Source organism: Occallatibacter sp. (assembly GCF_035317045.1).
In the GTDB taxonomy this organism is placed as follows: domain Bacteria; phylum Acidobacteriota; class Terriglobia; order Terriglobales; family Acidobacteriaceae; genus Telmatobacter.
Genome location: NZ_DATHHT010000004.1, coordinates 1 through 56520 on the forward strand (window position 1 = coordinate 1; position 56520 = coordinate 56520).

Here is a 56520-nt window from a genome sequence, read left to right on the forward strand (position 1 = left end):
GCGCGTCAGCGAGCTATCGGTAACGACGGCGTCGCCCCACACCGCATTCAGCAGTTCTTCCTTTGCGATCAGCTTCTGAGGATTGCGCAGCAGGTACAAGAGCACCCGAAATGTCTTCGGTTCGACCGGCAGCACCTCACCGGCCTTGACGAGACAGAACTCCCGCTCGCGAACCTCCACGTCAGCGAATTTGAAAACAATGGACTTATTCCCCGTCACAAAGCTCCCTGATCCGCCCTCTGAAATTCATCCTCATGCTCCGAAATTGATCCGGAGTCCATCAAGACCGTTCAGAACCACGCGCCCAGAGTTCCTTCAGCCAAACCGGCTGAGGAGCTCTCGCGATGGCAACCTTCAAGTGGTTCGCTCCCTTTGTTCTTGCGGCAACCATTATCGAACCGCTGTCGGCGGAAACTCATTGCCCGGGAAGTGTTGCAAGTGTACCCCTTCATCTAGTGAACCGGTATCAGATGATCGTGGCGGTTTCCTTGAACAAGTCCGGCCCCTACAATTTTCTCCTGGATACAGGCACCGAGATCACGATGATCGATGTCTCTCTGGCAGGAGAGCTTCATATGGAGACCCATGGGGCGGCCGTCGTGGCAGGCGCCGGGTTTCAAGTGGCTGCCTCCTTTTCGCAACTTGACCAGATTGCAGCGGGTTCCCAGATTGTCTCCAACCAGAAGGTGCTGGTGTACGACCTGCAGAAGCTCAAATCTGCCGATCTTCAAATTCAGGGAATCCTCGGCGAAGATTTTCTTGAGCACTTTGATGTGCTTATCGACAACGCGCACAACCGCCTCTGTCTCGAAGACACTGGCGCTATGCGCACGGCAGTCAAAGGGACCCGTGTACCGCAGCTGACGCAGGCTTCGGCCACAGACAGTGCCGCTTAGCTAAATCCGCTTATCATTGCTGTCCGTTTGTCCGACGGAACGCGGCCTGTTCGACTCAAGGATTCCCGCACCTCGGAGTTCGATGGACTGCTGTCAACGGGGCTCTTCAAGCGCGTCTTCATCAGCCACAACGATCACGTTGCTGTCCTTGACCCCTGGTAGGGAAGGACTTGATCTGCGATTCAGTCGAATGAATCTTGAGTTGTGATTTCGCCGATGCGAAGCCTTTTCCTAAAATGACATGAACGCGGAAAAGCTGCGGCCCGATGGGGCCGCAGCTTTGATTGGAGATGTTGCGAAGAATCTAAACGCGGACGAGGACGATCGGCCGTTCTCAGCGTGGAGAATCGGCTTCGCTCGATGAAATGCAGACTACGAAGATGCGCGAGCGGCTTCGCCTGGGTTGACGAGGTCGCGCAGTTCCTTTGAGGGTTTGAAGTAGGGAACGCGCTTGGCGGGGACTTCCACACGCTCTCCAGTCTTGGGGTTGCGGCCAATGCGGGGATTGCGCTGGCGAATGCGGAAGGAACCAAATCCGCGGATTTCGATCTTGTCACCGCTCTGCAATGCAGAGATCACCGAATCAAAAACCGTTTCCACGATGACCTCGCCATCGCGGCGCGTGAGGTCGCCCAAGCGGGTGACCTTTTCCACCAGATCTGCCTTCGTCATGTCCTCTGGCCTCCGTACCACAGGATAAACGCATTCGCGACATGGAGTTAAGAAAAAACCGATTCTTCTGTGGAATAGGCCTTTCTTGACCATGGACCGGGAGGGTGTAGTAGACGTTTCCCGCGGGAAGAGTCCCCAGGGGCGGACGCCACGGGTTATCATGTCCTGAGTCTTCCCCTGCTGTCGAGTCATCCAGAGGGAAGGAGCAAGACGCCCGTGGAATTTCCCAAATACAGCGTTGTCATTCCGGCATACAACGAGAGCGCCCGAATTCCGGCGACGCTTGAGTCGGTCGTGGCTGCAATCCGCGCGAACGGTTGGGACGCTGAAGTGATCGTGGTGAATGACGGTTCGACCGACTCGACCGCGCAACTGGTGCGGAATTTTGCTGTGAGCGCTCCGGAGGTCCGGCTGCTGGAAAACCCCGGAAATCACGGCAAAGGCTACAGTGTGCGGGCGGGAGTTTTGAACGCGCAGGGCGACATTATCATGTTTACCGATGCCGATCTCTCGGCGCCGATGGAGGAGGCCGGCCGGCTGTTCACAGCTATCGGCAATGGCGCCGATATTGCCATTGGTTCGCGCTGGCTGGAGAGCGGCCGCCAGACCCATCGCCAGCCGCTTTACCGGCAATTTTTCGGTCGCTGTTTCAACGCGGTTTGCCGCATGGTGATGCAGTTGCCGTTTGCCGATACGCAGTGCGGATTCAAGGCATTTACGCGATCGACAGCGCAGACAGTTTTCCAGTTACAGACCATTGAGCGGTGGGGGTTCGACCCCGAGATTTTATTTATCGCCATCAAACGGGGATTCCGTGTGGTCGAGGTTCCGGTGAGTTGGGCGCATGACGAGCGGTCGCGGATGAGCTATCTACGGGACGGGTTGCAGATGCTGAAAGAACTGGCGATCGTGCGGTGGAATGCTCTGACTGGGCGGTACAACAAGCAAACCCAGGCTATTCTTCGGACCGGAGAAACTCGCTAACAAGGCGCCGCCCCCGTTCGACTCCCTGGGTCCTTCCCCGGTCCCCAAAAGCGAGGGACCGGGGGCACCGGAGACGGGGTAACAAAGAGCTGCCTCTGTTCGATTCCCTGCGTCCTTCCCCGGTCCCCAAAAGCGAGGGACCGGGGGCACCCATCAACGTGGTTTGCTGGAGTCGTCGTACAGTTCAGCTTTCTCGCACACCGGAGTGGAATGGTAGGTTGTACTGGAACCTGCACGAGGTCCAATCTGCCCTATGGTTTGCCGATCCGCAAAGCGCACGCTCCGGCATCTCGCGTTTGCCCTTCCCCTGGCGCTGTTCGTCCTGTTCGCGCATCCGGTTCGGGCGCAGACCTTCGATGCCACCCATCTTCGCGAACCGGCGAATCTGGCGATGAAGTGGCTGGTACAGGCGGGTGATAACCCGGCCTACGCGTCTCCGGACTTCGATGATTCCCATTGGACGCTATTTGATCCATCCGGCTTAATCGAATCTTTGTTTCCGCATCATCCGGATGTGGTCTGGTATCGGCTCCACGTCAAAGTCGACCCCACGCAGACCGGCCTCGCCCTCAGCGAGATTAAGCTCTCGCGTGCGTTTGAGATTTATGTCAACGGGGAGCGGCTGATCCGATCGGGACAAGTGGTGCCCTTTGTGCCGTACACCTCCGACGCAAGACTGCTGGCGCACATTCCCGATCGCGTGCTGGCGTCGGGGGCTATTGTGATTGCCCTCCGCGTCCACATATCGGCACTTGAATGGAATGTGGGTCAGGACCCGGGTTTGTACTCCGGCAATCTCACTCTTGGGCAAGAGAAGACCCTTTATCGTTACGACTGGCTATCAATCATCGGTGAGAACACCTTCGGCTGGATTAGCGATGGTCTTGGAGTCTGTCTTGGCTTTGTTGCCCTGGTGCTTTTCGCCGCGCAACGGCGACAAACCGAGTATCTCTGGATCTTTGCTGTTGGAATGATGGGACTCGTTCTGATTCCGACGCTTGTGATCAGCCAGCTTCATAACATTCCAATCGGATGGGTGTTGTTCTCGGATGCAACTCGTCTCGTATCGCCCTACATCTGGGCATCGCTCTACTTTTCATTCGTTCACTTGCGGACTGGCTGGCGGTGGCGGACGTCTCTCATTGTGATTGGTGTTCTCTATTTCATCGGAGGGCTTCATGGCTGGTTCATAGACTTGTCATTGCCACTTCAGACCGTCACCAATCTTCCGTTCGTGATCTTTCTTTCCGTTGTCATCCCGATTGTGCTTGTGGTCCATTGGCGCCGGGGAAATCGCGAGGCGGGGATCCTGCTCATCCCCGTGATCCTGTTCAGCCTATACATCTATGCCCTGGTCGCGATGCAGATGCTGTTTCAGTTTCCCTCCTGGAGGCAGTTTTCACTTCGAGGCTTGAACCTGATTAACCGTCACCCTGTCGGTCCATTCTTCGTATCGCTGAACAGCATGTCGGGAGTCTTGTCGGTCGTCTCTCTGGCGATCATCATGCTGCAACGCTCCAGTACCATGAGCAGGCGGCAGGCGCAGCTCGAGGGTGAACTGGCCGCGGCACAGGAAGTGCAGCGAGTTCTTGTTCCCGAGCAGACGGGCGGAGTTCCCGGCTTCGCGGTTGAATCTGTCTACGAGCCGGCACAGCAGGTCGGCGGCGATTTTTTCCAGATCCTGCCCATCGGAGGAGGCGGGATCCTGATCGTTGTTGGAGACGTCGCAGGCAAGGGATTGCCTGCAGCGATGCTGGTTTCGGTGCTGGTGGGCGCGGTTCGCGCCGTGGTTGAATACACAAGCGGACCTGCAGAAATTCTCGCTAATCTGAACGAGCGCCTGGTTGGCCGGTCAGGCGGGGCATTCTCGACTGCGCTTGCGGCTTTCATCGCTCCCGATGGACGCGTGACGATTGCAAACGCCGGCCATCTTTCGCCGTATCTCGATGGGAAAGAAATGGAACTTCCCGGGGCGTTGCCTCTGGGGGTTGCGAGTGCGGCGCGGTACGAGACCGTCGAGTTCCAGATGGATGGCGGCAGCCGTCTTACGTTTTACTCGGACGGAGTGATTGAAGCGCAGAGGCCGGACGGCGAGTTGTTCGGATTCGAACGCGCACAAGAGATTTCGATGAAGTCCGCGGCAGAGATTGTCGAGACTGCGAAGCGCTTCGGGCAGGAGGACGACATCACTGTCGTTACTGTGACCCGCACAGCAGTAGTTGCGAGTGCGGCGTGAGGCGTACTTTGGTTTGAGCTCTGGGACTAAGCGGTAGCTGTCTTTGCGATGGATTGCAGGCCGCGTGCTTCGATTTCGAATTCGCGGATCTTGTATTTCTGGATTTTGCCGGAGAGCGTTGCGGGAAAATCGTCGACGAAGCGGACGTGCTCAGGAATTTTGTAATACGCGATTTGCGCTTTGCACCATTCACGAATCTCGGATTCGGTGGCTTCCATTCCGGGCCGGAGACGGACCCATGCCATCACAATCTCGCCGAGGCGTTCATTGGGGATGCCGACGACCTGCACCTCGCCGACCTTGGGATGCGTGTAAAGAAATTCCTCGACCTCGCGGGGATAGATGTTCTCGCCGCCTCGGATGATGACGTCGCGCGAGCGGCCGGTGATATGCAGGCATCCATCTTCGCGCATGACGCCAAGGTCTCCGGTGTGCAGCCAGCCGTCGGGCTTGACCACGTCCGCGGTGCCGACGGGATCTCCGTCGTAGCCTTTCATCACAGCGTAGCCGCGCACGCAGATTTCGCCCTGTATTGTCATGGGGAGGCGGGCGCCATCGGTGGGTGAGACGACCTGTATTTCAGTTTGCGGCATCGCGCGGCCCACGGTGTTGACGCGGATTTCCAACGTATCGCCGGCGTCGCTCATGGTGACTACCGGCGAGGTTTCGGTCTGACCGTAGGCGATGACCAACTCACCAATGTGCATTTCGTTGAGCACGCGCTTCATCAATTCGACGGGGCACGGAGCGCCGCTCATCATGCCGGTGCGCAGGCTGGTGAAGTCGAAAGTGGAGAATTCGGGTATGCCGAATTCGGCGACATACATTGCCGGTACGCCGTAGACCGACGTCGCACGCTCATCGTGAATTGCTTGCAGGGTGGCGCGTGCGTCGAAGGTCCAGTTGGGAAAGATGAGGGCTGCGCCGGAGTTTAATGCAGTCATTGTCCCGATGACGCAGCCGTAGCAGTGGAAGAGCGGCACGGGCACGACGATCTTGTCCTGCTCAGTGTAGTGAAAGCCGTGGGCGAGAAACTGGCCGTTGTTCACCACGTTGTGGTGGGTGAGCATTACGCCTTTCGGGAGGCCTGTGGTTCCGCTGGTGTACTGGATATTGGCGATGTCATCTACTGATACTTGATCGGGCAGTTGCCCGGCAGACTCGAGGAGCGCGGGCCAGAGAGGGGAGTCGAAGTAGATGGTGTGTTCGAGGTCCAGCTTCAGGTCGTGGCAGGCGCGGTTGAGAATCTCTTCGTAGTCAGCATGCTTGTCTTTGTGCCAGAGAAACAGAGCCTTCATCCGCGAGCGGGTCAGCGTGTATTGGAGCTCATGGGAGCGATACGCGGGGTTTACATTGACCAGGGCCGCACCTGCACGTGCACAGCCCATGTGCAGCATTACCCACTCGACGCAGTTGGTGGACCAGATGCCGACGCGGTCGCCGCGGCGTATGCCGAGCGACCAAAGGCCGCGTGCCACGCGATCGGCGGCATCGCTTAGTTCGGCCCAGGTCATGCGCGCGGACTGGTGGCGCGAGGCGACGGCGAGGCGGTCGGGAAAGCGGCTTGCGGTGCGGTGGAGGAGCGCGCCGATGGAGAGGTCGAGGAGCGGAAGGTCGGGTCCGCGAGTGTAACTCGGAGTTGTCGGGTCTTCGTCGACGGGCATGGGGGGCTCAGAACTCCAAAGGGGCAGTGTAACCCGCTCGTATAGGGCCAAAGTGTGATCTAGCACACATCCAGGAAAACTGAATGCGGAGGGAGCCTTGGCGGAAATGGATGGAAAGCAGATTCTTCGCTCACCACCTCCGAACTGAAGTACGTTCGGGGCCCCGTTCGCTCCGAATGACACCGCAAGGGCTTACTGCAGGGGTGTTTCCCACTGGCCGGTTTGGGCGGATTGGAAGATGGCTTCGATTACGGCCATATTGGCGATGGCTTCTTCTAATGGGATGGGCACTTCGCCGCCTTCAAGGACGGCGCGGGAGAAAGCATCGCCCTGCATGGTGTACTGGTCGGCGGTGGGGAATTCTTCGACCTTGATGCCGCTGCCGAAGAGTTCGCCGGATTCGTCGATGAGGATGCGGGTGGGTCGGTCTTTGGGGGCGTTGAAGGGGATTTCGATTTCTATGCGTCCGGTGGTGCCGAAGAACTGGACCTTCTGATACGGGACGAGCTGGGTGCTGCAGGTGAAGATCGCCTGGCCAGCTTCGAAGTCGAGCATGGCGGAGGTGAGGCGGTCGATCTTCATCTTTGGATCGCGATCGATGAGGCCGATAACGCGTTTGGGTTCGGCTCCGAACCCGTAGCGTGCGGCCTGAATGCAGTAGCAGCCTATATCGAGCAGCGCACCGCCGCCGCTTTCAACATGGTTGCGGATGTTGGAAGGATCGTTGTTGAAGTAGCTGAAAAATCCAACGACAGATCGCAACTGGCCGATGCGGCCTGAGCGCAACAGTTCGCCAACGCGCAGCCATTGGGTGTAGCTGCGGATCATGAAGGCTTCGCCGATTTTGACGCCGGTGCGGGCGCGGACCGCAAGCAGGGTTTTGGCTTCGGCGACGGTGAGGCTGATTGGTTTTTCGCACAAGACATGCTTGCCCGCTTCGGCGGCCTTGATGGTCCAGGGAACGTGCATCTGGTTGGGCAGGGGATTGTAGATGGCATCGATTTCCGGGTCGGCCAGCAACTCCTCATAGGAACCGTATGCCTTGGGAATACCGAGCGCGGAGGCTGTCTTCTGGGCACGGGACAGGTCGCGGGAGGCGATGGCATCGACGCTGGTGGAACGGCCGAGCTGCATGGCCGGCAGAACTTTCTTGATTCCGATGTTGGCGGTGCTGAGGACGCCCCAGCGGAGTTTGGTTGGCATGGGAGTCATCATACTTCGTGCGCTTGGTTGCTATCGCGATTGGGAAAGCGGCCTCGGCTATAATCGAGACGAGTTTCCTGATGAACCCCACTCCAACTTCTGAACCAACCTCGCCGGCTCTACGTGTACATGTTTCGTCTCATGATGAAGCGACAAATGCGCAGTTGAGGCGTTCGCCTTCGGGGCATGGCGAGACGCGCAGCGCGCGGCTTTTTCATCGCATGTGCCTGCTGGTTTTGCTGATCGTGGTTTCGGCTGCGTCGTTCAGTGCGTTCTACCAGAAGTGGCATTTTCGCGAACAGGGCGCGCGCGGGACCGACTTGATCGCTGAGTTCGATCGCATGATCGATGGCACTGCCCACCGTCCGTACATCTATCGGCAGATGATTCCCGACCTTGCCAATTCGCTTACCCGGGTGCTGCCGGTTGACGCGATATCGCGCAGGGTGCCGCAAAGGGCGAAGGATCGGATTAGTGTTGCGTTCAACCTGACTTCAAAGGCATACCCCGCACAATATTTGATTTTCTATATTGCGACGTATCTGTTCGCGTTGTTTGCAGCCGTGGCCTTGTACAAGGTTTGTACCGCTGCGAATCTTGCGGAGCCGTTGGCAGTGTTTGCGGCGGTTGTGTTCATGCTCCTGTTTCCGCTGTTCGGGGTGAAGGGCGGATACTTCTGCGACTATCCGGAATTGTGCTTTATGGCGGTGGCCGTCTGGATTGCGCTGAAACTCGACTGGTGGTGGGTCATCCCTATCGCCGCGCTGGGAACCTGGAACAAGGAATCGTTCCTGCTCTTCATGTTTACGCTGTATCCGCTTTTCCGGCAGCGGCATTCGCGGATGAACTCGCTGATTGGAGTGGGTGTTCTAGTGGCAGTATGTGCAGCGGTCTACCTGCCGATCCGTCTTCATTTCGCGCACAATCCGGGTGGAACGGTTGAGTGGCATTTGAAGGATCAGATGAGTTTTTATCTGCATCCGTTCCAGTTGGACACGTGGGTGGACAGGACGTATGACCTGATGTTTCCTGCGCTGAGCGCTCCGATTCCGACGGTTCTGCTGATTTGGACAGTCTGGAGAGGGTGGCGTTTTCTGCCTCTCCGGCTCAAGGGCCACGCGCAGATCGCGGCTGTGATCAACATTCCGCTTTTTCTGCTGTTCTGCCAGCCGGGAGAGTTTCGCGACCTGAGCATGCTGTACGTTTCGTTTCTGTTTATTCTGGCGTTCAACCTGCAGGAGTGGATGGGGTCAGCCGGGCTCAAGCGGGTGGAGGCGGCGGCTTAGGCATTCTGCTGACTGTCGTCAAACGCGGCCTCGACCCAGTTTTCGGGTGCTCTGAGACTACGTTGGGATCGGGAAGCCGATGGTGGGCGCTGCAGGATTCGAACCTGCGACTTCCACCGTGTGAAGGTGGCACTCTACCGCTGAGTTAAGCGCCCGGGCTGGAGGGGTGCCGCGGATCGGCGCGAGGCGCGCCAGAGGGGCTCCCTGTACGGTAGAGTATCACCAGCGACACTCGACGGCCAACCTGGGCGCTCTGCCAACCCGGAGCCGTGTGAATTCGCTCCAAGTTACTGATGCGCTGGCGAGTACGCTCAATCCGAGAGGTTCGCAAGTCTGCTCCCGGGGACGAGCCGCCGGCTTTCCCCGTCCCCTTTGGCGGAACTTTGGGCACGCCCCGCTTCGAGCTTGCATCGGCCGATGGGACTCCAGTTTGGGGTGGTTCCAGGGCGGCTATGTCGAGCCAGTCGGACGAGGACGAGGCCGGGCAACGGTTTGGCGTGGATTCCGGCCGGAAAGGGCGAGAAGGCAGCCAGCAGGCCGACCAGCGCTCGGGGGGTCGAAAACCGTTAAACAATGCAAAATCAGAGCCGGAAACTGACGAATTTGCGCAACCTTCCGATACGGACGGGGTTCCTGAAGATATGGCAACCCTGGTACTGGACAATCCGGCACTGGGACGGGGCACGGCTCTGAATCCGCCCGAACCGCAACGGCCCGTCAATTACGCCCAGGACGAGTCGAGTGATGCAGCCGTAATGCTGCGGGTGGCGGCAGGCGACGAGGCAGGTTTCAACTACCTGGTGGGCAAGTATCACCGGGCAATGAACAATTTTCTGTTTCGGATGGTGCATAACCAGGCGGTTGCCGAGGAATTAGCGCAGGAAGTGTTTCTGCGCGTGTATCGTTCGCGTGAAAGCTACAGGGCCGAAGCGAAGTTCACCACGTGGCTTTATCGGATTGCAACGAATCTTGCGGTAAACCACGCACGCGATACACGGCACGAGCGGTCGGCGTCGACGATTTATCTGGACGCGCCGGACGAGGAGTCGGGGACGACGCCGGATGTGGCAGATGACGCTCCCTCGGTGGAGCAGAGTATTTTGCGGGATGAGCGCATGGCGGCGATCCGGGCGCATGTAATGGCTTTGCCGGAACGCCAGCGCATGGCGGTGTTAATGCACAAGTATCAAGGGATGGATTATCGGCAGATCGGCGATGTATTAAAACTGAGCGAGTCGGCGACGAAGTCGCTGCTTTTCAGGGCGTATCAGACACTGCGGGATAAGTTAAAAGACTTCGTGTAGGGATTGAAAGCCGGGGACACCGGCGGGGAGTGGGGTGGTAGCGATGGAATCGATGAACAAATGCACCGCGATGGAAGAGAAGCTGGCAGAGATGCTGCTCGATCCGGAAGCGGCGCCTGCCAAGGTGAAGACTCATGTTGCGGAGTGTGAGAGCTGCCGCCGGGAGCTGGAGGGGCTGCGGGCCACGATGGATCTGATGGATGCCTGGACGACGCCTGAGCCCAGTCCCTACTTCATGACGCGGCTGGGCGCACGGATGCGCGAGGAACGCGAAGCTCCGCGGCAGTCATGGTTCCAGCGCATCCGCGCCCGCTTTGCTTACGGTCCTCAGATGCATGCTCGTCCGCTGGCGGCGATGGCGTTGACGGTGATGCTGCTGATCGGCGGCGGCACGTATCTGGGCGTAACCAACATTGAGCAGCCACAGCCGAAACCGGATGCGGACGCAGCCGTGGTGCACGATCTGCAGACCCTGGACAGCAATTCGCAGGTGCTGGATCAGCTGGAGGCGATCTCCGACAACCCGAATGACGCGATTTCGGACGATCCGAATTCGGATGATCCGCAAGCGCAATAGTTGAAGAAAGTGCAAGAGATTTTTTTGAACGGCGGGGCCAAGAGAATGAATGGGGAACGGAGCAAAAGCGTTGCAAAGCAGACGCGCCGGACGGTTCTGACCGCCGTCGCACTGGCAGCCCTTTGCCTGCCCCCTGCGGCCTTGGTTGCAGAGCGCCAAAATACGGCGCGTCCGGCTCCGAGCTACTCTACGCCACGGCAGCAGAGTCGCCCGACATACACGCATCCACAATCACCGCGCCAGCAGAACCAGGGCCGTCCTGCGCAACAGTATCCAAACAGAACGCCGCAGAATCGCGCGCCGCAACCGTATCAGCCGTATCGTGGATCCGGAGTTCAGGGGCAGCGCCCGATACAGAACCCGTATGCACCACCGCAGGCGGGCGCTCGCGGTGCTTATCCAAATTCGAATTACAACGCTCCGGTAAATGGGCGGCAGACATATCCCGGAACGGCGCTGCAGCTTTACGCGCCGCCGGGACATCTTGGCGCGTGGCTGAACACACATCGCAATGTTCCGGAGCCGCAACAGCAGCAGATGCTGCGGAGCGACCCGAGTTTTCGCCGGCTTCCGCAGGGCGAACAGCAGCGCTTGATGAACCAGTTGAATCGGGTGAACCGGATGCCCGACGCGCGGCGGGAGCGAACGCTTGCACGTGCTGAGAACCTGGAACGGCTCTCGCCTGAAGATCGCGCCCAGGTTGCGGCATCGGCGCGGCGCTGGAACGGCTTGCCGCAGGATCGTCAGACGATGATGCGCAATGCGTTTCGCGATTTGAAAGCAGTTCCACCGGATCAGCGATCGATCGTGCTGAACTCGAGCCGCTATCAGGGGCAGTTCAGCCCGGAAGAGCGGGGCATCCTGTCGAACATGTTGCGTGTTGAGCCTTACGCGCCGCCGCAATAGAGCGTCAGTGGGTTTGATATTCCCGTCGAGGATTGGCCTCGGCGGGATTTGTTTTTTGGGGGCCGTTGGGGTCGGGGTGCTAAAGAGGGGGGCATTGACGGGGGCCGAAAAGCAGAAGCAGATTCTTCGCTCACCACCCCCAAACTGAAATTGGGGCCCCTTTCACTCAGAATGACACCTACGAAATTATGATGCGATTGCGCTGTTTCACTTTTAGGGCGGGAGAGCCAGCGTAGACGGTCCAGGGTTCGAGGTCGCGCGTGGCGACGGAGGCGAGACCAAGGACCGCGCCTTCGCCTACGTTGACGCCGGGAGCGACGCAGGCGCGCGCGCACACCCATGCATAGGCGCCGACTTCCATGGTGTAGGCGAGGAGCGGAAAGGCGGGATCGTCGAAGTCATGGGTTGCGCCGCAGAGGTAGGAGTTCTGCGAAAGGATCGCATGGGAGCCGAGACGGACAGGCGCGGGGTTGTAGATTTCAGCACCATCGCCGGCGGTGACCTGATCGGCGCAGACCAGGTTCCAGGGCGCCCATACGCGCGAGCTTGGATAGAAGTGGCAGTGCGGGCCCATCTTTGCGCCGAAGAGGCGTAACAGCATCGAGCGCCATCCGTGAAAGGGGCGAGGCGAGAGGCGATAGAACAGGGCCCAGCAGATATTCCAGGCGAGGCGCGCGATGCGGTTGCTCGCGGAAAACGCGGGTCTCAAAAACGGATCCTTTGCCGTTTCGGGGGCAATGTTATCTGCCGCGTTGTAGTGGACTTGGCGGGGCATCTGCTCCGAGTTTATCAGCGGCCTATTTCAACGGGCGCTTTAAGCCGGATGTCGCGGGATGAGGCGCCGACCTGGATTTCGAAGGAGCCGGGATCGAGGGTCCACTGTTTGGTTTGCGGGCTCCAGTATTCGAATGCAGATCGATCGAGCGCGAACTGCAATGTCTTGGATTCGCCAGGCGCTAGCTCCACACGCTGAAACGCCTTGAGTTCGTGGACCGGACGGTCGATCGTTGAGTGGCCGTCGTGGACGTATAGCTGGGCAACTTCGGCACCCTGGCGAGAACCGCTGTTCTTTACCTTCAGGCTTACAAGCGTGCCCTCTGACTTTCCGCGGACCACCTTCAGATCGCTGTACGCGAAGGTGGTGTAGCTGAGGCCGAAGCCGAAGGGGAATTGCGGCTCTACGTTTTTGGTGTCGTAGTAGCGATAGCCGACGTAGATGCCTTCTGAGTAATCGGTGTGGAGGTTCTGGCCGGGATAGGTTTTTGCCGCCGGGGAGTCTTCGAATTTCTTAGGGAGCGAAACGGGTAGTTTGCCGGAGGGGTTGGCATCGCCGAAGAGGATGGACGCGAGCGCGTTGCCACCTTCCTCTCCGCCGTACCACATGTCGAGCAGTGCGGGCGTGGTGTCGATCCACTTCGTCATCGTTACTGGATCTCCAGTGTTGAGAACGACGATGGTGTGGGGATTAGCCTTTTCGACAGCAGCAATCAACTCGTCCTGACCTGCGGGCAGGTCCATCGTCTTCACGTCAAAGCCTTCGGACTCGAGTTTGTTGTAGCGTCCGACTACGACGATGGCTACGTCGGCTTTCGCGGCCGCATCCGACGCTGCTTTCAAATCATTCTCCCGAGATTCCGGCGTATCGTGCGCGGGGTCTTCGCCCTCCATGCCGACACCGAGGGCAGAGGTGATCTGGATTCCGGCGCCAGCGCGCTTCTGGATTCCCTGGAGCGGCGAGATTGCATATTTTGGCCGGACGAGCGAACTGCCTCCGCCACCGGTGCGCGCGACGAGCGCGTTGGGGCCGATCACAGCGATTGAATGGATTTTCGAGGGATCGAGCGGAAGCAGGTTGCTTTGATTTTTGAGAAGGACGATGCCTTCGGTTTCGCCTTCGCGGACTATCTGCTGCTGTGCGGGAGTGTCGACCTCGCCCGATGCGGCGTGCGGGTTATCCATGATGCCGCTGAGCATGATTACGCGCAGGATGCGGCTGACGTTGTCGTCGATCGTTGATTCGGTGATTTTGCCGGCCTTCACATCGGCCAGCACCTTGTCGGTTTCCAGCCAAACACCGCTGTTGCCGCTCATGATCGTTCGCGGGCTCGACAACATGGCCTTGGCCGGCGGTCCACCGGGCATCTCGAGATCCATGCCGGCGTTCACGGTTGGCGCGGTTGAATAGGTGCTGCCCCAGTCGGAAACTACGAATCCCTTGAAGCCGAATTCCTTCTTGAGGACATCGGTGAGGAGGTAGGGATTCTCGGCGCAGTATTCGCCGTTGACCTTTTCATAGGCGGACATGACGGTCCACACGTCGGCTTGCTGCACGGCAGCTTTAAAGGCGGGAAGATAGATTTCGTGGAGTGTGCGTTCGTCGATTTTCTCGTCGAGGCGATGGCGCTCGAACTCCTCGTTGTTGGCGGCGAAGTGTTTTACGGATGGAATCACTCCCTCACCCTGGACGCCACGGATGTAGGCGACGCCGAGTTGGCCAGAGAGGTAGGGGTCTTCGCCGTAGCCTTCGAAGTTGCGGCCCCAGAGGGGAACGCGATTGATATTTACAGTTGGACCGAGGATCATGTCGCGGCCCAGCGCTTTTACTTCCTGCGCAATGGCCTGACCTTCGCGCTGCACGAGGGCGGTGTCCCACGTGGATGCCATGGCGACGCCGGAGGGGAAGGATGTTGTCTCGACTCTGACCGGATTCGCTGAGGAATTGGTGATCGCCGAACTGCCCGTCCAGTTGCGCACGCCCAGGGGGCCATCGGCCATTTTGATTGCGGGAATGCCGAGGCGCGGGATGGGCGCCGACTCCATCCAGCCAGAGCCGGAGAGCATGGTCGCCTTTTCTTCGAGGGTCATGCGCTTGAGCAGATCCTGTACACGCTGGTCCACCTGAGAAGTGCTTTTGGAAGCCGATGTCACCGGCGAAGTGGGTGCGGTCTGCGCGTGCGTGCAGGGAAGGAACAGGAGCGAGGACAGGAGTGAAACGAAACAAAAGCGCAAAGTGCGGCAATTCATCTGAAACTCCAGAGCGGTTGATCTTCCGCGATCGAATCGCTGCCATCGTAGCGGATCACGGCCCACCGCAACAAATTAAACAGACTCTCAAGTCACGTTGCACGAACTTCGATATGGCTCGAGGCGCCCGCTGAAGAGGCTGCAGATTTCCGATGCTTTCCAACGCTTAGATGGGATACGATACGATCGCGAAATTCTTGTCCCCGATCCAATTCGCAGAGATCCGCGATGCGACAACCATCGAAGACGGAAGTGAAAGCGAATGAACGACCCTCACCCTCCGCGGCAAATCGGTAGAAGTATCCTGGCCGTGCTGGCTGGAATCATCGCGGGCGTCGCAGTGACGTTTGGAACAGATCTCGTGCTGCATGCAATTCATCTATTCCCGGCATGGGATCAGCGTGCCCCCGACGGCCGGCTGATGCTGGCGACGGCATATCGTGCGGTATATAGCGTAGGGGCCAGCTATCTGACTGCGCGCCTTGCACCGTACAGTCCCATGAAGCATGCTCTTGCAGGTGGCGCGATTGGCTTTATCATGAGCCTGGCAGGGGCCATTGCAACATGGAATGGCGGGCCTCAATTCCAGGCGCACTGGTATCCCGTTGCGTTGATTTTGCTGGCGCTTCCCTGTGCCTGGGCCGGTGGCATGATTCGCCTGAAGCAAACGTAAACGCTTGCCGAATAGTGGGTGAGGGAGGGCAGCTTTGCTGGAAAACTTGGACCTCCTGCATCGACCGAAAAGTCTTTGACATTGTTTTTTGGCCGGGAGTAGGATCGCCTCTTCCCGCCTGGTATGGCGAACTACGGAGGTCAAAGAAAATGGCTACAGCTACTGCCACTCCCGCATTCGATCCCGCCAAACTGGATGCCTTCATGGGGAAGGCTGTGATGGACCTGGGCGCCGCGATGCATGCAGCGCTCATCGTGATCGGAGACAAACTAGGACTCTTCAAGGCCATGGCCGGCGCAGGTCCGATGACCTCGGCGGAACTTGCTGCGAAGACCAAGACCTCAGAACGCTATGTGCGCGAATGGCTCAATGCCAACGCCGCGAGCGGATACGTAACGTATGACGCGGCTTCGAAGAAATTCGAGTTGCCGGCGGAGCAGGCGATCGCCCTGACGACGATTGATCTGCCCGGTGCGTTTCACATTGTTTCCGCATGCTTCAAGGATGAACCGAAGATTACCCAGGCATTCCGCACTGGCGACGGCGTGGGATGGCACGAGCACGACGCCAATCTGTTTTTTGGCACCGAACGATTCTTCCGACCCAACTATGAACAGCACCTGCTCAGTTCGTGGATTCCGGCGCTTGAGGGCATCGCGGAAAAGCTGTCGAAGGGCGGATCTGTTGCCGATGTCGGATGCGGTCATGGAGCATCGACGATGTTGATGGCGAAGGCGTTTCCGAAGGCGAAATTCAGTGGATATGACTATCACAGCGGATCCATTGAATATGCGCGTCACGTTGCAGGACGCGATGGTTTGCAGGACCAAATCAGCTTTGAAGTTGCCAGTTCGAAAAGCTATCCAACCAACGGAGGCTACGACCTGGTCACGTTTTTCGATTGCCTTCATGACATGGGCGATCCGACGGGGGCAGCAAAGCACGTGCTGTCGTCGCTCAAGCCAGATGGCACGTGGATGATTGTCGAACCATTTGCCAACGACTCGCCGGAGCAGAACCATAACCCGGTGGGCCGTATCTACTACTCTGCTTCGACGATGCTATGCACGCCTGCTTCGCTGGCGCAGGAGGTTGGCGCAGCGCTTGGAGCGCAAGCCGGCGAGGAACGCATTCGCGATGTGGTGATGACGGCCGGGTTTACGCGCTTCCGCAGAGCGGCACAAACGGCTTTCAACCTGGTGTATGAAGCGCGGGCTTGAAGTCTTCGATCCGCGTTCGAGGCGGCCTACGTGATCCCCAGAGGCGAGCCGAATTTCTCCGGCTCGTCTTCGGGTGCAAACAGCAGCCAGCCTGATCCGAGTGCCAGGAGCAGCAAACCCAGCCAGGCGCGCACTTGAACTCCGGGCCGCAGAAACGCGAGGGCGATCAGATTCGCTGCCAGCGGCGCGATGAGAAAACGTGTCGTCATGCGGACCGCCGACATGCGCCGCATCAGCCAGAAAAGTAGACCGAGGGCGAGCAGATCCGGAATGGCCCAGGCATCGATGCGTGCGATGGACCAGGCGCGAGGTTCGATCGACAGACCCGCAATGGCGAGCAGGATTGCAGCCGAACCTGTCGCGATCGCGGCGAAACCGGGCTGGGATAGATTCGCGTGGCTCTGAGCAATCTTGACCGCGGTGCAGTTGGCGGCGGCGACCGAGGCGACCGCAATGATGACGCCGCAGAACGCGAGGATCGGCGCCGAGGCTCGAGGCAGTTCCATTGGAAAGATGAGCAACGTTCCGGCGACGGCCGCCAACGCAGCTGCCAGAACGCCACGCTGGGGCGATTGTAAAGCAGGACCGAGATACGGCTCCAGCACGACTGCAAAGACCGGAACGAGGGAGAAGAGGGCGACGCGCGTGGAATCGTCGACATGCCCTTTGGCGAGTTCGATCAGCAGCGCGGGCAAAGCGAGGAGACCGGCTCCTATCAATACCGCTCCAAGGATCGATCGGCCGCGCGGCCAGTTTGGTCTTCGAACAATGGCTGTTGCTGCGGCGATGATGGCAAAGACCGCCAGGATGCTGGCCTGTTTCAACAAGGACGACGAATTCGTTTCCGATACTGAACCCGGCAGCAGATCGGAACGGAGAGAAGCGAGGGCCCCCAGCAAACATAGCAGCAGCAACGCGCCAGCGGGCGCCGCATTGATTCCGGATGAGCGCAAGCTGTGTCCCCTCACTTCGATCAGAACACAATGCGACGCAATAGCGGCACCGGCGCGCTGAGGATGCGTGTATAGGCCCTAAGTTACAATGAAGATTGGGCCAAGGCCGAATTTTTCACGTAAAGCAAGGAGTTTCAAGTTTATGGCGATTCCCGCCACCCAAATGCGTCCGGGCATGATCATCAAGCACAACGACATTCTCCACCTCGTGTTCAAGGTGGAACATCGTACTCCGGGCAACCTGCGCGCCTTTATCCAGGCAAAACTTCGCAATCTCAAGTCGGGCGCCATGTTCGAACACCGTTTCCGTTCCGGCGACGCCATCGAGAAGGTCGTGGTGGATGAGATTTCGATGGAGTTTCTGTATGCCGACGGCGACGACTACTACTTCATGAATCCGGTGGACTTCGAGCAGACCGTGCTGAAGGGTTCAACCCTGGGCGATGCGGTGGAATACCTGACGCCGAACCTGCAGATTAAGGTCAGCTACCACGATGGACAAGCGGTGGGTATCGAACTGCCTTCGTTCGTGGAGCTTACCGTGGTGGAGACCGAACCAGGGTTGAAGTCGGCTACCGCGTCGTCCGTGACCAAGCCGGCCAAAACCGAGACCGGTCTGGTTGTGCAGGTGCCGCCTTTTATCAATGAGGGCGAGAAGATCCGCGTCGACACGAGCGAGGGCGCTTACATGAGCCGGGCGTAGAGACATACGCACGTGAAAAACGCCGAGGCTTGGCCTCGGCGTTTTCACGTGCGGCGTTTACGCGTAGATCTCCCCATGGTGGGCGTGTTGAAGTTATTGACCGCGGTTAACTCCGACGCGAGCTGAGCCAGGCCACGAGGCTTCCGGCGAGGACTCCGGCGGCGAAGACAACGCCCATGGACTGAAATGGCTTCTGTTTCACGGTGCGTCTTGCTTCGTAGATCGCATCTTCGGCGACGTCACGACCCTGCTTGAGCGCCTTGACGGCCGATTCAACTCCGTCTTCCACCGCGTCCGTGACGACGGCCTTGAGTCGCGAGATCTCGCGAACGACATCCTCAACTGTAGCGTTTTTTTCCAATATGCCTGATGTCATAAGATTTAGCCCTTCTTCCTGTTGAAATTTGTTGCCGCGATCCCCGGTCGGCCGCGATGGAAAAGTCTTCTTATGTGTGATGTGATCCGGTCTGTCGCTGTTGCACGGTCAACATATTCAGAGGGCTCGCTTTTCAATGACACAGACCGTTTCTGAAGCGCAGGGAGAAATTGTCTCCATTTTCTCGTTGAATTAAAGCTGATCTCCGACTATCCGCCCGTTCGGCGGACCAGGAGCAGAGTCTGATCGTCTGAGGTCTTTCCGAAGGCTCTGGCCGCTTTGAAGATCGCGGCGGCGATTTCAGGGAGTGGGAGAGAAGCAAGCCCAGCCAATTCCTGCTCGATATAGGGCTCTCCCAGCTCCTTGTTCCTTGCGTTGAAGACCTCAGTCAGGCCATCCGTGACGATGGCAAGAATGTCTCCTGGGAGAAAGTCGAAGCTGGCAGTTTCAAAATGTGTGTCGGGGAACATCGCGACGGGAAGGTTCTCGACTGTGTGGCGCACTGCCAAGCCACCACTATGCTGAAAATGGAAGATGGGCGGATGCGCAGCGACCGAATATGTCACTTGCGTCTGCGTCGAAATCAGCAAGTACGCAAACGTGGCGTAGGCGGACGTCTCAGTCAATGGCGCCAGTGTATTGTTTACTGCCTCAAGCAGTCCCTCACCGGTTGGCGGCTTAGCCATGAAGTGCATGCGGACCGCGGTCTTGACCATGCTCATCAAAACGCCGGCCGCGACTCCGTGGCCCGCGACATCGGCGACGTAGGCGCACACGAAGTCACCGGAATCCGCAACGTCAATAAGATCACCGCCGACAGTTCCACTGGGAATGGAGATGCCATACGTCTCGATGTTTCCGACCTTCAAATCCACGGGTGGGACCAGTTGCTGCTGGATTCGAGAAGCTAGTTCGATCTCAGTATGGGCGGCGAAGTAGCGCTTGCCTTCCATCTGGAAGAAAGTCCCGAACCAGCCGTAACTGAAGAGAATCAGTCCGATGATCAGAAGGCCGCGCAGGTCCACCTGCGTTCGCCACTCCTCCGATGTGAATGTGCGTTGCAGTGGAGGGAAGATTCGTGCCAGAGCGATCAGCCATGAAACCTGGGCAACGACGAGTACGGCGGCGAAGGCGATGAAGAGGGATCTGGACATTCGGCGATGAAGGATCACAATCCACAGGACAGCAAATACGGCAGAGGTCAGGACCTTGGCGATGAGGCGACGAGCGTCAGAATGCTCGACGTCGAATAGATCATTGACCGCTCCGATCGATGCGAATGTGAATGCAACGGAGAGACAGAAAGTCAAAAATGATCGGAGAGGCATCGAGGTGAAGATTTCGCGTCGAGCGTTCCATCGGTTCATCCAACTGTCTCCATCGCGCCAGCGAAAATGACCTCAAGGTTCGATGCGAACCCTACCGGAGGGGATAGGAACAAAGGCCGAATGGCCTGAGATCGGCCGGGCACAGCCCATGAAATCGGCGGAAAACGCAGGGGAGGGACGGAAAGCTGCCGTAATTTTTTTTCTTGCGTGCTCACTACTTTTATATGTTACAGTCTGTAACACTATGGCGAGTAACACTCACGATCCGGCTGAACTCGGGGAACTGGAACGCGAAATTCTTTCGATTGTATGGCGGCTTGGCTCGGTAACGGCCGAACAGGCGCGCGAGGGACTGGATCGCACATTGAAAGACTCAACCGTGCGAACGGTACTGCGGCGCCTGGAGGAAAAGGGCTACCTGGCGCACTCTATCGAGGACCGCACCTTTATCTACCGGCCGGCGGAATCGCGGCAAAAGGTTGCGGGGCGCGCGGTGAAACGCATTGTGGACTGGTTTTGCGAAGGATCGGTGGAGGCCCTGCTGGTAGGCATGGTGGATTCGCAGGTGCTGGATCGCGCCGAGCTTCAGAGGCTGGCGACGCGGATTGCCGAGGCGCAAAAGCAGGCGGGAAAGTCGATTGCAGCGGGTGAGAGCAAACAGGAGGCGAAGAGATGAACTCCTCAATTCTGGTGGAAGCTGCCCTTCGTTCCGTATTCCTTGCGCTGGCGGTTTGGATGGGGCTGGGCGTGTTGAAAGTGCGCAACGTGCTGGCGCAGAAGGCGGTTTGGGGACTGGTGCTGGCGGGGGCACTGGCAATGCCGCTGGTGCTGCCCATGGTGTCGCACTGGAGCGTCTTGCCGGCCAATGTGCGCGTCGTGCTTCCGGCAGATCCGGAGACGCTTCTTGAGGAATTGCAGGCGAGAATTCAAGCGAAGACATCGCCCGAGCAGAAGCCAGCAGCGGTGGTCACATCGAGCGAAGGCACGTCGCAGATTGAGCAACAACCGGAGCCGACGGTCAATGAACCAATAGGAAACCGCGCTGCTGCGGCGACCGAACCAGTATCGTCGGATGCGGTCCGGGTCGAGTATATGTCTCAGCCGACGGCGCAGACCGAATCTGCAGCGCCATCCGCAGTGGTGCAACCGCGTACAGCCTTGTCTCTTTCGAAAATACTTCTTCTGGTTTATCTTGCCGTCGCGGGCATATTCCTTATTCGCCTTGCCTGCGGATTGATTGCAGCGCTTCGACTGTGGCGCAGAGCGAAGGCGATCTCGAGTGAGTTGCTGACGGCTTCAGGTGCACCTGTCGATCTTCGCTGCAGCACCGAGGTTTCTTCGCCGGTCACGATTTGCTCGGCGATAGTGCTGCCGGCGGATTATGCCGCCTGGGATAGCGAGAAGCTGCGCGTGGTTCTGGCGCATGAGCGTTCGCATATACGGCAGAGGGACTTTTATCTGCAGCTGCTGGCGGGAGTCTACGCCGCCGTGGTTTGGTTCAGTCCGCTGGGTTGGTGGCTCAAACGCAAACTTTCCGATCTGGCTGAAGCGATCAGCGACCGTGCGGGGCTGGAAGAGGCCGCCGACCGTGCATCGTACGCGCAGATCCTGCTTGAATTCGCGGCCGCGCCGCGCCCAACCCTGATAGGAGTTGCCATGGCACGCAATGGATCCCTCTCGCGCCGCATCGAGCGGCTGTTGAACGACGTTTCTTTCCGCCAGGCGTTTGCGGGATCGAGCCGCGCGCTGGCAGCGGTACTGGTTGTTCCTGTTGTGTTGTTCGCGGTGACTGCGCTCGTGCGGGTGCAGGCCGCTGGACAGCAGGCGCCGGAGCCACCTGCCCCGGCTGCGGCGCCGCAAAGTGGAGTGGTTGCTCCTGCTCCTCCAGCGGCGATTGCTCCGGCGGCCCCGGTAAGCGGCGTGTCGCAACCCGAGCCGGTTGGTGAGTTGGCACCGGCAGCGCCGGTAGACGTTCAGCCTCAGCATGCGCAGGCCGGCGAACTGGGAGGCATTCCACCAACACCGGCGACCCCGCGAGTTCTCATCATCACACCGACTCCGCCGACGGCCGGTACCTTACAAATGTTGGCAAAGGGACCGCTGACCCTAATCGCGCCGAAGGCCCCGGGCATGCCCGGAAATGCGTCACTTATCGTCGTCCCCAGGGGTGCTCACACAATGACACTCATCGCGCCGCGCGCGGGTTACGGAGCGGGTCGCGGATATGGGGTGGGGCAGAGCACCACGAGTGAAAGCGGAACCGCTAGCTATAGCGAGAATGGCAAGCATTCCGGCTATCACTACTCCTATTCGTCCAATGGCGAATCGTATGCGGTGATACGTGGCGGCGACAAGGAACACATGACGTTTTCGGGGAACTGGATTGAAGGACGCCGGGACGAGATCGAGAAGGCGCGGAAGCAGGCGGCTGGCAAGGATTTCCTCTGGTTTACGCGGGACGGCAAGGCATACCTCGTGGATGATCCGGCGACGGTCGCGCAGATCGAGGCGATGTACAAGCCGATGGAGGAACTAGGACGCCAGCAGGAAGAACTGGGCAAGAAGCAGGAAGTGCTGGGGAAACAGCAAGAGGAACTAGGCAAACAGCAGGAGGCCACCAGCGTTCCGACTCCAGACATGAGCAAAGAGATCGCCAGGATTGACGAGGCAATGGCAAAACTGAAAGCCAGCCAAGGAAAGAACCTGAATCAGGATCAGTTTGCGGACCTTCAGGAGAAGCTGGGCGAACTGCAGTCCAGGATTGGGGAAATCCAAGGGCAGATTGGCGAAAAGCAGGGTGAATTCGGCGAGAGGATGGGCGAACTTGGCGGAAAGATGGGTGCCCTGGGATCGCAAATGGGAGAACTTGGTGCGCAGCAGGGAAAGATAGCGCAGGAAGCGGACCGGAAGATCAAGTCGATCATCGATGAGAGCATGAAGAACGGGAGGGCGCGCCCAGTGCAGTAGGCGGAATTCGATGGGCGGGGTTGCCGAAGAAGCGGTAAAATCCCGCCCATCATGATTAACGGCGTACATTTTCTTCTCTACAGTCGCGATCCGGAAGCGGATCGCGCTTTTTTTCGCGACGTGCTCGATTTTCAGTCTGTCGATGCCGGAGGCGGGTGGCTGATCTTTGCGCTTCCGCCGGCAGAACTCGCGACTCATCCTGGCGATGGCAATTTTGTTGAGCGGCATGCTGATCACGAACTCTCGGGTGGCGTGGTTTACCTGATGTGCGAGGACCTGGGCGCGACGATGGAAGGCCTTCAGAAGAAGGGCGCGGAAACCACCGAGATTGTTGAGGCCCGGTGGGGTATCACCACAACGATTCGGCTACCGGGCGGCGGAGGACTGGGCCTCTACCAGCCGAGGCATGCTACGGCATTGGGTCTCGGCGGAAGCTGATATTGCGAAAAACGCAATAACATCACAGCCAGGCGGGCGTGTAACCTGATGGGGCAATCAGGAGGACAATCATCATGCCCCTTTCACCGCGACTTGCCGTTGCCTCGCAGAGCTTCAATTTGAACGCCAGTTTTCTGAAGCAGTCCTTGGCCGGATTGAATGCAGAAGATTGGTGTAAACGCCCCAACGATCACACCAATAACTTGTGCTGGCTTGTGGGCCATGTCGCGTGGTCGCGCACCATGGTGCTGGCGCGGCTGGGGCAAAAATGGACCACGCCATGGATGCCGTTGTATGCGCGCGGGACGAAGTGTATCGACTCGCCAGAGGCTCCGACGTCGCAGGCATTGATGGAGGCATGGGACGAGACGTGCGGCAGGCTCGACACGGCTTTGGAGGTGGCTTCAGAGGAATTGCTGGATACTCCGGCGCCGCAACCGGGACCGCCAAGCGCGGATGGGAAACTATGCGGGACGATCAATTTCATGGCATTGCACGAGACGTATCACGTGGGGCAGGTGGCCTACTTGCGCTCGTTTCTGGGGCATGCCGGCGTTATGGGATGACAGGGTTAGCGAACCTGGTTGCTTTCCCACCTTGGCAGTAGGCAGGCGCTGAAATTCCAAAAGCAGGTCCTTCGCTTCGCTTACCCCACGATCGCTTCGCGTTCGTGGGACCCCAAGCTGCTCCCCTCAGGATGACACCTTTCTGATGTCTAAAAAAGCGCAATGTAAAGGTTGCGCTTTGTCATTGCAGTTGAACCAGCTTGGTTTCGAGCAAAGCTTCGATGGTCATCAGGGCGTCAAGGACGGTGCCGGAAACCGGGGCGTCGACCTGGACGACGGCCAGAGCTTTGACGGGCTTTTCGCCGGTGCGTTCGCGGCCGAGCGCGAAGTTAGCGATGTTGACGCCCTGCTCGCCGAGAATCGTCCCAATCTTTCCGATTACGCCCGGAACGTCGAGGTTGCGGCAGACGAGGAGATTTCCCTCGAGCGGCGCTTCGATGTCGATGCCGTCGAATTCGAGGAGGCGGGGCTGCTCGCCGTGAATTACGGTTGCTGTGGCATGGCTGTGGCCGCCCGCCGTGTGCAGTCCAATCGTAAGCAGAGTGGCCGCGCCACCGCGATGGCTCTCTTCCTTCTCTTCGTGAACGCGAATGCCGCGCTCCTGTGCGACGGCGGCGGCGTTGATGCGGTTCACGTTTTCCGACCCCTGCAGCAGGCCTTCAATGGCGGCGTTGCGGACGAGGTCGGTTTTGGCGTCGGCGAGGGCGCCACCGTAGGTGAGATCGATGGCCTCAATGCCGCTTTTGCCGGCTTGCGCCAGGAAAGATCCGAGGCGTCCGGCGAGATCGATGTAGGGAGCGAGCTGGACGTACTCTTCATGGCTGAGCGAAGGCAGGTTTACAGCATTCTGCACGACACCGAGCTTTAAATACTCGCGTACCTGCATGGCGATCTGGATGCCGACTGCCTCCTGCGCTTCAGCGGTCGATCCAGCAATGTGCGGGGTGAGGATTACGTTTTCGAGCGCAGCGTAAGGCGAATCCTTCGGGGGTTCGACGGTGAAGACGTCGAGTGCCGCCCCGGCAACGTGGCCGGACTCGAGGGCTGCGACGAGCGCAGGTTCGTCGACCAATTCGCCGCGTGCACAGTTGATGATGCGGACGCCCTTCTTCATCAAGGCTAGACTCTTCGCGTTGATGACCCCGGCGGTTTGTGGGGTGAGGCCCACGTGGAGGGTGATGTAGTCTGAACCCGCAATGACTTCATCAAGAGCAACCAGGCGGATGCCGTTTTCGCGTGCGATAGCGACCGAAACAAAGGGATCGCTACCGATGATTTCGAGGCCGAAACCGCGAGCACGGCGCGCAACTTCAAGTCCGACGCGACCGAGGCCGACGATGCCGAGGGTTTTGCCACGAAGCTCGGCGCCCTGGAGACTTTTCTTTTCCCACCTGCCGGCATGCATGGTGGTGTTGGCGGTGGGGAGCCTGCGGGCGAGCGCTAGCATTAGGCCGATGGTGAGCTCGGCGACAGCGACGGCGTTGGCGCCGGGAGTGTTCATGACAACGACGCCGCGGCGGGTGGCGGCCTCGGCATCGATATTGTCGACGCCTACGCCGGCGCGACCAATGACGCGGAGTTTGGGGGCGTGCTCCATGAGCGCATCGTCGACCTGGACAGCGCTGCGGACGACGAGGGCATCGGCATCGGCCAGGGCAGCGGGGAGGCCGTTGGGCAATTGGTCATGACTCAGGACTTCCCAGCCGGGTTCGGCCGCGAAAACGGCGAGGGTTGCAGGGGATACTTTTTCCGCCAGAACGATCTTCATCTTGTCTCCCTTGGCCGCTGTGGCGGACCCGGTCTCAAATTCTTCGAAACGGATGTTGTGCTTTTCGCAGAGCAGATCGAACATGCGCACCGCGGCAGCGTGGGGCTTGCCTTCGCCGCGTTCGTACTTGGTGATGGAGTTTGGATGCACGCCGAGAAGCTCGGCCATCTGGTAGGAGAAGAGGTCGAGCTGCTTGCGCGCGATGAGAAGTTTTTCGCCGAATGAGAGTTCTGGCATTGCTGAATCCTCGTGCTGAGCGGAGTTAGCCGGTTCAGCGGTGTTAGCCGCGCTTTGCGCGTGTTCGCGGTGTCAGCAGATGCGACCGTGCTTTGAGGACTAACCCCGCTAACGCCGGAACGGCGCTAACACCGCTAGCTCCCCTATCCCTTCGTTGCTTCTGCGTAAACTTTCTGTGCGGCCGCTACGGCTTGACCGTATTCAACTTTGAGTCCCAGTGTGTCTTTGGCTATGTGCTCCATGGCACCGAGGAAGGCGATCGTGTCGAGGTAGTCGAAGAAGCCGAGGTGGGCGACGCGGAAGATCTTGCCCTGCATCTCGCCTTGTCCGTTTGCCGTGACGAGCGCGAACTTCGACTTGAGCGCCTTGACTACTGCGCCGGAGTCCATGCCTTCAGGAACGGCGACGGCGGTGGCGGCTGCTGCGGGAGAGGTCGGTGCGAAGAGCGTGAAGCCGAGAGTGACGAGACCGGCGCGGGTGGCGGCGGCATTGGTGATGGCGTTGTCAATCAGCGCAATGCGGCCCTTTTCGAGATCGCCTCCGGCCTGGCCGGCGATGTAGTCAAGCGCGGCGCCGAGGGCGGCGACGAGAGCTACGGCGGGTGTGTAAGCGCTCTCGCCCTTAACGGCGTTCTTGCGCTCCTTGCGGAGGTCGAAGTAGTAGCGAGGGTTTTTGGACTTCTCCATCGCCGCCCAGGCCTTCTCGCTGACGCTGAGGTAGGCGAGGCCGGGGGGAATCATGACGGCCTTTTGTGAGCCGCCGATGAGGATGTCGATGCCCCAATCGTCCACGTCGAAGTGGGTGGTGCCGAGGCCGGTGATGCCGTCGGCGACCACAATGGCTTCGGGGGCGACTTCGTGGATGAGTTTGGCGATGGCTTCGATGTCGTGGCTGACAGCGGTGGAGGTCTCGGTGGCCTGGACGTAGACGGCGCGATGTTCCGGTTTGAGGCCGGCGCGGATGTCGGCGAGATTGAAGGTCTGGCCGTAGGGGGCGGTGACTACATCCGGCTCGCAACTGAAGGCTTTGGCGAGGCCGGTCCAGCGCTCACCGAACTTTCCGGCGGTGAGGACGAGGACGCGGTCGCCGGGCGAGGTGAGGTTGGAAACCGAGGCTTCCATGGCGCCCGTGCCGGAACTGGAGAGCAGCAGGACGTCGTTTTTGGTGCCGACGAAGACCTTGAGTTGGGCGAGCACCTTCTGAAAGAGGGCGCGGAACTCAGGAGTGCGGTGGTGCATGTCGGCAGCGGCCATGGCGAACTGGGCTGCGGGCAGCAGCGGAGTGGGGCCTGGGGTAAAAAGACGAGTCTTGTGAATCATGGACTTAGCCTCCGGGAGGGTTGTGGAGCGATTCGTGGGTACCCGAAATCTTGTATGGTCAACGAAATCACATAATACACACATATGTGATTTTTGTGAAACGGTAGGTGTGGAAAGTGGATCAGGTTTGCACGGCAGGAATCGACCGGTTTAGGTGAATCTGAAGGCTTGAAGAAGGACGAAGAGAGCAAAAGCAGATTCCTTGCTAACCACCCAAACTGAAAAACATTTGGGGCTCCATTCGTTCAGAATGACACGCCGCTTACAGGAGCATTTGAGACGGTTAGAGATGGCCGCCGTGGGCGCGTAGCAGCACGACAGCTTCTTCATTGGCACCCATTCCGCCGTAGCCGTTCTCGGCATAGAACATAGGGGTGTGGCCGGCCCCGTCTTTCGCGTTCGGATTTGCGCCGGCGTTCAAGAGCAATTCGAGGATCCTGGTTTTACTATGTACGACGGCCCAGAGCACCGAGCTGCTTCCGCCCAGATTGATTGCATCCGGGTCTGCTCCGTTGGCCAACAGGAGTTCCACATCGTACGGAAGATCGCGCTCAATGGCGCGCTGCAGAGGAGTGACCCCGATATGGACGTATGCGTTTGGATCAGCGCCATGGGTCAGCAGCAACTCGATCATTTCTTTATGGTGATAAGAGAGCAACGCCAACGTCAGCGGCGTCTCGCCGTAAGCTTTTTGATTGAAGTCGCGATCGGCTTTTTGGCTGAAGTAACTGCTAGCAATCACTTGGTGGCCTAAAGGAGTGTTGTGTGCGTTCACATCGGCGCCGTTCGCGATGAGCAGAGCCGCAATTGCCGGCTGGTCGTGAAGGGCGGCGATGTGAAGCGGAGTGTTGCCGAGTTTATCTATGCTTGAAACGAGATCGGGATTTTCTTTGAGCAATGCGATGACCTTCGCCTGGTCGCCTTTGCGCGTTGCGTCATGAATTGATCCGCAGAGCGCGATGGTGGGCCAGGCCAGGCAGACCGCAAGTAGCGCCGCACCGCGAATGATTTCTGCCTTATTCAACGTTGCCGGCGGGGTGATCACTATTTCGGCTCCTGGGGAGTCTCGGGCACATCGGTGATGATATTGTGCGTTGAGCCCAGCCGGTGATAGTCGCTGAACGTGGTGCGATTCAAAATCAGGGGTTGAACAAGGCTTCGATTGTGAACGAGCGCCTGATCCTTGAGGTCGCGGAAGCAGGTGCTGACTTCTTCAACGCTGAAGGCGAGGCTGCGGATTGGACAGATATACGTTTGCCCACCGATGTCGACGGGGCCGTACTCGATAACCGAGGCGACATGGGAGATAGGGTCTTCAGGCTTGGAATCGGCTAGCAACGTGAGCCGGAGAATTGCGCCCGAAACGGGATCGATCGCGAGCGAGCCGTGATATGCGGGCTGCGCGTGAAAGGCATTGCTGCCGTTGCAGGTGTAGTTCACCTCATACTTCGAATCCTGCTCGGGGACGGAGTACCGATAGACGGCTACCAGTCCCGCGGGTTCCTGCTCCCAGTGATGAAAGGCGACGGTTCCGGTAATTGCGCCCAGCAAAACGATGGCCGGCTCGGGGCCAAATTCTCCCCAACTCTCCAACCCCATTGTGGGGAGCGACTGCGCGGAGCGCGGCGCTTTCATGGGATCGATGACCTCCCGGCCATTGCGAAACGTGATCTCCCGGGTGGAAGCGCCTCTCGGGTAAAGGCCGATGTGCACTGGTTTTCCTGTCTTGTTCACCTCAGGGGAGATTCCAGCGAATCGCTCGGTTGTGCGGGTGGCGAAGAAATTGGGCAGATGGGTCAACGTCTGGAAGACGAAGGCGCGTGCCGCATCGAGCATGTGCTGCTGCTGGTTCGCATCGGACGCGGGCTGGGCGGGCAGTTCACGGGCCGGCGGATCCATCAGGGCGGAACGATCTGCCAATAGCTGCAATTCTCGCTGCGTCCTCGGTCCGAAAGTGTGCTGCTTCACAATTCTGTCGAGCGTGGCGGGGGTCAAGCGCTCGGAGAGCTGTATATTGTCGATTCGTGTTGCCATCGTGGCGTCCTGAAGAACAGCAACAGGTACCTCGCTATGGTCGGAAGCTGGCGGCGCGGGTGCGGCCAGTTTTTGCTCGAGCTGCATGATGGTTATGAATTGGGCGGAACATTCGTTCGGAATTGACAGGGCAGGGAAAGTAACCAGAACCAGCCAATGTAACTTCAATTCATTCCCCCACAGATTTCTCTCATTTCGGCAGGCTCCCGAGAAAGGCTTCTCCGAACTCCAAAGATGGCAACCCGGACGCTGAAAGTGAGGGTTGTCAAACTTCGCCCAAACCATAGCACATTTGGGAGAGTACTTCTGTGCCGTGGCTTTAGCGATGTCTGCTATCACAAGGGAAGGCGTCCAATCCGACATCATTATGACCGAATCGTCCGGCCTGCCAGGAGTGGGTTCCGTTAGAATCGATATTTCAGGAAGGAAGTCATGATCGATCCAGGCGCTCTTGCAGCACTTATTACAAAGCAGACCGTAACGGCTATGAAGGCGCGAGATGCCGAACGCACCGGCACCCTGCGCTTGATCAAGGCGGCTCTGATGAATAAGGCGCTCGAGAGAAATGCCGAGCTGACGCCAGCTGAAGAGCAGCAGACCCTGACCATGATGATCAAGCAGCGGCGCGACTCGATCGAGCAGTTCACAAAGGGGAACCGTCCGGAACTAGCGGCCAAGGAAGCTGCCGAGATCGTGGTGATCGAGGAGTTTCTGCCCAAGGCGCTCGACGAGGCAGGCCTGCGCGCGATGGTGGCCGAAGTCGTGGAAGAGCACGCGAACGCCACCGGCCGTGCAGCGACGGCGAAGGACATGGGACCGGTGATCAAGGCTGTTCAGGCGCGGCTGCAGCAGGCAGGCGTACGGGCCGAGGGCCGCATCGTGAGCGAGATGGTGAAGCAGGGGCTTGCAGGGTAGCAGTTGGTGGAAGTCCTATCGCACGCGGAAGTTGTCGAGCCTGAATTTTTCCCCGCTTGCAGCAGGCTCGATGATCTTTGGCCGGAACACGAGCCACACCAGAAGTCCGAACGGGAAAAACCCGATCACCATCAAGGTGACTAGCCAGGGCGATTTGCCGCGGCGTATTGCATCTTTCGCGCACATGCGGACCGTGGCAATCAATGCGGCGAGGATGCAGAGGATAAGCACGAGATCGACAATGCTCGAGATGCCATTTGCACTCATGCCGACTACCTGCAGGTGAGATTACAGGCAACCGATCCGTCCGTCCAGCAAGCGCTTTTCACATGATTCGTTTGCAGATGACGGAGAGCGATGCGCAATCCGGTGATGGTCAGATCTCGTCGGGGCCCTGGTCGCTGGTCAGCCGACGCGGATGCTTCTCGTGGAGCTCGTGGTGGAGCTCATCCACTTTCGCCCTGGCCTTTTCTAGAGCGCGCTTTCCCGCCGGAGTGATTCGATAGAGCCTCCTTCGCCGGCCCTGAACGCGATCGAACGCCGACCGGAGCAGGCCGGCTCGTTCCAGGCCGTGAAGAAGGGGATAAAGAGTACCTGGCCCGATGTGATATCCGTGATGCTCCAGCTCCTTCATCATCGCGAGACCAAAGATGGGCTCGTGCACCGCATGCAGCAGCACATGGATGCGGATCAACCCGTCGAAGAGCTCCCGTTTTTGATCGGCCACATGAACAAATATACCTCTGTGCATTTGCCGCAGTCTTGACTATTATCGAAACTCGATATAAGGTCGGCTGGAGATGACTTCCTCAACTCGAATTCTTCCCAAATCTGTCAGAAGAACGCTGAAGAAGTCCGGTCGATGCTGGTGGATGGCTGTGCTGCTGTTGCTGGCTGGCCTCGGCGGATCGAAGCTATGGGCGCAGGGGCCGCCGTTCCAGGTGGACGATCCGGTGCCAGTGGATTTCAAGCACTACGAGTTCTACATCTTTGGCGCGACTGACGGGACACCGGCAGAAACCGACTACACGGGCCCCGCGTTCGAATTCAACTGGGGCGCCGTGCCGCGCGTGCAGCTGCACGCGATACTGCCCTTTGGTGGGATTCGTCCTTCGAACAATCCGATCTATTTTCCGTCGGGTGAGGGATCAAGTGCGACCGGGCTTGTCGATATGGAATTCGGCGTGAAACTGGCAATGATCAAGGAGACGAAGACGATTCCGCAGATCGGCACATTCACGATGTTGGAGATTCCGACGGGCAACTCCGACAAAGGCCTGGGCGTGGGCAAGGTCTGGTACCGATTGCCAGTGTGGCTGCAAAAGAACGAGGGAAAGTGGCTGTTCGATGGAGGCGCGGGCGAAACCGTGGTGCCGCAGACGGGATTTCACGATTTTCCGTACGGCGGGTTTCTGCTGAAGCGCGAGATGAACAAGAAGCTTGAGATCGCGGCGGAGGTATTCGCGCATGGAGGCGAAGGGCCTGTTACGCCTCAGGCGCAAGCGTCAACCATGATTGACGCGGGCGGCTACTGGCATTTGAAGGGCGAAGATACCATGCAGCTTTTGTTTGCCTACGGCCATTCTGTTGCGGGCCGAACGGAGAACTACGCCTATCTCGGCCTCTACTGGACATGGGGCAAAGACGACAAGAAGCCGGACGACAAGGACGCCGATGAGAAGAAGACATCGCTGTTGAAGAACGCGATGTTCTCGGGGCACTCGCTCAAGAACGGATTCTGATTCAGCGTCCCGGAGCGTTGATTTGCCTCGACGAAGGGAGCAAGCGCCATGGAGTTCACGATGCGTGGCCTTTGGACGATGGTGCACGGCATGGGATTCGGCGCGCTCTATCTGCTTGCGTGCTCCTTTGCAATTGTCGAATTGTATCGACGTTACAAGCCGCGGTCATTGCAGCCGATTTCTGAGGCGGATGAGAAGTTCCTCGGCACGTGGCTCGTGGCGATGGCGGTGATTGCGTGGATCACAGTACTCACCGGCGCGTACGTCATCTATCCGTGGTATCGCGCGATACCGTCCGCGGGCGCGGCCATCGGCGCGTTTCCGCAAGCGCTCCTCAAGGCACATCCAAATACCATTCGGTGGCACACGATCGGCATGGAATGGAAAGAGCACATTGCATGGTTTGCTCCTATTTCGATGACAATGGCCGCGGCGGTTTTTCTGCATTACCGAAGGTGTCTCACGAACTATCCGCAAATTCGCAATGCAGTGCTGATATTCATCTTCGTGTCGTTTGCGAGCGCCGGGATTGCGGGATTCTTCGGCGCGGAGTTAAACAAGCACGCTCCCGTCGAGGGTGGAGGAACGATTCAACTGATGCACGGAGGTCGATGATCGTGGGCAACGATCAGGTGAGTGGTGTTTCTGCGATGTTGATGCCCAATGGTCCCGGGGCAGCGGCGGTGCTTGCAGCCTCGATCGGTTGTTTTGCGATTGGAGTTTTTTCTGTTACTGCCGACAAATTTCCAGCACTCGCAAAAGTGTTGATTTTTTACGCGCCAACCGGGCCGCTTTCGGGCGTTTCGACGGCCGCAATTGCTGCGTGGCTCATGGCGTGGGCGGTCTTGCGGTATTACTGGCAACGCCGCATGGTCGACCTTGGACGCACAAACTTGTTTGCATTTCTTCTTCTTGCATGCGGTGTGTTGCTGACGTTTCCACCGATCGGAGATTTGTTCTAAAAAATAGAAGGCCGGAACCGTTGCCGCTTTTGCGGCTCGGGCTCCGGCGATTCAATCGAGGCTACGCGGTTAATGCCGTGCAGTCTCGGTTCAGTTCAGGTCGTCGACGTAGTGGCCGACGAGGACGGTGTTGCCATTTGTTGGATTTTTGAGCAACAGGCCGACGACGCGTACGTTGGTTGCCGAAGAGACGTCGGACAGTTGCGTGAGTCCATCGCGGAACTCACAATTGTCGGCGATGTAGACGGTGACGGTTTGCGGAATGAGCAGGCCGGCGAGTCCGTTTACCTGCATCTGGAATGAGTCGGTGCTGCTGTTCACGCTGCCGGGAACGATAGTTCCATTAAAGCCCCAGTGACGGAGCACAACGCGCTTCACAGTGACTGCGCCGGCATTGCCAGCGCCGGAGGCAGGCCCGCCGACGGAGATGTGCTGACCGGGTAGCAGGCCACTTTGATTAAAGAGGAACTGCGCGAAGGGCCCATGCATCCAGTAGATCGAGTACTTCTCTGATCCGCTGAGATCGACGGTTGCAAGCTGCCCGAGCGTGAGCCCGGTGGTTGTAGGCAGCAGGCCGCGCACGTAGAGGTCGAAGCTCGATGCCGGTCCGGAAGTCGGATTGACGTAGGTGACCTGGCCGCTGGCATAGAAGCCATTCTGCGAGAGGACGGCAATTTCGTCGGCGTCGATGGTTGCGTCAGCGCGATCGAGGAAGCCCGAGACCTGCACAATGCTGCTCGAACTGAGGTCGCTGAAGGTGTCGCCTCCGTCCCATTCCGTCTGGCCCGTTACGTTGACCGTGAATTGACGGCCATGCGGACCTTGAATCGTGAATGACTGTGTTCCGGCATCGGTGTTGACGACGGCTGCGTCAAATTCGTCGATGTAGGCGCCGGGGTCTTTGTTGTTGACGCCATTAACCGTGAAGGTTGGATTCACATCCCCGGTAATCTGGCCGCCGCTGACAGCGATTGACTTGCGCAGATTGAAATCCATGTGCAGACCAACCGGCGCTCCGGTCTGGGCCACGATCATCGGTCTCAAAAGGGTGTAGGTGACGGTGGGACTGGTGATGTTTGCTGTGAGGGTTTTGATAGTGGGCTCGGCGGTGCTGGTGTCGAGGTAGCCGATGGTGCCGTTGCTCAGTGTGATGGCAACGGAGGAGTAGGTGCCGACCGGAACATCATTCATGTCGATCAGTGTTTGCAGGCCGTTGAAGCGTGCGAAGTCGACTGAAGGCGAGCCGCTGGTTAACTGCACGGTATTGCCGTTTGCGTCTTTTGCGGAGATGCTGACCTGCACGTTGAAGGAAATAACACTGGCCATCGGGGCATCGGTGCCGACGACGAATGAAGAACCCGTTACCGTCTGCGAATTGTTGTTGGGAGTGGAGGTATAGCTGCTGCCGCAGCCTGTTGCCAGAAGAGTGGCAACCGTCAATGCAAAAAGAGACGGAAGGACAGGCCTTCCCGACTTTGAAATAAGCATTCCAGATTTACCGCGCTTTCTGCGAATGCCCGTGGCCTCACGGAGCCTTTCGCGGGTTGGGGCACAGCATGGATAGAAGCAGGTTGTCGGCTGTGTCCCTATTCCGCGGAACACGCGTGTGTGGAAGGAAGTTGCGAGATTCTTAAGGTGTTTTTAAGGAAGAAAGGCGCGTGTAACCAAAGTCAATAGAAGGAGATTACCCTCATGGTGAAATTCTTGTGTGCGGGTCTCAACCTGCGGCTCGATTATCCGTCTACCAACATTCGGCGTTGTTCGAGGAAGCGGCGCACGGATGGATCTCGCTCGAGACCGATGGCAATCGAATACGCGCGATAAGATTCCTCCCGGGCGTTTATTCGTGCAAGTAAATCCGCACGCGCGGCCCAATAGGGTTGATACTCGACGAGGCGCGGGTCTGCGGCGACACTCGCTAATTCCTCAAGCGCGCGCTGCGGACCGTAGAGTTCTGCGATCGCGAGAGAGCGGTTGACGGCCGCGACAGGAGACCCGCTGAGCGCTAGTAGTGCATCGTAAAGCTGCACAATTGCCGCCCAATCGGATTGGCCTACGAGGGCGCGCGCGGCGTGCGCTGACTGAATGGCCGCTTCGAGCTGATAACGGCCGACAACATTCATTGCGCCTGCGCGGTGAAGAAGCGATTCAGCTTCGGCGATCATCTGCGAATTCCAGAGTGCAGGATCCTGCTGCGCGAGCGGGACGTAGTCGCCTTCGCGATTGCGTCGCGCAGAACGTCGCGCTTCGGCGTGCAGCATCAACGCCAGAAGGCCAAGGCCCTCGGGTTCGGCCGGTAGCAAGGCGACGATGACGCGTCCGAGATAGATGGCCTCTTCCGCAAGATCGCGGCGCGCAATGTCGGTGCCGGCAGCATCGATCCAGCCCTCGGCGAAGGCGGCGTAGATGGCATCGAGCACGGTGTCGAGGCGCGCGGAGAGTTCGTTGCGCTCCGGTATTTCAAGCGGGATTCCGGCCTGACGAATCTTGTTCTTGGCGCGGACCAGGCGTTGGCTCATGGTGGCTGGCGAGATGAGAAACGCGGAGGCGATGCGTGTTGCGTCGAGTCCGAGGATGGCTTGCAGCATCAGCGGTGCGCGGATGGCGGCGTCGATTGCAGGGTGCGCGCACGCAAACATCAGGCCGAGACGGCGATCGGGGATTTCGGCTGCATCCGCGTCGAGCGGGATTTCAATCGCGGATTCTTCGATTTCATCGGAAGCAGTTTCGCGATATGTCGAGCGGCTCGCGTCGAGGAATTTGCGACGTGCGACTGTCATCAGCCACGCTTCGGGGTTTTGCGGGCAACCGCTTTGGGGCCAGTTGGCCAGAGCCGCTGCGAATGCATCAGAGAGCGCATCTTCGGCGGCGGCCAGGTCGCGCGTGCGTGCGGCGAGGAAGGCGACGAGCTTGCCATAACTGCGGCGCGCAACCTGCTCGGCCAGGTCGCGAGGTTGCACGCCGTCTCTGCATCCGCTCATGGTCTACATCGCCCAGATGGGTCGCACTTCGATGATGCCGTGCTGCGAGCCGGGGCAGCGTGCAGCCCACGATAAAGCCGCATCGAGGTCGGGCGCGTCGATGAGGAAGTAGCCGCCGAGTTGTTCTTTGCTGTCGGCGTAGGGTCCATCGAGGACCTGCGTTTTGCCGTCTACGAATCGCACGGTGGTTGCAGTTGCAATCGGCTGCAGCCGATTTGATCCGACATATGCGCCTGCCTGTTTGAGTGCTTCAGTGTAGGCCATATACGCGGCCATACCCTGTTGCTGCTGTTCTTTGGTCATGCGCTGAAAGCCGGCTTCTTCGGCGTAGAGAGTTAACAAGTACTGCATAAGAGAGATTCCTCCGTTGTGATTTTACGGCGGTGGTTGAGAGCGCCGTCACCACGATGACGCGCGAGGTACCTGGATTTCGACAACGAGGCGAAGATTTTTCTGAAGATTCCGCAAAGGTCTCACGATGCAGGCAGGAATGGAGCCACTTTCTTGCGGAGAAGCTCTACCAGTTTCGGGTCCATGTAAAGATACTTGTCCGGAATGCCGAGCACGATGATTTTTTTACGGGTTTCTCCGAATTGCTGTTCGACCTTTCGGCGATGGATTGTTTCCATTGCGAAAATGGTGTCTGCCCAATCGATCAGTTCAGCTGAAAGCGGTGTTACCGCATCTGGGGCGGTGCCCGCTGAGAGCGTCTCGATGCCGTTGCGACCCGAAAATACGGCTTCCGCGGTGGGACTTCGAAGGCGATTTCTGCTGCACACGAAAAGAACGTTCATTCGGCGCTGAATCAGAACGTCCGCAAGTCGCCGGCCGGGACAGGGGCAAACTTTAGCAGCCCGAGTTCGCCTGCCAGACGTTCGAGCCTGGAGCGCGTGGCCGCTGTGGGCGAAACGAGCGGTAGGCGGACCGTGTCCGATGCGCGTCCCATTAAATTGAGGACGGTCTTTACGGGGCCGGGGTTGGATTCCCAGAAATTTGCGTCGAAGAGTCGCCCGTAGCGGCGTTCAAGCTCGCGTGCCTCGGCCCACTCATCGTGCAGCGCGGCGCCGATCATGCGCGCCATTTCGGCGGGAATCTCGTTGGAGGCTACGCTAATGAGTCCCTGGGCACCTATACCGATGGCGGCCAGGGCAAGGTTGTCGTCGCCCGAGAAGACCTTGAAGCTTGACGGAAGGGTGTGAACCAATTCGGTGATCTGCGGCAGCTTGCCGCTAGCTTCCTTGATGGCCACGATGTTGGAAGCGGCTTCAGCAAGGCGCACGACGGTCTCGGGATCAAGATTGACGCCGGTGCGCCCGGGGACGTTGTACAGGCAGACGGGAATCGGGTCCACCATCTTGGCCAAGGCCAGAAAGTGCTGGAACTGACCCTCCTGTGTGGGCTTGTTGTAATAAGGATTGGCAGAGAGGACAGCGTCAACGCCGGGAACCTGGCGGAGCATGGAGGCCTGGCGCAGCAGGGTGCGCGTGGAGTTGTGAGTGCAGCCGGCCCATACGGGCACGCGCCCGGCCGCGGCGTCGATCACGATGCGAACCGCGCGCAGCCATTCCGCTTCATCGAGGGTCGCAGCTTCGCCCGTGGAGCCGCAGGCCACAATGAAGTCGATTCCCGAGTCAATCTGCCAGTTCACCAGCGACCAGAGCGCCGTCTCGTCGATCGATCCGTCCGCCCGGAAAGGCGTAACGATTGCCGTACCACAACCCGTAGTTTCCATCACAGAAAAGTGTATATCGGGCGGAGGTACGGCTGGGTGTGATGAAAAACAGGCATCAGGGATAAGGAGGGATTAGAGATTGTAGCCCGCGATTATCGGTATTCGGACTCCAGGATCGACATCAGGCACAGATTGCACCAGAGGTCTTCGCGCCGTGCGGCGTGGCGCATCAGGCCTTCGTATTGGAACCCGAGACTCTCATAGAGGTGCCGCGCGCGGGAATTGTCCTCATAGACGTCGAGAAACAGCCTGTGGGCACCCACTTCACGAAAAGCGATGCGCATCAGTTCCTTGAGCATACGGCGGCCAAGTCCGCGCTCCGGTACGGCGACCACGATGCGTTTGAGTTCGATGGCGCGGGAGTTTTCGCTAATTCCACGAAGGATGGCATAGGCCTGCACTTCGCTCCACTCCGTCTCGCTGACGAAATAGCGGGCGTCGCCGCCCACGAGGGTGGCACGATGGCGATCCTCGCTCCACTGACCTACAAATTCGCGGGCCATGGGCGTGCGCTCAAGGGCGAGGATGGCAGGGATGTCGTCCATGGTGGCGAGGCGGAGAAGCATCGTGTATCCGTCCATTGTAGTGATGCGGAGGGGAACTTCCGGCTTCGGACGTTCGTCCTCGGTTGTGAATCAGGGCGTGACTGGCCTTGGTCAACTGCAAGATTCGGCTCGGGCAGCAGAGTGGTTGCCAAAGGGCTACACGTGACGAAAGGCATGTATCTGCTAGTACCTAGTAGTTCCATTGGAGGTAAGAGCCCGTATACCATGACCGTTACAGGACCGGAATCCAGCCTGTGCCGTTTGCCGGGAAAGCCCGGAACGTTACGGCACATTTAGCTGAATTCAAAGGATCTTGATCTGCGAGGCTGGATTCGATTCGCAGGCGGTTGTCACCTCTTTTCCCAGATCCGTTTGCAATACCGATCGTTCCGATGGGTTTTCATGCCCATTTTTGTCGCGTGCGGTGTTGCACCATGTCGACTCCAGGGCTGCAGCCGGACGGCAATAGCAGCGGCATTGGCCATCGACATTGACCGTTAAGAAGGATCGAGGATCATGAGCGCCAGAGCTGAGATAACGAACAATGCGCAGGGCCCCCAAGCCGAACAGAGCGCCTCAAAGGACATGGCTGTTGCCCTGATCGGCCCGAACGACGCGCATCGCAAAATCGTAGCGCGGGCTCTTGCTACATCCCAGGGACGCAAGGTCCATGAGTTCATTGACTATCCCGGCAACCTGAACGACCTGCCCCACATGGTCGAGCAGAACTTTGACGTTGTGCTCGTCGATGTAGACACCGACGAAAGCTACGCGTTGCAGATTATCGAGAAGCTGGCCGAAATCGGGCAACCGGTCATGGCGTATTCCGCGCGCACGGACCAGGAACTGTTGATGAGCTGCATGCGGGCCGGCGCTCGCGATTTTCTTCCACTGCCGACCGAGAATGCGCCGGAAGAAAGCCGTCCAGAGGAGAGCCGTCCAGAACAGAGCCGTCCTGCGCCACCGGCCGCTGCGCCCGTCGCCAAGCCGGCTGTTGCCGCTGCACCGCCGGCCGCTGCGCGGCCTGTTGAGCCGAAGCCCGCGCCGGTTCCAACCGCTCCTGCCGCGCGTATCAACGTGAAGGCGATTTCCCCGCAAAACCGGCTCGATCCGGGCGCCGACACGTGGCTTGCACGAGCGCAGGAAGAGCACAAAGTTCCCGTGATTGCCCACAAAGATCCTGTCATTGCGCAGGTCATCGAAGAAATCACGATTGGATCCCGTTCGGAAGCCTCCGGGGCTGAGGAGGCCATCACTGAAAAGGCTCCGTCAGAATTCGCCGCATGGGATGCTGCCAATTTGCGACCGGCACCGCCGGCACCAACACCCATCAAGCGCGCGGAACCTCGTCCGCGGCCCGCTCTTGTTCCGGAGCGCAGGAAAACTGAAGCTCCGGCCCGTTCGGTATCAAGCCTGGATGCGGCGCCTGCGATCGAGCGGCCGCCGGTTTCGGTGGAACTCTTTCGCTCTTCCCAACTTCATACAGAGTCTGAACCCGACGAAGCCGCGGAGAAGCAGGGCACCAAGTGGATCAAATGGATCCTGATCGCCGCGGGTCCCATGGTGCTTGCGCTTGTGCTGCTGGTCGTCTTCACGCGGCCCTCGGCTCCAAACCCAGCGGCGGCAAAGCCTGTCAAGGAGACGACGGCTGCTCCAGACCAAAACCAGGCAAACCTTATCGTGAATCAGCCTGTGAAAAATTCCGCCAAGCCGATCGCCGGAGCGCCCGTCGCCAAGTCGGGTGAGACTCCCGCGGACGCAGGCGAATCAACGGCTGCTGCGCCTGTGTCGCCGGATGCGATGGCACAGCAGCTTGTAGCGCCTACACGGATCGCAGGTTCGATCAAGAAGACAGCGCAGGCCGATGAGGCGCCGCCGGCTGCTCCCGCTGCAGTGTCGATGGACGATAACAGCGGAGTTCCGGGTGCCCTGTTTAAAAGCGCGAGCAAGGCCAAGGTCACACCCAACGTGGTGGCGATTTCGGCGGGTGTTGCCGATGGCATGATCCTGCGCAAGACTGCGCCCATTTATCCCAAGTTTGCCCAGGATGCGCACATTACAGGCAAGGTAGTTTTGAAGGCGACGATCACCAAGCAGGGCACAATTGAGGGAGTGCAAGTGCTCAGCGGTCCGAAGATCCTGGCGCCTGCCGCGGTCGATGCGGTGAAGACGTGGAAGTACAAGCCTTACACTCTCGACAATCAGCCGGTATCCGTGGAGACGGACATCACGATCGTCTTCGGTTCGAGCAAGTAGGCTTCAGTCCTGCAAATGAACTCAGTTTTCTGAAGGGCGCTCGAGGTGGTCGATGATGACCACGTCAAGGGGCGCCTTTGCAGGTTCGAGCTTGAGTCCGAGCTGTTCCTCGAGCGCGGTGAAGATGGATGGGCCGGTGTCGCCGGATCCCGGTTCGTCGTTCCATGCCCACGTCAGATCGATATCATAGTCGCCGGTGAGGCCCGTCTTGTCGATGATGTTGCGTCCGACCACGCCGGAAAGCATGGCCGTAAGGCTGCCGGCCGGGCTGCGGTGGGCGGAGAGCTTACCGGGACTCATCATGGAAGTCCCTTGCTCGTCGGGAGCGGAAACCTTGAGCTTAGATCCATGTTTTGCAATGACGAGTTCGTAAACCGGAAGCACGCGCTTCTCGATGTGGTATTTGAGTGCGAAGCGGTCTTCGAGAATCTCGCGCATCATCAGCCGCTGATGTTCGCCACCGTCGTTCTTGCCGAGGGCGTGAAGGGCATCGGTGGTTTCAGTATCCATCTTTGCCAATAGGTCAAAGCGATCGGAGCTGACCCATGCTGGCCAGCCGACAATCTGGTCCCCTGACCTTACAGGGAAAGCATTCATCAGGAGCGAGTAGATGGCCATGTTCTGCATTTCGAAGCCGTTCGGAAGCATGCGCATCATGGCAGTGTTATCAAGCGCGTGATGAGGCTTGATGGAGACGGCATCCCAGGCGAGGGGTGCGGGGGCGGTGACAGGCTGAGGTGTTGGAGTTTGTGAAGGTGCAGGAGAACCTGTGACGGCGAAGCAAAGCAGGACGAGCGGAATGATTTTTTGCACGATGGCCCCTTAAAATGCCGGACCGGAAATTCGAGAGCGCACTTTCGCTACAACTGATCGAAGATTTCGCGGAACTCCCAGATTCCGGATTTGCTGCAAAGCCATTCGGCGGCGCGGACGGCTCCGATGGCGAAGCCGCGGCGGGAGTGGGCGTCGTGGCGCAGCTCGATGATGTCGTGATCGCTTTTTGCGGTCACGATGTGTTCGCCGTTGGCGTCGCCGACACGATGCGATTCGATGGGTACGTCAATCCCGGTTTGCTGGGATTGGATGATCTGCTTGAGCGTGATGGCGGTGCCGGAGGGAGCATCAAGTTTTGAGGCATGGTGCGTCTCGCTGATGGAGAACTTGTAGCCTTCGATATGGGCGAGCTCGGCGGCGAGGCGGAAGAGTTTCTGTACGCCAATGGAGAAATTAGTTCCGTAGAGCAGGCCGCCACTGCGGCGCTCGGCGATGGCTTTCAGCTCAGGCAGGTGCGCGTACCAGCCAGTGGTGCCGACGACGATACGGCAGCCTAGCGCGAGGACGGCGCGGATGTTTTCGACGGCGGCCTCAGGCGTGGTGAAGTCGATGACGACATCGACGCCGGCAAGGTTGGGCGCTGTAAGGGCCGAGGCGTGCTGATTTTCGTAGATGTCGAGTGCGCGTACGCCGTGGCCGCGCTCGCGGGCGACTTCGGCGACGAGAGAGCCGGTTTTCCCTTTGCCTAGAACCAATACGAGCATTGGCGCTCCATAGAAGTGAATTCGACTTCCAGCTTACAGCGTTGGAACGGGCGGGTTGTTGGGAAAAGGGGGCGGTAGCGCTGAACAGCTTGCGCGAAGAATCCGTTGCAGCGCCTCAAAGAACGGCCGGGGCTGACGCCCCACGCTCCCTCGGATTGTAGGGAATCTGGGAGCTGTTTGTTGAGGCTTCCGACTGCGGCCTCTGTCAGTATCTCTCATACACGAGCAGATCTTTTTGGGCGGAGTTTTTCGGTACCCAGGATTCCTCGTAGAGAGTCTTGCCGTCGTCACTGACCTTCCACGTGGTGCGTCGAATGACTCGGCCCGCGCAAGTGTCTTCGGTCTGCAGCTGGCGAGGACCGAGGGTCTTTACGGATCGCGAGAATCCGAAGGGCTGGTTGGCGCCGCGAATGGGAGTTGGCGGTTCATCCAGGCGGGAGTCGGAGAATTGGCCCCATTCCTGATCTTCGAAATGAAAGGCGTTGTAGTTGAGGATGAGCACGACCGTTTTCGAGCGGAAGTCGAAGGGGCGGGTCGCTTTCCAGCGGCCGGAGAAACCGCTTGTGCCTGACTCGCGGGCATAGACGAGCTGTTTATCTTTCGTGGACCCGCCGATCTGGATCAATCTGTCGATGGAGGTGAGCGTCTTGCCATCGTCGGAGAGTTCCCAGCGGCTGTTTGTTGAGTCGGGGCCGTTGGTGTTCCTTTTGAGGACGAGTATCTTCGGATCGTTTTCGGTGCAAGAGATGAAGCCGCCGGTGCCGTTGGTGGTGGGATATGGATTGCCGTCACAGCGGAACAAGTAATCGATGGCCCCATCGTCGACGTGGTACACACCATCTGGAGAGAGGGCGATGGAGAGGGTGGGCGCGGTGAAGTGGCTTTTGGGCTCGTGGAGCGTCCACTGGCCGTCCCATGGGGATGGAGTGAAGTGGCAGCCTGCGACGGCAGCGACGCAAAGTAGGAGCAGCAGCGAGGATTTGACTTTCACAATCCGGATACCAGACTCACGACGGGAAGATTTTTAATGGATGTGAGTGTACGGCGGGGGCGGGCGAATTTGCAATGGAGATTGCGCTGAGTATCAAGTCCTCAACAGGGCATGAAAAGCAAAAGCAGGTTCTTCGCTCACCACCCCCAAACTGAAGAGCGTTTGGGGCTCCGTTCGCTCAGAATGACGCTGCCAAAACGAGAAGAACTGCAGGCGCTGGAACCTAGGAGGTGACGGCGGCTTTGCGGGATTCTGTGTCGAAGATGGTGGGGTCGGGCTCTTTGAAGAATGCGGCGTGGAGAGAGCGGACGGCTTCGTCGGCGTCGTCTTCTTCGATCATAAAGCTCATGTTGATTTCGCTGGCGCCCTGGGAGATCATGCGCACGTTGACGTGCTTGATGGCGCTGAAGACCTGGGCAGCCATGCCGCTCTGTCCGCGAATGTCTTCACCGACGAGGCAGACGAGAGCTTTCTTGCCTTCGTATTTCACATCGGCGAGCTGGCTGAGATCGGCAGCGATGAGGGGGAGCTTGTCGTTGGAGTCGACGGTGAGCGAGACGGAGACTTCGCTGGTAGAGACCATGTCGACGGGGCACTGGTGCTTGTCGAAGATGTCGAAGATGGCTTTGAGATATCCGTGCGTCATCAGCATGCGGCTGGCGACGACGTCGATGATGGACAGCTTCTTTTTGACTGCGATGGATTTGAAGGGGCTGCTGCAATGGGGCGCGATGGAGATGATGCGCGTGCCTTCGTTCGACGGATTCTTGCTGTTGAGGACCAGCACCGGGATGTTCTTGCGGACGGCAGGCAAGATGGTGGCCGGGTGCAGGACCTTGGCGCCGAAGTAGGCGAGTTCGGCGGCTTCTTCAAAGCTGATGACCTTGACGCGCAGGGCGTCGGGGCAGACGCGGGGATCGGAGGTCATAATGCCATCGACGTCGGTCCAGATTTCGATGGAATCGGCGGCGAGCGCTCCGCCGAGAAGGGCGGCTGTGAAATCGGATCCGCCACGGCCGAGGGTGGTGGTGATGCCCTCTTCATTGGAGGCGATGAAGCCGCCCATCACCGGGACGCTGCCCCGGTCGAGCAGCGGGCGGAGATGCTCGGCGGCGCGTTTCTCGATGAGGACATCGAGCGGCACGGCTTTGCCGAATTGCGAGTCGGTGACGATGACTTCGCGTGCGTCAACGTGGGCGGCAGTTATGCCGCGCTCAATAAACGCGGCGGCGATGATGCGGCTGGAGAGGCGTTCGCCGTAGCTTACAACGAGGTCGGAGATGCGCGGCGTGAGCTCGAGAATGGCGGCGAGGCCGCGCAAGATTTCGTCGAGCGAGTCGAATTTCTGCTCGATGAGATTGCAGAGGGCGGCGGCGTCGGCGGGGGTCTTGATCAGGGCGCAGGCAGTGTCGCGATGGCGGGCACGCAGGCGCGAGCTGATGGCGAGGGCACCTGTGCGGTCGCCTTTGGCCGCGGCGGCGGCGGCGCGCAGAAGCTGGTCAGTGACCTTGGCCATGGCGCTGACCACGACGACGGTTTGTTTACCGGCGGAGACACGGCCGGCGACAATGGCGGCGGTGCGGTTGATGGCGGTCGGGTCTTCCACCGAGGTGCCGCCGAATTTCATGACAACGAGGCTCATGCGTTCTTTGTTCCGACCTCAGGGGCTAAAGCCCCTCATTCTTCCCTGGGTTCTTCGGCATGACTGAAGTCATGCCCTGATACAAAGCAATGCCGTTCTGTACAAATATCGTTCTGTTCTGAACTTCTTAAGGGGTGCCTGATACAAGCAAATGCCGTTCTCATTCGGTGCCACTGAAGTCGTGCCCTGATACAAGCGGGTGAGGATCTCTTTGCTTCAGCTCTCTTCTATGCGCGGGTGGTGGTTTCGGCCACGGGTTCCAATTTACCGAGACTGACGAGCAACTCGGCGTTGAGGATGGCGGCGCCGGCGGCTCCGCGAATGGTGTTATGCGAGAGCACGGTGAACTTCCAGTCGAGCAGGGAGCAGGGGCGCAGGCGGCCAACGGTGACGGCCATTCCGCGCCCGCGGTTGCGGTCAAGGCGGGGCTGCGGACGGTCGGGTTGCGGGGCAAACTCGATCGGCTGCTCGGGAGCCATAGGAAGATGCTGCAGCTTGAGGGGCTTGAAGTCAGACCAGGCAGCGAGCATGTCTTCGTGGGTGACGGGGCGGCCAAGCTTGTTTCCGAGCTTGATGGAGACGCTCTCGGTGTGGCCGTCTTCGACGGCGACGCGGTTGCAGTGCGCGCTTATCTTTGCGGAAAGCGGAGTGACGTGGTTGCCGTCGAGATGGCCGAGCAGCTTTAGCGTTTCGGCTTCCATTTTTTCTTCTTCGCTGCCGATGTAGGGGATGACGTTACCGAGAATGTCCATCGACGGCACGCCGGGATAGCCCGCACCGGAAATGGCCTGCATGGTGGTGACGAAGATCTGCTCGATACCGAAGCGCTCTTCGAGCGGCTTCAGGGCCATCACCAGTCCAATGGTGGAGCAGTTGGGATTGGTAACCATGTAGCCGCCGGATTCGCGGCGCGAGGTTTGCTCCTCGATCAGGTGGAGGTGGTCGGCGTTGATCTCCGGGATGACGAGGGGAACATTGGGCGCCATGCGGTAGGCGCTGGAGTTTGAAACCACCGCGCAGCCGGTGTTGGCGAACCTTGGCTCCATTTCGCGGGCGATGGCGGCGTCGAGGGCGGCAAAGATGATTTTCGGGGCGCCTTCAGGCTCCGCGGGCGAGACGGTCATGCGGGCGATGCGGTCGGGGAGCGGCGTGTCGAGGCGCCACTTGGCGGCTTCGGCGTAGATCTTCCCGCTGGACCGGTCGCTGGCGGCGAGCCACGAGATCTCGAACCAGGGATGGCCTTCGAGGAGTTGAATGAAGCGCTGGCCAACCATTCCGGTCGCGCCCAGGATGCCGATTGGATATTTCTTTTGCATGACGAGTGAACACTCCAGTGTACCTGAGAGAGGCAGGGACTAGGGAATAGGGAGTAGGGAGTAAGGAACGAGGAGCGATTGATTGCAGTTTGATGGGGATGGGCTGGGGGTCTAGAATTCGGCAAATCCTGCTCGAGGCTGGAGCCGAGGATTCCGCATTGGGATCGACGCCGCATTCTGGTCGCGATCTACTGAGTTGGTTCGAAGGAACGTATGCGACCGTACATCGAGCTCTTCGGGCCGGAGCACCTCGTCATCCTGGTCACCGTGCCCGCGCTGGCGGCGTTGCTGGCGATCGTGCAGCGCAGGTTTTTGGGCGATTCGCGAAGGCTCCGGCTGCTGCTGGCCGTGCTTCTCTTGATCGATACGGTGGTCTTCTACTGGTACCAGGTGGCGCATGGTCTGGTATCGTTTCCTGGCCATTTTCCACTGGAACTTTGCGACCTTTCTCTGGTGCTGGTATGCATTTCGCTGCTCACGCTCAACGACACGGTTTTCGATCTTGCGTACTACCTGTCGTTGGGCGGCGCAACGATGGCTTTGCTCACCCCGAACTTGTGGGAGCCGTTTCCGTCGTTTGGGACGGTTCAATTCTTTGTTGCTCACGGATTGACTGTGGCTGGGGTGCTCTACCAGGTTTGGTCGGGGCTGGCGCGGCCGCGGCCAAGGTCGATCGGAAGGGCAATGCTGGGGCTGAACGTATTCGCCGTGGCGGTTGGCGCGTTCGATGCCATCTTCAAAACCAATTACATGTACCTGCTAGCCAAGCCGTCCAACGCTTCACTGCTTGATGCTCTTGGGCCGTGGCCGTGGTACATCTTGAGCGCCGAGTTGGTTGCCCTGGTGATCTTCGGTCTGCTGTATCTGCCGTTTCGCAGGCGGGTCGCTGAATCTACGTAAGTATATTCGGTTTCAAAGGTATGCGAGAATCTGTGCTTGCCGCAGAGTGGCTGTTCCGGAGGGGAAATATCAGTGTCACGTCAGATGTGTATGATAGACGACACAGCAGGCCACAACCTTTGTCACCTGCCCAGGGTGTGCGGACTTCGGATCGCTCCGGACTTCGCAGCTTGGCTTTCTTGTTCAAGCTGCACCTGGAAAGGTAGGGCCCTACGAAAGTCCTCCTGGTCAATCCCAGTGACAATTCCTTTGGCACGGCTGTCATCACTCCGCGATGGCTGTTTGTGCTGGCAGCAGCAACCCCTGAATCTGCAGGAACCCCCACCCTGGTCGATGAATCACTTGAGCAGATTGTGCCGGAAAGCATTGAAGCCGGGGATATTGTCGGCATTAGTGTGCATACCGGCAACGCCTTGCGCGGGTACCAGGTAGGCCGCATGGCGCGGGCGCGCGGCGCATGGGTGGTGTACGGCGGCATTCACGCCACATTGTTTCCTGAGGAAGCGCTGGAGCGCGGCGAAGGGCATGCGGTGGTGAAGGGCGATGGCGATATAGCCTGGGGCAAGGCTGTGGCAGGTTGCGTGGCCGGCGCGCCGGAGAGGATTTACGAAGGCGGCCGGATTGAGGGCACGGAGTTTCTCGCGGCGCGATGGGACCTGATGCGTCCCGACAAATATATGTGGGCGTCGGTGCAGACGATTCGGGGATGCCCGAAGCATTGCTCGTTCTGCAGCGTCTGGCGGACGGACGGACAGAAGCCGCGGCAGCGGTCGTTTCAAAAAGTGATTGACGAGATTGTGAGCCTGCGGAGACTTGGGTTTCGGTTCATTGCGCTGGCCGATGACAACTTCTATCCTGTCACGCTTACAGATCTGAGGCAGGCGCGGGAGCAGAAGAACTTCGCCAAGCTGGAAGAGCTGACCACGATTCGCAATGAACGATTCCAACTGATGGCAGAGCTGGCAAAGCTGCCCAAAGATATGGTCTTCTTCACCCAGATCACGATGGAAGCGGGCGAAGACGGCGATTACCTCGATGCCATGCGCAAGGCCAATATCAAGGGTGCCCTGGTCGGCGTGGAAGCGGTGACGCCGGAGGGGCTCAAGGCAGTTTTCAAGGATTGGAATTACTCCGGCGAAGCGCTGGCGACGCAGTTGCAGACGTTCAAGAAGCATGGGGTCCATGTGCTTGGCTCGTTCATCTTTGGATTGCCGACTGACAAGCCGGCGACCTTTGACGCAACGGTCGAGATGGCGTTAAAAGCAGGCGTGACGTTTGCGCAATTTGTGATGATGACGCCATTTCCGGGCACGGTGGATTTTGGCCGCTGGGAGAAGGAACAATCCACGCATCCGACGCTGGTGGGCGATGTCCCTCTCACTCGTTACTGGTTGATCCCCACCGAGGTTCGCCCCAAGATGTTTACGCCGCATCCGTCAATGAGTTCGGATGAGATTCGCGAACGTACGCAGCGGGTGTGGGACAGGTTCTACAACTGGAGCGCGATCTGGCAGCGGTCGGCCTGCACGCCGAACCTGCGGGCGAGGATTGCGTTCATCTTCCTGTCGAAGCTTTATCGACAGATGTATGCGGGCACGGGAATCTCGACTGACAGCGCCCGTCGCAAGAAATCAAAGAGCTGGGCGCGATGGACGGCGAGGCAGTGCAAGAAGCTATTCGAAGCCAAGCCGATGCCGGAACTGAAATCGCCGGCATGGCAAACGGCTGCGGCTGGCGCGGGTGCTCTTGCGGGACTTGATTTCCCGCGCGTCAGCACGCCGTTCGTTGTGCTGACGGAAGAAAAATAGCGGAGGCGCCAGGCGCGATCAGCTGGTTTGCACGGCATCGATGGGCAGGAAGAGGGCAAATACTGTTCCGGAACCTGCTATTGACTGTCGTGATCTGACGGTGAGATGGCCGCGGTGCCTGTCGACGATTCCGCGGCTGATCCAAAGCCCGATACCATTGCCCTTGTTCTCCTTTGTCGTGAAGAAGGGCACGAAGATCCTGGAAAGCGTGTACGGAGACATGCCGTGACCGGTATCGGCAACAGTCAGGACAATGCCTTTGCGTCCTGTCCTCCAATCGCATCCGTTCCTGGTTCGAATGAGGAGCCGGCCGCCTTTCGGGATCATGGCGTCGATAGCATTGCCAATCAGGTTGCTGAGGACCTGCAGCATTTCGCCCTCGAAGCAGGTGACGTGTTGAGTGGCGCGATCACGCCGCTCGACCTTGACCCGGGCATTCAGCAACCTTCCCTGGTAAAGCGGAATGGTGGCATCAATCAATTCGGCTCCAGTGACCGTGCGCGGATTGGTTGACTGGCGGTGAAAGCGCAACGTCTGATTGGCGATGGCGGAAACGCGGCGAAGTTCGATCTCAGCGCTGGCCAGATGGCTTTTGGCCTCGGGATTCAATGCTGCTTGTTGCGCGAGGTAGATAAGATTGGTGACCGCTGCCAGAGGATTGTTGATTTCGTGGGCGATGGAACTGGCGAGGCGACCGACGGCATTGAGCTTCTCCGATTGAAGCAGGAGCTGTTCAGCACGGCGGTTTTCGGTTACGTCGATGCCGAGCACAATGACGCCAGTAACGCTGCCCTCGGCATTACGTCGAGGCTGATAGACAAAATCCAGGTAACGCAATTCGAGAGCCTGCGACGTGCTGCTCAGCAATTGAATCGGCATATTGTGCCCGACGAATGGCTCGCCGGTCTGAAACACGCGATCAAGCAATTCGATAAATCCCTGTTCCCCGGCTTCCGGGACCGCCTCTTTGACAGCTTTACCCAACACGTCGTGCCGGCCGATGAGTTCGAGGTAAGGGGGATTCACCAATTCGTAGCGGTGCTCTGGTCCGCCGAGTGCGGCGAAGAAGGCAGGGGCCTGCTGGAAAAGGTCTGCGAGGCGCTGCGTTTCGCGTTCCAGTTGACGCTTGGCAAGAACGGTCTCGGTTGTTTCAGTGCAGACAACCAGAGTTGCTTTGATTTTTCCCGTTGAGTCGCGGACCGGGCTATACCCGTAGGTCCAGTACACGTCCTCGAGCTTGCCGTTGCGATTGATGGGCACAAGCTGATTCTCATGCCAACTGGCCTCACCGCGCGTCATGACGGCGTCGATCTGGGGGCCGATGATGTGCCAGATTTCCTGCCAGCATTCCCGGCCGGGCTGACCGAGTGCGCGAGGGTGCTTGTCTTCCCGGATGCTCGGCCGATATGCGTCGTTGTAAAACTGAACGAGGTCATCACCCCACCACAGAAACATGGGGTGCCGCGATGCCAGCATGGTGTTCACGATGATGAGCAATGTTTCGGGCCAGGATTCGATGGGTCCGACGGACGTGCTACCCCAGGGGAAGGCCCGGGTTAAATCGGCCATCTCCCCGGATCCGTAGATCTCTTTCAGACCCCTGTTGTCGTCCGACTGTGGAGGCACATTCTTGCTTGAAGCCGCACTTTGCAACATAACTGAACCCGCGTCCTGCTGTTCGATGGAGTTTACTTGAATCTGCGCAGTGCATCCAGTCGGCGTTCCTAGCCCACCGCAGTTCCGAGAGGACTCAGGCCGGTCGCTTGGGATTGGCGGCAATATCGCCGACGACTGTGGTCCATTCGCGGACGTACCAGCGCTTGACGATGCCGCTGGTGACGTAGGGGTCGGCCGAGGCGAATTTCTTGGCGACTTCAGGCGAGTCTCCCTTGAACACCAGAACTGCGCCGTCGACGGGATTTGCCAGCGCGCCGCCGAGGACGAGTTCGCCGCGTTCGACCGCCTCCCAGCCCATCTTCAGGTGGACGTTGCGGAACTCTGCGCGGCGGGTCAGGTAGTCGTCGGCTACTTCGTAGAAGAGCAAATAATGCATGGGAGCGGCCTGGTTCCTTTCCTTGGTGCGAAGATTGCTGATCGATCCACTCGTGGTTGCGGTTTCAAGCACTACCTGAGGGGAATCTCTTTCAGCACCAGCGATAGGGTGTGAGTTGCTGAGCGATGACGAATGGTTAGATGAAGAATAGTCCCGATGGGCTGTGTGAATGCACTCTGGATGGTTTCGTCTGTCGGCGGCTTGCCGTCGATCTGCGTGATGACGTCTTCCGCTTTCAAACCGGCTCTGGCTCCGGGGCTGTGGGGAAGGACAGTCCTGATTTTCAGGTTTTCAGGATCGGGGTCGAGCAGGAGCCCGGCGCGGTTGAAGATATCGGGTTTGCCGTAGCTCGCATTCTTCTCGAGGTACATCTTGCCGTGGGGGCCGTCGAAGACGATGTTGAACTGTCGCAGGATTTGGAGACCGATGTTTCCGGCGACGGTGGTGGATGACTCCGCGCCTTGCGTGTCTGTGGAGAGGACGGTGATAGGGCGGACAACTTCAACCTCGCCGAGTTGAAGAGTGTCCACGCGCGTGTAGAATCCGTGATCGGGTCCTCCGAAGCCCTGACCGGCATAGCCATGGATCTTCGCGCCATAGTGTTCGACAAGTTTGTGCTGCTTCACGAATGGTGCGAAGAGCGAGAGAGAGTACATATCTCCGGTGTCGATGCCGAAGAGTCCGTCGATGCCATCGACAGTGGCCTTTGCCAGGAGGTTTCCATTGCCATCCTTCGTGTCGAGCGTGACTGCTGTTCCGTTACCGGAGTATTCAAATCCCTGTTTGGAATAGAAGGTGATTTCCTGCTTTTCGAAATCGACGCGGATGGGCAGATTCTGGAGCAACAGATGACCGATGAAGATGCCGTCGTGGTTTTGGGTCGCAGGAGTATCAATCACGGCGAAGACTTGATCGGACATGGTGAGTCCGCCGATCGTTACGGCTGCGACCTTTGCGAACTTTCCATGTACTGTTCCCCCGGCCGCATCCATCGTGGCGGAGCCCTCGAGCTTTAGGCCGAGACGTCGGGCCAGGCTGGCGGTCATTCCGTTATCGGAGCCGGTGTCGAAGATTGCGTCAAACGGGCCTTGGCCGTTGATGGTGGCTTTGAGCTCGACGCCGTTTTTGGCCGGTACCGTTACGGCGCGCGCAGCGGCCGCTTTATGTTTCGCAGATGCCGCATTTGGGGAGGAGGCAGTCTGCGGGACTGCGGGAAGAAAATCGAGCAGGATCGCCGCGGCAGCCGCCATTGTTAAGAGCAAGTTGAATTTCCTTGTAATCAAAAACGCCTCTGAAGCAATCCTAGAGGAATTTCGACAATTCGTGGAAGCCTTTAATGCCCGACCGGATACGGGCAATGCGCCCGCGGAGAGGTGCCATTCGGCAATGCCATCGGGGAGCAAATTTTCCCCTTTGTCGATTTCGATGGCCCTGCGCCTCTAGACTGGTTACCAGTGAATCTGCGAACGGCACAATCCCCGGATATCGAAGTTCCCATGCGTGCACTGCTGGCCGGTGCGCGCCGCAAACAGCCTGACCTTCTCGATCTTGCACGCAGGCTTGTCCAGGTTGAGTCGCCGTCGGATGTGAAGGCGGCAGTGGATGCCTGCGGGGCAATCGCATGCGAAGCCGGGCGCGGACTGGGCGGACGCATCAAGCTGCACCGGCAGCGCAATTATGGCGATGTGCTGGAAATGCGGTTCGGCCCACGCGGCAAGGGTGATGAGAAGAAACCGGTCCTGCTGCTGGGGCACCTGGACACGGTGTGGACGATCGGCACATTGCGCAACATGCCCTGCAGAATTGCCGATGGGCGTTTGTGGGGGCCGGGCACTTTGGACATGAAGGTTGGTGTGGCCATGGCACTGACTGCGATTGAGATGCTGGCCGAGGCAGCGCTGCTGAATCGCGAGGTCATTCTGCTGCTGAACAGCGACGAAGAGATCGGCAGCCCTGTGTCGCGGCCGATTACTGAGAAAATTGCGGGCGATTGCGGCGCGGTGTTTGTATTGGAGCCCGCCCAGGGACTGGCTTACAAGACGGCGCGCAAAGGAACGGGGAACTGGCGCATCGATATTCGTGGCGTTGCTGCGCATGCCGGCGTCGATTTTGAAAAAGGTGCCAGCGCGCTGCGAGAGTTATCGCATGTCATCGATACCGTAAGCGGGTGGACTGAGTTGAAGCGCGGGCTGACGGTAAGCGTGGGCGTCGCCGGCGGTGGAAGCAAGACCAATGTGATTCCCGCCGAAGCCTTTGCCGAGGTGGACGTGCGTATTGCGAAGATTTCAGACGGCCCGCGGATCGAGCGCAGGTTTCGATCGCTCAAAGCGGCAGACGAGCGCTGTGAACTCACCGTTACAGGAGGAATCAACCGGCCTCCCATGGAGCGCACACGGGGTACGGCGAGGCTATATGCGCAGGCCCGCACGCTTGTAGGGGAAGTTGGCTTTGTTCTTGATGAAGCGTCGACCGGCGGCGCATCGGATGGTAATTTTACTTCGGCTCTCGGCATTCCGACGCTCGACGGGATGGGTGCAGTGGGCGAAGGCGCGCATGCCAGCCACGAGTCCGTCGAACTGGAGCACCTTGGGCCGCGCACTGCGTTGCTGGCCGGAATGCTGGCGCAATCAAGTTGATTACTTATGCCGGGTTCTGGCGCGGATTACCATGACATTGGAACCGGAGGTTCATTTTCATGCATCGATTCTCTTCCTGGATTGCGATCGGAGTCTTATTGACCGCGAGCGGTATGGCCTCAGCACAAACTCCCCTACCGTCGCCCTCGGGCGTCGATGCCGTCATGGCGTATGCAGGCACATGGAAGGTGCACGGCGAGCATTTTTCGACTGCCTACAGCCAGGTCGGCAAAGAGGACAAGACCTTGCGCAACGATTGCTGGAAAAGCGGGGCGTACGTGGCGTGCAACCAGTATGTCGACGGGGATTCGAAGGTTCTGCTGATCTTCACGTACATCGAGAAGGAGAAGATGTACACGACGTACCAGGTTCCGCAGGGGGGAGAAGCTGCGAGCTCTGGCCGCCTTCAGATCCAGGGAAATATCTGGACGTTTCCCTGGCAGGTGACGCAGGGCGACACCACCATGTATTTCCACGTGGTGAACGTCTTCACCGGCACCGATCACATTGACTACGCGCAAGAGTTCTCACCGGATAACGTCCATTGGACGGCGATGGCCAAGGGGTCGGAGACGCGGGTTTCCAACTAGTGTGATGAGTCTGAAGTCACTAACAAAGCCAGGAAAGCAAAAAGCAGATTCTTCGCTCACCAACCCCAGACTGAACCGCGTTTGGAGCCCCGTTCCCTCAGAATGGCAGAGCCAATCGTTGGAAGAATTTCAACCTGAACATGCGCTTCGGACTGTCAACGCACCGGGTGGACGGCGTAGTTCTGGACAAAGAAGTACGCGGCGGTCATAAAGCCGATGGCGGCGATCGTTCTGCGCATGATGGCCTGATTGATCAAGCGGCTGTAGTGCGCGCCGATGTAGCCGCCCAGCGCTGCCAGGAACGCCATCTCGAGGCAGAAACTCCAGTGGACCCGGCCCGCAATCATGAACGAAACGGCTGGGATTCCGATGGAAACGGATGCGGTGAGCACTTTCAGCGCATTCATCTCGTGAATGTCGTGAACGCCGCAGATGCCAAAGAGCGCCATCACGAGAAAACCGCCGCCTGCGCCGAAGTAGCCGACATAAACGCTGACGATGACCATTCCCACGAGGAGCAGCGTTTCATGACGCTTGCCGCCGGAGCGGGTTTGCAGCCAGCGCCCGAGGGGAAAGCTAAGCACAAACATGACGGCCGCAAAGAGCAGGAGCCATGGCAGCATCTGGCGAAACATGTGGTTGCCGGTCCGCAGCAACAGAAAGCCGCCGAACCACCCGCCGATGCCTGAGGCAACACCGAGGGGAAGCAACTCCCAACCGAACTCGTGCAGTTCCTTGCGAAAGGCGATCAGTCCGGTCAATTGGCCCGGCCACAACGCGACCGTGTTTGTGGCTTGTATTGTGACGGCTCCGATGCCGAGGGCGGCTGCGCTATCGAACAAGGCAGGAAGGGAAAGGAACGATCCGCCGCCGGCAATGGAATTGAGAACGCCCGCGAGGAACGAACCGGCGGGCAGCCAGGAAAGATGAAGAAGCTGAAGGAAGATTTCGACCATGTGTCACTGTAGCGATTGGGGAATAAAGTCCCCATAAGATTTCGGGATTCCAGGTCGCTCGGAAGGGGGAAGAGCGCCTGTTACACTCCCGATGAGAACAAATCGGAGCCTACTTTCGCAATGAAACAATTCATTTTGAGTCTTTTTTTAGCGGCAGCGGCCGTTGCTGCTTTTGCACAGACTGCTCAAAAACCCGTCGCGCCAAAAGCTGCGGCTAAGCCGGCGACATCGGCTAGCGGTATCAAATTGCCTCCCGGCGTACCGCCGGCGCGCGGAATTGTGAAGACAGCCTTCAGCCTTCGGTACCAGGACATCCGGATCGGCAAGGGCGCGGAAGCCGAGCCGAACAAGATTTACAAAGTGCATTACACGGGCTGGCTGGCCGCCGATGGGCACAAATTCGATTCGTCGTACGATCACAAGTCTCCCGTGATGGGCAAAGACGGCAAGCCGGAGTTGGCTGCCGACGGCAAGCCGAAGACGACGGAAGCGGAGCCGATGAGCTTTCCGCAGGGCTTCGGTCGCCTGATCCCCGGCTTCGACCAGGGCTTTGAGGGGATGAGGATCGGGGGCAAGCGCCGCTTATTTATCCCGTGGGAGCTTGCGTATGGCGCACACGGCCGCCCGGGACCGAATGCTGCGAATCCCGGCATTCCGCCGAAGGCAGACCTCATCTTTGATATTGAACTCGTGGACGTGAGCGAGCTGCCCCCGCCGCAGGCTCGGCCAGGGATGGGCAACGGGCCGAACGGCCAGCCGATGCGGATGATGCCGCACCCACCCGCGCCGGGAACCACAGGCACACCGGCGGCACCACAACCGACCGCGAAGCCGGCTGAACCTGGTGCCGTGCCTCCGGCTGGAACCACACCTCCGGCAGGAACTCCGCCGCCGGCAAGTACAACGGTAACGCCGCCCCCGGCGGACAAGCCGCAATCCAAATGAGGATCAGATCTCAAACGGGACTTTCTCGACTACCGAGCGCATCTCGGTGCGCAGACCGGTGCGCCGTGGATAGCTCATCGAGACGGCATCGTGTCAGTCGAGCTTGGGGTGAAGCTTATGAAATCCAGTAGCTTGCTGATACGCGTCGACGAAGGCGGCTAGTTTGGCGTCTTCGTACAAGCCGGCAAGAAAAGTGATGGAGACTGGCGTGCCGGGGCCTCCGATGTTTTCATTAGCGCCGTCATCTGACTTTGGTGGTCTGGGTGCATCATTGCCGCGCATGCCGTTGGGAACGATGAGAGCGGGATGACCGGTGAGGTTCGTAGCGAGCAACTGCTGTCCGCCGGAGGAGCCGACAATGATGTCAACCTTTTCGAAGAGAGCAGAAACCTGCTGCACTGCCAGGGTTCGGGCGCGATTCGCCTGGATGTATTCAACGGCCGGATAGAAACGAGCGGTGCGGAATTCATTGGGCCAATCATTTGGGCCCTGCTCCGTCAGCAGGCGATCCCGGCCGCTTCGAGTGAAGTCGTCGAATGCAGCGGCGGCCTCAGCCCCGAGAAGACCAACCATCGCGCCATACGGCAATTTGGGAAGTTCCACCGGAATGAGGTTGATGCCCATGCTGCGAAGCTTGTCGAACGTGGCAAGATCGTAGCGTCGATCGTAATCGCGGCG

General features: G+C 59.0%; 55 protein-coding genes and 1 tRNA gene (1 of these 56 only partly in view). 24 read left to right on the forward strand and 32 right to left on the reverse strand.

Annotation, left to right across the window (positions count from 1 at the left end):
- On the reverse strand, positions 1 to 219 hold a 219-nt coding region (locus tag VK574_RS01570), incomplete at its 3' end, for a winged helix-turn-helix domain-containing protein (protein ID WP_472798046.1).
- Positions 220 to 344: 125 nt separating this feature from the next.
- On the opposite strand from VK574_RS01570, the gene VK574_RS01575 reads away from it, so the two are divergent.
- Positions 345 to 896, forward strand: a complete 552-nt coding sequence (locus VK574_RS01575; protein ID WP_472798047.1) for a retropepsin-like aspartic protease — start codon at positions 345 to 347, stop codon at positions 894 to 896.
- Positions 897 to 1268: 372 nt separating this feature from the next.
- Here VK574_RS01575 and VK574_RS01580 read toward each other — a convergent pair whose 3' ends face one another.
- Entirely contained in the window at positions 1269 to 1568 is a 300-nt protein-coding gene (locus VK574_RS01580) for an integration host factor subunit beta (protein ID WP_472798048.1), read from the reverse strand.
- A gap of 216 nt (positions 1569 to 1784) precedes the next feature.
- Between VK574_RS01580 and VK574_RS01585 the strand changes: the two genes are divergently transcribed.
- Both VK574_RS01585 and VK574_RS01590 read left to right on the forward strand, forming a co-directional pair.
- Positions 1785 to 2552 (forward strand): dolichyl-phosphate beta-glucosyltransferase, encoded by a 768-nt coding sequence (locus VK574_RS01585; RefSeq protein ID WP_472798049.1) that lies wholly within the window; start codon positions 1785 to 1787, stop codon positions 2550 to 2552.
- A 253-nt stretch (positions 2553 to 2805) separates the two neighbouring features.
- Positions 2806 to 4788 (forward strand): PP2C family protein-serine/threonine phosphatase, encoded by a 1983-nt coding sequence (locus tag VK574_RS01590; RefSeq protein WP_472798050.1) that lies wholly within the window; start codon positions 2806 to 2808, stop codon positions 4786 to 4788.
- A gap of 26 nt (positions 4789 to 4814) precedes the next feature.
- On the opposite strand, the gene VK574_RS01595 is transcribed toward VK574_RS01590, so the two are convergent.
- Both VK574_RS01595 and VK574_RS01600 read right to left on the reverse strand, forming a co-directional pair.
- The gene (locus VK574_RS01595; protein ID WP_472798051.1) at positions 4815 to 6452 is read right to left on the reverse strand and encodes an AMP-binding protein; all 1638 of its coding nucleotides are present in this window, start codon (positions 6450 to 6452) and stop codon (positions 4815 to 4817) included.
- A gap of 192 nt (positions 6453 to 6644) precedes the next feature.
- The gene (locus tag VK574_RS01600; RefSeq protein WP_472798052.1) at positions 6645 to 7655 is read right to left on the reverse strand and encodes a Gfo/Idh/MocA family protein; all 1011 of its coding nucleotides are present in this window, start codon (positions 7653 to 7655) and stop codon (positions 6645 to 6647) included.
- 80 nt (positions 7656 to 7735) lie between these two features.
- Between VK574_RS01600 and VK574_RS01605 the strand changes: the two genes are divergently transcribed.
- Entirely contained in the window at positions 7736 to 8941 is a 1206-nt protein-coding gene (locus VK574_RS01605; RefSeq protein ID WP_472798053.1) for a hypothetical protein, read from the forward strand.
- Positions 8942 to 9021: 80 nt separating this feature from the next.
- Here the strand turns inward: VK574_RS01605 and VK574_RS01610 are convergent.
- Positions 9022 to 9096 (reverse strand) — tRNA-Val (locus VK574_RS01610).
- 297 nt (positions 9097 to 9393) lie between these two features.
- Between VK574_RS01610 and VK574_RS01615 the strand changes: the two genes are divergently transcribed.
- Genes VK574_RS01615 through VK574_RS01625 form a run of 3 tightly spaced genes read left to right on the forward strand, consistent with a single transcriptional unit; the run spans position 9394 to position 11728 of the window.
- Positions 9394 to 10245, forward strand: coding sequence for an RNA polymerase sigma factor (locus VK574_RS01615; RefSeq protein WP_472798054.1), 852 nt, complete (start codon positions 9394 to 9396; stop codon positions 10243 to 10245).
- Positions 10246 to 10297: 52 nt separating this feature from the next.
- Positions 10298 to 10822: a hypothetical protein gene (locus tag VK574_RS01620; protein WP_472798055.1), complete on the forward strand. Its 525-nt coding sequence runs from the start codon at positions 10298 to 10300 to the stop codon at positions 10820 to 10822.
- Between the two features lie 45 nt (positions 10823 to 10867).
- A complete protein-coding gene (locus VK574_RS01625; RefSeq protein ID WP_472798056.1) occupies positions 10868 to 11728 on the forward strand; it encodes a DUF3106 domain-containing protein in 861 nt (286 codons plus the stop codon).
- A 178-nt stretch (positions 11729 to 11906) separates the two neighbouring features.
- On the opposite strand, the gene VK574_RS01630 is transcribed toward VK574_RS01625, so the two are convergent.
- Positions 11907 to 12503 (reverse strand): LbetaH domain-containing protein, encoded by a 597-nt coding sequence (locus tag VK574_RS01630; RefSeq protein WP_472798057.1) that lies wholly within the window; start codon positions 12501 to 12503, stop codon positions 11907 to 11909.
- 14 nt (positions 12504 to 12517) lie between these two features.
- Complete coding sequence (locus VK574_RS01635; protein WP_472798058.1) at positions 12518 to 14752, reverse strand: beta-glucosidase; 2235 nt, start codon at positions 14750 to 14752, stop codon at positions 12518 to 12520.
- Positions 14753 to 15014: 262 nt separating this feature from the next.
- Here VK574_RS01635 and VK574_RS01640 point away from each other — a divergent pair, with 262 nt between their 5' ends.
- Together VK574_RS01640 and VK574_RS01645 are read left to right on the forward strand one after the other, a co-directional pair.
- Positions 15015 to 15425, forward strand: a complete 411-nt coding sequence (locus VK574_RS01640; RefSeq protein ID WP_472798059.1) for a hypothetical protein — start codon at positions 15015 to 15017, stop codon at positions 15423 to 15425.
- Positions 15426 to 15574: 149 nt separating this feature from the next.
- Positions 15575 to 16645: a class I SAM-dependent methyltransferase gene (locus VK574_RS01645; protein ID WP_472798060.1), complete on the forward strand. Its 1071-nt coding sequence runs from the start codon at positions 15575 to 15577 to the stop codon at positions 16643 to 16645.
- A 26-nt stretch (positions 16646 to 16671) separates the two neighbouring features.
- Here VK574_RS01645 and VK574_RS01650 read toward each other — a convergent pair whose 3' ends face one another.
- Positions 16672 to 17598, reverse strand: coding sequence for a hypothetical protein (locus tag VK574_RS01650; RefSeq protein WP_472798061.1), 927 nt, complete (start codon positions 17596 to 17598; stop codon positions 16672 to 16674).
- A 142-nt stretch (positions 17599 to 17740) separates the two neighbouring features.
- On the opposite strand from VK574_RS01650, the gene efp reads away from it, so the two are divergent.
- On the forward strand, positions 17741 to 18301 hold the full coding sequence (gene efp / locus VK574_RS01655) for an elongation factor P (protein ID WP_472798062.1): 561 nt from the start codon (positions 17741 to 17743) through the stop codon (positions 18299 to 18301).
- A gap of 106 nt (positions 18302 to 18407) precedes the next feature.
- Here efp and VK574_RS01660 read toward each other — a convergent pair whose 3' ends face one another.
- A complete protein-coding gene (locus VK574_RS01660; protein WP_472798063.1) occupies positions 18408 to 18677 on the reverse strand; it encodes a hypothetical protein in 270 nt (89 codons plus the stop codon).
- Between the two features lie 209 nt (positions 18678 to 18886).
- Entirely contained in the window at positions 18887 to 20044 is a 1158-nt protein-coding gene (locus VK574_RS01665; RefSeq protein WP_472798064.1) for a PP2C family protein-serine/threonine phosphatase, read from the reverse strand.
- A 205-nt stretch (positions 20045 to 20249) separates the two neighbouring features.
- Between VK574_RS01665 and VK574_RS01670 the strand changes: the two genes are divergently transcribed.
- The 4 genes from VK574_RS01670 to VK574_RS01685 all read left to right on the forward strand — a co-directional run bounded on the left by VK574_RS01670 (position 20250) and on the right by VK574_RS01685 (position 23976).
- A complete protein-coding gene (locus VK574_RS01670) occupies positions 20250 to 20681 on the forward strand; it encodes a BlaI/MecI/CopY family transcriptional regulator (RefSeq protein ID WP_472798065.1) in 432 nt (143 codons plus the stop codon).
- The gene (locus VK574_RS01675; RefSeq protein WP_472798066.1) at positions 20678 to 22972 is read left to right on the forward strand and encodes a M56 family metallopeptidase; all 2295 of its coding nucleotides are present in this window, start codon (positions 20678 to 20680) and stop codon (positions 22970 to 22972) included. Before VK574_RS01670 ends, VK574_RS01675 begins: the two co-directional genes overlap by 4 nt.
- A 51-nt stretch (positions 22973 to 23023) precedes the next feature.
- A complete protein-coding gene (locus VK574_RS01680) occupies positions 23024 to 23410 on the forward strand; it encodes a VOC family protein (protein WP_472798067.1) in 387 nt (128 codons plus the stop codon).
- A gap of 74 nt (positions 23411 to 23484) precedes the next feature.
- Positions 23485 to 23976, forward strand: a complete 492-nt coding sequence (locus VK574_RS01685) for a DinB family protein (RefSeq protein WP_472798068.1) — start codon at positions 23485 to 23487, stop codon at positions 23974 to 23976.
- A gap of 181 nt (positions 23977 to 24157) precedes the next feature.
- Here VK574_RS01685 and serA read toward each other — a convergent pair whose 3' ends face one another.
- From serA to VK574_RS01705, 4 genes are all read right to left on the reverse strand, one after another.
- On the reverse strand, positions 24158 to 25744 hold the full coding sequence (serA, locus tag VK574_RS01690; RefSeq protein ID WP_472798317.1) for a phosphoglycerate dehydrogenase: 1587 nt from the start codon (positions 25742 to 25744) through the stop codon (positions 24158 to 24160).
- A gap of 380 nt (positions 25745 to 26124) precedes the next feature.
- Positions 26125 to 27300, reverse strand: a complete 1176-nt coding sequence (locus VK574_RS01695) for a pyridoxal-phosphate-dependent aminotransferase family protein (protein WP_472798069.1) — start codon at positions 27298 to 27300, stop codon at positions 26125 to 26127.
- A gap of 283 nt (positions 27301 to 27583) precedes the next feature.
- Positions 27584 to 28345 (reverse strand): ankyrin repeat domain-containing protein, encoded by a 762-nt coding sequence (locus VK574_RS01700; RefSeq protein WP_472798070.1) that lies wholly within the window; start codon positions 28343 to 28345, stop codon positions 27584 to 27586.
- Positions 28345 to 29334, reverse strand: coding sequence for a hypothetical protein (locus VK574_RS01705; RefSeq protein WP_472798071.1), 990 nt, complete (start codon positions 29332 to 29334; stop codon positions 28345 to 28347). Before VK574_RS01705 ends, VK574_RS01700 begins: the two co-directional genes overlap by 1 nt.
- Before the next feature lie 432 nt (positions 29335 to 29766).
- On the opposite strand from VK574_RS01705, the gene VK574_RS01710 reads away from it, so the two are divergent.
- Positions 29767 to 30249 (forward strand): GatB/YqeY domain-containing protein, encoded by a 483-nt coding sequence (locus VK574_RS01710; RefSeq protein ID WP_472798072.1) that lies wholly within the window; start codon positions 29767 to 29769, stop codon positions 30247 to 30249.
- Positions 30250 to 30264: 15 nt separating this feature from the next.
- On the opposite strand, the gene VK574_RS01715 is transcribed toward VK574_RS01710, so the two are convergent.
- Positions 30265 to 30516: a hypothetical protein gene (locus tag VK574_RS01715; protein ID WP_472798073.1), complete on the reverse strand. Its 252-nt coding sequence runs from the start codon at positions 30514 to 30516 to the stop codon at positions 30265 to 30267.
- 109 nt (positions 30517 to 30625) lie between these two features.
- Positions 30626 to 30976, reverse strand: a complete 351-nt coding sequence (locus VK574_RS01720) for a PadR family transcriptional regulator (RefSeq protein WP_472798074.1) — start codon at positions 30974 to 30976, stop codon at positions 30626 to 30628.
- A gap of 145 nt (positions 30977 to 31121) precedes the next feature.
- Between VK574_RS01720 and VK574_RS01725 the strand changes: the two genes are divergently transcribed.
- Genes VK574_RS01725 through VK574_RS01735 form a run of 3 tightly spaced genes read left to right on the forward strand, consistent with a single transcriptional unit; the run spans position 31122 to position 32953 of the window.
- Positions 31122 to 31991, forward strand: coding sequence for a hypothetical protein (locus tag VK574_RS01725; protein ID WP_472798075.1), 870 nt, complete (start codon positions 31122 to 31124; stop codon positions 31989 to 31991).
- A gap of 60 nt (positions 31992 to 32051) precedes the next feature.
- A complete protein-coding gene (locus VK574_RS01730) occupies positions 32052 to 32606 on the forward strand; it encodes a hypothetical protein (RefSeq protein ID WP_472798076.1) in 555 nt (184 codons plus the stop codon).
- A gap of 2 nt (positions 32607 to 32608) precedes the next feature.
- Positions 32609 to 32953: a hypothetical protein gene (locus VK574_RS01735; RefSeq protein ID WP_472798077.1), complete on the forward strand. Its 345-nt coding sequence runs from the start codon at positions 32609 to 32611 to the stop codon at positions 32951 to 32953.
- Between the two features lie 90 nt (positions 32954 to 33043).
- Here the strand turns inward: VK574_RS01735 and VK574_RS01740 are convergent, their stop codons facing one another.
- The 6 genes from VK574_RS01740 to VK574_RS01765 all read right to left on the reverse strand — a co-directional run bounded on the left by VK574_RS01740 (position 33044) and on the right by VK574_RS01765 (position 38232).
- On the reverse strand, positions 33044 to 34441 hold the full coding sequence (locus VK574_RS01740; protein WP_472798078.1) for a DUF4382 domain-containing protein: 1398 nt from the start codon (positions 34439 to 34441) through the stop codon (positions 33044 to 33046).
- Between the two features lie 245 nt (positions 34442 to 34686).
- Positions 34687 to 35934: an RNA polymerase sigma factor gene (locus VK574_RS01745; protein WP_472798079.1), complete on the reverse strand. Its 1248-nt coding sequence runs from the start codon at positions 35932 to 35934 to the stop codon at positions 34687 to 34689.
- 3 nt (positions 35935 to 35937) lie between these two features.
- Entirely contained in the window at positions 35938 to 36285 is a 348-nt protein-coding gene (locus VK574_RS01750) for a YciI family protein (RefSeq protein WP_472798080.1), read from the reverse strand.
- Positions 36286 to 36407: 122 nt separating this feature from the next.
- Positions 36408 to 36728, reverse strand: a complete 321-nt coding sequence (locus VK574_RS01755) for a low molecular weight protein tyrosine phosphatase family protein (protein ID WP_472798081.1) — start codon at positions 36726 to 36728, stop codon at positions 36408 to 36410.
- An 11-nt stretch (positions 36729 to 36739) separates the two neighbouring features.
- Entirely contained in the window at positions 36740 to 37666 is a 927-nt protein-coding gene (gene dapA, locus VK574_RS01760) for a 4-hydroxy-tetrahydrodipicolinate synthase (RefSeq protein WP_472798082.1), read from the reverse strand.
- Between the two features lie 92 nt (positions 37667 to 37758).
- Positions 37759 to 38232 carry a GNAT family N-acetyltransferase gene (locus VK574_RS01765; RefSeq protein ID WP_472798083.1) on the reverse strand — a complete coding sequence of 158 codons (474 nt, stop codon included), beginning with the start codon at positions 38230 to 38232 and terminating at the stop codon, positions 37759 to 37761.
- 495 nt (positions 38233 to 38727) lie between these two features.
- Between VK574_RS01765 and VK574_RS01770 the strand changes: the two genes are divergently transcribed.
- Positions 38728 to 40467, forward strand: coding sequence for an energy transducer TonB (locus VK574_RS01770; protein WP_472798084.1), 1740 nt, complete (start codon positions 38728 to 38730; stop codon positions 40465 to 40467).
- Between the two features lie 21 nt (positions 40468 to 40488).
- Here the strand turns inward: VK574_RS01770 and VK574_RS01775 are convergent, their stop codons facing one another.
- The 5 genes from VK574_RS01775 to asd all read right to left on the reverse strand — a co-directional run bounded on the left by VK574_RS01775 (position 40489) and on the right by asd (position 45954).
- Positions 40489 to 41280, reverse strand: a complete 792-nt coding sequence (locus tag VK574_RS01775; protein WP_472798085.1) for a TIGR03435 family protein — start codon at positions 41278 to 41280, stop codon at positions 40489 to 40491.
- Between the two features lie 47 nt (positions 41281 to 41327).
- The gene (locus tag VK574_RS01780; RefSeq protein WP_472798086.1) at positions 41328 to 42005 is read right to left on the reverse strand and encodes a 4-hydroxy-tetrahydrodipicolinate reductase; all 678 of its coding nucleotides are present in this window, start codon (positions 42003 to 42005) and stop codon (positions 41328 to 41330) included.
- Positions 42006 to 42210: 205 nt separating this feature from the next.
- Positions 42211 to 42996, reverse strand: a complete 786-nt coding sequence (locus VK574_RS01785; protein ID WP_472798087.1) for a hypothetical protein — start codon at positions 42994 to 42996, stop codon at positions 42211 to 42213.
- A gap of 223 nt (positions 42997 to 43219) precedes the next feature.
- A complete protein-coding gene (gene lysC / locus VK574_RS01790; RefSeq protein ID WP_472798088.1) occupies positions 43220 to 44638 on the reverse strand; it encodes a lysine-sensitive aspartokinase 3 in 1419 nt (472 codons plus the stop codon).
- A 227-nt stretch (positions 44639 to 44865) separates the two neighbouring features.
- The gene (gene asd, locus VK574_RS01795; protein WP_472798089.1) at positions 44866 to 45954 is read right to left on the reverse strand and encodes an aspartate-semialdehyde dehydrogenase; all 1089 of its coding nucleotides are present in this window, start codon (positions 45952 to 45954) and stop codon (positions 44866 to 44868) included.
- 213 nt (positions 45955 to 46167) lie between these two features.
- On the opposite strand from asd, the gene VK574_RS01800 reads away from it, so the two are divergent.
- Both VK574_RS01800 and VK574_RS01805 read left to right on the forward strand, forming a co-directional pair.
- Positions 46168 to 46854, forward strand: a complete 687-nt coding sequence (locus tag VK574_RS01800; RefSeq protein ID WP_472798090.1) for a YwaF family protein — start codon at positions 46168 to 46170, stop codon at positions 46852 to 46854.
- Positions 46855 to 47138: 284 nt separating this feature from the next.
- Positions 47139 to 48662: a B12-binding domain-containing radical SAM protein gene (locus VK574_RS01805; protein WP_472798091.1), complete on the forward strand. Its 1524-nt coding sequence runs from the start codon at positions 47139 to 47141 to the stop codon at positions 48660 to 48662.
- 18 nt (positions 48663 to 48680) lie between these two features.
- On the opposite strand, the gene VK574_RS01810 is transcribed toward VK574_RS01805, so the two are convergent.
- The 3 genes from VK574_RS01810 to VK574_RS01820 form a co-directional block, all read right to left on the reverse strand.
- Positions 48681 to 50231 (reverse strand): two-component system sensor histidine kinase NtrB, encoded by a 1551-nt coding sequence (locus VK574_RS01810; RefSeq protein WP_472798092.1) that lies wholly within the window; start codon positions 50229 to 50231, stop codon positions 48681 to 48683.
- A 181-nt stretch (positions 50232 to 50412) separates the two neighbouring features.
- Entirely contained in the window at positions 50413 to 50787 is a 375-nt protein-coding gene (locus tag VK574_RS01815) for a YciI-like protein (RefSeq protein ID WP_472798093.1), read from the reverse strand.
- Positions 50787 to 51977 (reverse strand): retropepsin-like aspartic protease, encoded by a 1191-nt coding sequence (locus tag VK574_RS01820; protein WP_472798094.1) that lies wholly within the window; start codon positions 51975 to 51977, stop codon positions 50787 to 50789. The genes VK574_RS01815 and VK574_RS01820 overlap by 1 nt, the downstream gene beginning before the upstream one ends.
- A 234-nt stretch (positions 51978 to 52211) precedes the next feature.
- Here VK574_RS01820 and VK574_RS01825 point away from each other — a divergent pair, with 234 nt between their 5' ends.
- Positions 52212 to 53351, forward strand: a complete 1140-nt coding sequence (locus tag VK574_RS01825; protein ID WP_472798095.1) for a M20 family metallopeptidase — start codon at positions 52212 to 52214, stop codon at positions 53349 to 53351.
- Between the two features lie 59 nt (positions 53352 to 53410).
- Positions 53411 to 53941, forward strand: a complete 531-nt coding sequence (locus tag VK574_RS01830; protein ID WP_472798096.1) for a hypothetical protein — start codon at positions 53411 to 53413, stop codon at positions 53939 to 53941.
- A 155-nt stretch (positions 53942 to 54096) separates the two neighbouring features.
- Here the strand turns inward: VK574_RS01830 and VK574_RS01835 are convergent, their stop codons facing one another.
- On the reverse strand, positions 54097 to 54897 hold the full coding sequence (locus tag VK574_RS01835) for a sulfite exporter TauE/SafE family protein (RefSeq protein WP_472798097.1): 801 nt from the start codon (positions 54895 to 54897) through the stop codon (positions 54097 to 54099).
- 120 nt (positions 54898 to 55017) lie between these two features.
- Here VK574_RS01835 and VK574_RS01840 point away from each other — a divergent pair, with 120 nt between their 5' ends.
- Entirely contained in the window at positions 55018 to 55842 is an 825-nt protein-coding gene (locus VK574_RS01840; RefSeq protein ID WP_472798098.1) for an FKBP-type peptidyl-prolyl cis-trans isomerase, read from the forward strand.
- A 93-nt stretch (positions 55843 to 55935) separates the two neighbouring features.
- Here the strand turns inward: VK574_RS01840 and VK574_RS01845 are convergent, their stop codons facing one another.
- Positions 55936 to 56520, reverse strand: the 3' end of a protein-coding gene (locus VK574_RS01845; protein ID WP_472798099.1) for an amidase. Its footprint extends 1305 nt past the window's final position; only the last 585 of its 1890 coding nucleotides appear in the window; its start codon lies beyond the right edge, outside the window; its stop codon occupies positions 55936 to 55938.

Bases quoted from the DNA above. Each gene is read 5' to 3' on its own strand.
- VK574_RS01575 (WP_472798047.1), top strand. From the start codon at position 345: ATGGCAACCTTCAAGTGGTTCGCTCCCTTTGTTCTTGCGGCAACCATT.
- VK574_RS01580 (WP_472798048.1), bottom strand. From the start codon at position 1,568: ATGACGAAGGCAGATCTGGTGGAAAAGGTCACCCGCTTGGGCGACCTC.
- VK574_RS01590 (WP_472798050.1), top strand. From the start codon at position 2,806: ATGGTTTGCCGATCCGCAAAGCGCACGCTCCGGCATCTCGCGTTTGCC.
- VK574_RS01595 (WP_472798051.1), bottom strand. From the start codon at position 6,452: ATGCCCGTCGACGAAGACCCGACAACTCCGAGTTACACTCGCGGACCC.
- VK574_RS01600 (WP_472798052.1), bottom strand. From the start codon at position 7,655: ATGCCAACCAAACTCCGCTGGGGCGTCCTCAGCACCGCCAACATCGGA.
- VK574_RS01605 (WP_472798053.1), top strand. From the start codon at position 7,736: ATGAACCCCACTCCAACTTCTGAACCAACCTCGCCGGCTCTACGTGTA.
- VK574_RS01615 (WP_472798054.1), top strand. From the start codon at position 9,394: ATGTCGAGCCAGTCGGACGAGGACGAGGCCGGGCAACGGTTTGGCGTG.
- VK574_RS01620 (WP_472798055.1), top strand. From the start codon at position 10,298: ATGAACAAATGCACCGCGATGGAAGAGAAGCTGGCAGAGATGCTGCTC.
- VK574_RS01625 (WP_472798056.1), top strand. From the start codon at position 10,868: ATGAATGGGGAACGGAGCAAAAGCGTTGCAAAGCAGACGCGCCGGACG.
- VK574_RS01630 (WP_472798057.1), bottom strand. From the start codon at position 12,503: ATGCCCCGCCAAGTCCACTACAACGCGGCAGATAACATTGCCCCCGAA.
- VK574_RS01635 (WP_472798058.1), bottom strand. From the start codon at position 14,752: ATGAATTGCCGCACTTTGCGCTTTTGTTTCGTTTCACTCCTGTCCTCG.
- VK574_RS01640 (WP_472798059.1), top strand. From the start codon at position 15,015: ATGAACGACCCTCACCCTCCGCGGCAAATCGGTAGAAGTATCCTGGCC.
- VK574_RS01645 (WP_472798060.1), top strand. From the start codon at position 15,575: ATGGCTACAGCTACTGCCACTCCCGCATTCGATCCCGCCAAACTGGAT.
- efp (WP_472798062.1), top strand. From the start codon at position 17,741: ATGGCGATTCCCGCCACCCAAATGCGTCCGGGCATGATCATCAAGCAC.
- VK574_RS01660 (WP_472798063.1), bottom strand. From the start codon at position 18,677: ATGACATCAGGCATATTGGAAAAAAACGCTACAGTTGAGGATGTCGTT.
- VK574_RS01665 (WP_472798064.1), bottom strand. From the start codon at position 20,044: ATGAACCGATGGAACGCTCGACGCGAAATCTTCACCTCGATGCCTCTC.
- VK574_RS01670 (WP_472798065.1), top strand. From the start codon at position 20,250: ATGGCGAGTAACACTCACGATCCGGCTGAACTCGGGGAACTGGAACGC.
- VK574_RS01675 (WP_472798066.1), top strand. From the start codon at position 20,678: ATGAACTCCTCAATTCTGGTGGAAGCTGCCCTTCGTTCCGTATTCCTT.
- VK574_RS01680 (WP_472798067.1), top strand. From the start codon at position 23,024: ATGATTAACGGCGTACATTTTCTTCTCTACAGTCGCGATCCGGAAGCG.
- VK574_RS01685 (WP_472798068.1), top strand. From the start codon at position 23,485: ATGCCCCTTTCACCGCGACTTGCCGTTGCCTCGCAGAGCTTCAATTTG.
- serA (WP_472798317.1), bottom strand. From the start codon at position 25,744: ATGAAGATCGTTCTGGCGGAAAAAGTATCCCCTGCAACCCTCGCCGTT.
- VK574_RS01695 (WP_472798069.1), bottom strand. From the start codon at position 27,300: ATGATTCACAAGACTCGTCTTTTTACCCCAGGCCCCACTCCGCTGCTG.
- VK574_RS01705 (WP_472798071.1), bottom strand. From the start codon at position 29,334: ATGGCAACACGAATCGACAATATACAGCTCTCCGAGCGCTTGACCCCC.
- VK574_RS01710 (WP_472798072.1), top strand. From the start codon at position 29,767: ATGATCGATCCAGGCGCTCTTGCAGCACTTATTACAAAGCAGACCGTA.
- VK574_RS01715 (WP_472798073.1), bottom strand. From the start codon at position 30,516: ATGAGTGCAAATGGCATCTCGAGCATTGTCGATCTCGTGCTTATCCTC.
- VK574_RS01725 (WP_472798075.1), top strand. From the start codon at position 31,122: ATGGCTGTGCTGCTGTTGCTGGCTGGCCTCGGCGGATCGAAGCTATGG.
- VK574_RS01730 (WP_472798076.1), top strand. From the start codon at position 32,052: ATGCGTGGCCTTTGGACGATGGTGCACGGCATGGGATTCGGCGCGCTC.
- VK574_RS01740 (WP_472798078.1), bottom strand. From the start codon at position 34,441: ATGCTTATTTCAAAGTCGGGAAGGCCTGTCCTTCCGTCTCTTTTTGCA.
- VK574_RS01745 (WP_472798079.1), bottom strand. From the start codon at position 35,934: ATGAGCGGATGCAGAGACGGCGTGCAACCTCGCGACCTGGCCGAGCAG.
- VK574_RS01750 (WP_472798080.1), bottom strand. From the start codon at position 36,285: ATGCAGTACTTGTTAACTCTCTACGCCGAAGAAGCCGGCTTTCAGCGC.
- VK574_RS01755 (WP_472798081.1), bottom strand. From the start codon at position 36,728: ATGAACGTTCTTTTCGTGTGCAGCAGAAATCGCCTTCGAAGTCCCACC.
- dapA (WP_472798082.1), bottom strand. From the start codon at position 37,666: ATGGAAACTACGGGTTGTGGTACGGCAATCGTTACGCCTTTCCGGGCG.
- VK574_RS01765 (WP_472798083.1), bottom strand. From the start codon at position 38,232: ATGCTTCTCCGCCTCGCCACCATGGACGACATCCCTGCCATCCTCGCC.
- VK574_RS01770 (WP_472798084.1), top strand. From the start codon at position 38,728: ATGAGCGCCAGAGCTGAGATAACGAACAATGCGCAGGGCCCCCAAGCC.
- VK574_RS01780 (WP_472798086.1), bottom strand. From the start codon at position 42,005: ATGCTCGTATTGGTTCTAGGCAAAGGGAAAACCGGCTCTCTCGTCGCC.
- lysC (WP_472798088.1), bottom strand. From the start codon at position 44,638: ATGAGCCTCGTTGTCATGAAATTCGGCGGCACCTCGGTGGAAGACCCG.
- asd (WP_472798089.1), bottom strand. From the start codon at position 45,954: ATGCAAAAGAAATATCCAATCGGCATCCTGGGCGCGACCGGAATGGTT.
- VK574_RS01800 (WP_472798090.1), top strand. From the start codon at position 46,168: ATGCGACCGTACATCGAGCTCTTCGGGCCGGAGCACCTCGTCATCCTG.
- VK574_RS01810 (WP_472798092.1), bottom strand. From the start codon at position 50,231: ATGGCCGATTTAACCCGGGCCTTCCCCTGGGGTAGCACGTCCGTCGGA.
- VK574_RS01825 (WP_472798095.1), top strand. From the start codon at position 52,212: ATGCGTGCACTGCTGGCCGGTGCGCGCCGCAAACAGCCTGACCTTCTC.
- VK574_RS01830 (WP_472798096.1), top strand. From the start codon at position 53,411: ATGCATCGATTCTCTTCCTGGATTGCGATCGGAGTCTTATTGACCGCG.
- VK574_RS01835 (WP_472798097.1), bottom strand. From the start codon at position 54,897: ATGGTCGAAATCTTCCTTCAGCTTCTTCATCTTTCCTGGCTGCCCGCC.
- VK574_RS01840 (WP_472798098.1), top strand. From the start codon at position 55,018: ATGAAACAATTCATTTTGAGTCTTTTTTTAGCGGCAGCGGCCGTTGCT.